Genomic DNA, 55773 nt, shown 5'->3' with positions numbered 1-55773 from the left:
GATCGGCTTCGGCCTGGCGGACGATGTCAAGCGCATGTATGCCAAGCTGGATATCCGCTGCGCCGGCGTGGTCGACATGTCGGTGGCGCTGCGCACGCCGGGCCAGCGCAACGACCTGGGCGCGAAGACGGCGGTGGCCAAGTTCTTCGGCCTGAAGCTGCAGAAATCCAAAAAGATTTCCACGACCAATTGGGCCTTGCCGCGCCTGAACGAAAAGCAGATCCTGTACGCGGCCGACGACGCCCAGGTGGCGTTGCGCGTGTATCGCCACTGGATTGGGCTGGGCAACCAGCTGCCGCCTCTCAAATCAGTCAAGTTGCCAAAACAGCCAAAACCCGGTATATCCTAGGCATGCGGCATGCGCCGCCTGTACAAGGAGGGGTATGCCGATTTTTTCTGCCTTCGGTCTGGCCGCCGCGCTCAGCGCCGCGCCGGCCACCGCACCGGACACGCTGGAGCAGCGCATCGCCGCCTGCCTGTCGTGCCATAGCGTCAAGGAGCGCGGCGACGCCTACTTCCCGCGCATCGCCGGCAAGCCAGCCGGCTACCTCTACAACCAGCTGCGCAATTTCCGCGACGGCCACCGGCATTATCCGATGATGACCTATATGGTCGCGCACCTGCCGGACGCCTATCTGCGCGAGATTGCCGATTATTTCGCCGCCCGGCATCCGCCCTATGCAGTGGCTGCTGCAGGCAGCGCCGCCAGCGCCTCCGCAGCACAACTGGCGCGCGGCGAGGCGCTGGTGCGGCAAGGCGATGCGGGCAAGAAGATACCCGCCTGCGTCAGCTGTCACGGCGCCGGACTGACCGGCGTTGAGCCGGCCATTCCTGGCCTGCTGGGCCTGCCTAGCGATTACATCAACGCCCAGTTCGGCAACTGGAAGAGCAAGACCCGCCGCGCCGCCGCGCCCGACTGCATGGCCGACATCGCAGGCCGCCTCAGCGTGGCGGATGTCGCCGCCCTCTCCGCCTGGCTCAGCAAGCAGCCGCCCGACGCCTCTGCCCGCCCCGCCACCAGCCTGCCCGCGCCACTGCCGATCGCCTGCGGCAGCGTGCCCACCCCGGCCGGAGGTGCGCAATGAGGAAAATCGTTTATACCCTTATCGCCGCCGTGCTGACCAGCATCGCCGCCGCAGCGATCTGGCTGCTCTGGCAAACCGACGACATCGGCCCACCGCCGACGCAGACTGCCAAACTGTCACAAGCCGAGCGCGTCGCGCGCGGCGCTTATCTGGCCAAGGCCGGCGACTGCATGGCCTGCCATACCACGCGCGGCGGCCAGGCCTATGCCGGTGGCCGCGCGCTGCAAACACCATTCGGCAGCGTGATCTCGCCCAACATCACCTCCGACCGCGCCACCGGCATCGGCATGTGGAGCGCCGACGATTTCTGGCGCGCCCTGCACAACGGCAAATCGCGCGACGGCCGCCTGCTTTATCCAGCCTTCCCCTACACCAACTACACACGCATCACCCGCGACGACGCCAACGCGCTATACGCCTACTTCCAGACAGTGCCGGCAGCAATCCAGGCCAATCAGCCGCATCAGCTGCGCTTCCCGTACAAGCTGCAAATCTCCTTGGCCGTGTGGCGCGCGCTGTACTTCAAGCCGGCGGTCTTCCGCGAAGAAACCGGACAATCGGTGGAATGGAATCGCGGCGCCTACCTGGTGCAAGGGCTGGGCCATTGCAGCGCCTGCCACAGCGCGCGCAACCCGCTGGGCGCATCGAAGGGTGAGAGCCTGTCCGGCGGCATGATCCCGGCCCAGGGCTGGTACGCACCGGCGTTGAACGCGCGCGGCGACTGGCAACAGGCACACCTGGCGGCGTTGCTGAAGACCGGCGTCTCGCCACGCGCCACGGTGTTTGGTCCGATGGCGGAAGTGGTACAGCAAAGCCTGCAACATCTGAATGACAGCGACATCAACGCCATGGCCGTCTACCTGCAAGCACTGCCGCCAGCCCCCAAGCCAGCGCCATTTGAGCGTGACAATAGTCCGCAAGCCGTGGCCTTCCTGGCAGCGGGCGGCAAGCTGTACGAAAAACACTGTGCGGACTGCCACGGCGCCAGCGGTGCTGGCCAGCCGTCAGCGTATCCGCCGCTGGCCGGCAATCAGGCATTGACGATGGACAGCGCGGTGAACCCGATCCGCATGGTGCTGAACGGCGGCTTTGCGCCGGGCACGGCAGGCAATCCGCGGCCGTACAGCATGCCGCCATTCAGCCATGCGCTGAACGATACGGAAGTGGCGCAGGTGGTTTCCTACCTGCGCAGCGCCTGGGGCAACAACGCGCCGCCGGTCGGCGCCACCGAGGTCAACCGCTACCGCGCCGTGCCGCTGGATTAGGCGACAAAACCGATGCGGTCGGTGGTGGCGTTGCGCGCATCATCGACCGCGATCTTGCCTTCGTCGAGCAGCGCGTGCAGCGAGGTATTCATGGTGTGGCAGCCCTCGCCCGGCTTGTCTTCCATCCAGATGCGCAGATTGGAAATCTGGCCGTTGGCGATCATCTCGGTCACTTCCGGATTATTGGTCAGACATTCCGTGGCCAGATAGTAGCGCTCGCCCTTCACGGCAGGCAGCAGCGCCTGGCACAGCACGCCGCGCAAGGCGTGCGCCAGCGCCTGCGCCTGCGCTTCGGTGTTGCCCAGCAGGCGCAGCATCTTCTGCAAGCCCAGCTCGGTCGAACGTGCATGCAGCGAGGCCAGCACCAGCGGACCGGCTTCCGCCAGCGCCAGTGCTTCCTGCGCAGTTTGCGCGTCGCGGATCTCGCCGATGACGATCACGTCCGGCCGCTCGCGCAGCGCATCCAGCGCGCCCAGGTAGAAACTCTCAACGTCGCCATCGGCGCCGACTTCGCGCTGGGTGATCACGCACTGGCGCTGCGGGATCAGCGTCTCGACCGGGTCTTCGATGGTGATGATGTGGCCCGAGCGGTGCTTGTTGATCTCGTCCAGCATCGAAGCGATGGTGGTTGATTTTCCCTGGCAGGTGTCGCCGATAATCAGCACCAGTCCACTGGTCAGCCTGGCGAAGTTCTGTTCGTGCTTGCCCAGGCCCAGTTTGGCCAGCGGCATCGGTTCTTTCGGAAAACGGCGGATCACGCAGCCCAGGCGCTTGCGGCCCTGGAAGCTGAAGCAGTTGGCACGGATGCGGGCCGTGTGCAGATCGACCGCGCGGTCGAAGGCACGGTCCTGGATGCGCTCGGCCCAGTTCGGTTCGACCACTTCAAAGAATTCCTGGAGCTCCTCGCGCGTGATCGGCGAGTCGGTGACGGCAACCAGCCCTTTCGGCTGGCGCAGCATCAGCGGGCTGTTCTGGTGGATCAGGATATCGCTGAAAATCAGCTTGGAGTTCAGCAGGTGCAGGATCTGCTCGACCAGCGTGCCGAAGACCGGATGGTCTTCGTTCTCGATATAGCTCAGGGTGCGAATTTGCGACGATTGGTAGTGTTCCATCTCTGCTCAAATCTCCGTGGATGCCGGATGATTATAAGAGAAAACTTGCAACGCCGAAACTTTTTAATCGCGCAACTTAGGGTATTTGAAGCCAGTGCGCAAATCCATGCTGAAGCGCTGGCCTTTTTCCGTCACCAGCACATGCTCGGGTGGTTCCTCGCCCGCCAGCGCACGGTAAAACACCGGCAGGCCTTCCGATTTGCGCACCAGTTCGTCACAGCGCTCGTAGACATTCGGGCAACCGGTATCGGCCAGCAGGGCTTGCACAATCGGCACTTTCCAGGCGTCGACGCCGGCCGACTGGAACTGGCAGATCAGATAGCCGGCGGTGCCGCCCCAGCTATCGACCAGCAGACCGGGCAAACCGTCGTCATCACCGCGTATCACCGGCACGATGTCGGTCGGCGCGGCGGCGCGCACGGCGGCGGCGCGTTTGGCAATGGCGGCGCGCACGCGGCGCTTCATCATCGCGTGATCGACCGGCTCGTCTTCCTTGTAGCTCCAGACGCGCGCACGCACCTCGGAATTCGGGTTGTACGCAGCGCGCGCCAGGAATTGGCGCGACGAGGTTTGCAGAATGGCGGTGGCGCCGGGCTTGTTCTTTTCTTGCGGGCGTCCGTCAACGCGCTCGATGGCGGTGGCGTAGATGAGGATATCGCCGGCCAGCAGGCGTTTTTCCTTGCCCTGTTTGATGGTTATAGTAAGCATAGCCCGCATCATACCTCATGCGCGGCCTATTCCCGGCTGGCTGCATTCTGCTCCGCGCAGACTGCAATTCGTCGCAGCACGGCTACGCTGGCGCGGCCGAGTCCGTAGGATGCAGACTCAAGATCAATGATTTCGAGGAGAACACCATGACCGTCAATCGCATTCTGCCTGCCCTGCTGCTGTCCACCGGCCTGTTGGCCGCCACCGCGCCCCTGCTGCCCGCCCACGCCGGGCCGCTGAGCTGGATGAGCGGCGGCGAGCGCGTGCAAGGCAGCGGCAAGATCATCAAGCAGAACCGCGAAGTAGGCCATTTCCGCGCGCTGTCAGTCGGCATTGGCGGCGACGTGGAAATCCGCCTGGGCAATAGCGAAGGCGTGACGGTGGAGACCGATGACAATGTCCTGGCGCTGGTGGAAACGGTGGTCGAAGACGGCGTGCTGCGCATCCGCCCGGCCAGGAACAACCTGCGGCTGGACACGCGCCACATGAAAGTCGTGGTGCAGGCACGCACGCTGGAGAAACTGTCGATCGGCGGCTCGGGCAACGTCAGCGCTGACCGCCTGCGCGGTGAAAACCTGAAAATCGACGTTGGTGGTTCCGGCTCTTTCAGCGTGGATCAGCTGGAAAGCGAATCGGTGGCGATCGCACTCGGCGGCAGCGGCAACCTGAAAGCCGCAGGCAACACCGAACGCCTGCAAGTGTCGATAGGCGGCTCCGGCCGCGTGCAGGTAGGCCAGTTGCAGGCGCGCGACGCGACAGTCAGCATTGGCGGTTCCGGCCAGGCGACCGTGTGGGCGAAGAAAACCCTGAACCTCAGCGTGGCCGGCTCCGGCGACATCAACTACTACGGCGATCCGCAGATCAGCAAAAGCATCATGGGTTCCGGCACCATCAAGCGCCTTGGCGCGGCGCCGATGTGATCGGCTTCAAAACGGTACCGGGCAGCCAGCTACTTTCGGCTGGCCTGCACCGGCGTGTCCTGACTTCGCATTACTATTGAAAGCGATACTGCCCGTGTCTGGATAGTACAGACAGTATTCGCCCAGCGCCGTGGTGACGCGGTAGATGCGCTTGGGATCGTTGGGCGCGCTAATCAGCTCGATGCGCGCTTGCTCAAACCACTTCGGCTTGACTGCGGCGTGCGCTGCGGCCATGCCCTTGGCCAGCCTGGCACTCAGCGCGCCAGGCTCGGCGTTCATTGGCTGAGGATGCTCGGCGCGCAACTGGCGGTCAATGGCGGCGACATCTTGCAAGGCCTGGCGCACCACATCCGCTGGCGGTGAGGATGATGGTGATGGCACTGGTGCGGGTGGCGCCAGCAGAGCTGCCACTTCGGGGCTATCGGCGGTCACCATGGGTGCCGGCTCGGGCGCGGCAATGATCGCGGGTGGCCGTGGCTGCCGAGGAGCTTTCGGTAAAGCCGGCTTGCGTTCGGGTGTGAACCATGAATCCACCTGCGGCAATGGAAACGGCATCGGATGCAACGGCAATTGCAGCCATACCCGGTTATCGCGCACCGCTGGCCGCTGCACTGGCCGCAACGCCAGCCACAGCAGCGCCAGATGGAGCGCCACTACCACTGCCATGCCGGGTATGGCGCGCCTGGGCGGCATTATGGTTTCAGCTTATCCAGCACTTGGGTGATGGCGGCGCTGATGGCCGCCGGCTCGCCCTGCTTCACCTCGATCACCGGCAAGTCGCCAAACGGTTTGCGCGCGTTGCGCACCTGGCCGGCGCTGGTATCCAGACTATCGAGTTCAGAAGCGCGGGCCCGCCAGTAGCTTGGCTTGCGCACTTGGGCCGCCTGGGCTGCGGCCAGCGCGGGGCCGATCTCGCCGTTGATGGCGGTGGCTGGATAGTCGCAGCCTTCGCCCAACTTGCCCTGCTCGGCCGCGCTCAGGCAGGCCAGCACGCCGTCCAGGCGCGCGCTGCGGTCGGCAGGCAAGGCGTCTTCATGCAGCGGCTCGACCAGCACCAGTCCAGTGACAGTGCCGCGCGAGCGCCAGGTGAACTGCTGCGCCACCAGCGCGCCATAGCCCGCGCCGACCAGCACGAACGGTGCTTCCAGGTGGGCGTTCTTGATCAGGAAGCTCAGGTCCTTGCTGGCATTGGCCACCGTCGAAGCGCGGATGATCGGGTCGCTTGAACCCAGGCCGCCCCGGTCATAGACGCAGGCGCGGGTGCGCTTGGCGACTTCCGGCAGGACTGCCGACCAGTCCCAGCCGGCACGGCCGGTGTCAGCCTCGAACAGCACGGTCGGCGAGCCTTTACCGGTGCAATACAGATTGAGCTTGCGGCCGCCAACGTCAACTTTGACCTGGGCGCCGGCCAGGGCGTTTTGCCCGGCTGGCGGTTCGGCATGGGCGCCGGCAGCGGCCAGCAGGAGGATAGAGGGGATGAGTTTTCGCATCCCGCCATCTTACCCTTATTGCAACGCTATCGGGTAAGTTCTCGGCGACGCTGTGGCCGGCGCGAGTTTGAACACACTCATCATCTCGCTCAGGCCGCTGGCCTGCTCCTGCATCGCTTCGGCCGCTGCGGCGGCTTCCTCGACCAGCGCGGCATTCTGCTGCGTCACCTGGTCCATCTGCGTAATGGCCTGGTTGACCTGTTCGATGCCGATGCTCTGCTCCTGGCTGGCGGCGGTAATTTCGCTCATGATGTCGGCCACGCGGGTGATGCTGGAAACGATCTCGCCCATTGTGATCCCGGCCTGATCCACCAGTTGCGTGCCTGCCTCCACCTGCTCCACCGAATCGCCGATCAGCGTCTTGATGTCCTTGGCGGCGGCAGCCGAGCGCTGGGCCAGCGTGCGCACTTCCGACGCGACCACGGCAAAGCCGCGTCCTTGTTCACCGGCGCGCGCCGCTTCGACCGCCGCATTCAGCGCCAGGATATTGGTCTGGAACGCGATACCATCGATCACCGCAATGATATCGACAATTTTTTTGGAAGAAGCATTGATCGATGCCATGGTATCAACTACCTGCCCCACCACATCGCCACCCTTGGCGGCGATGCTGGAGGCCGACAACGCCAGCGTATTGGCCTGGCGCGCATTGTCGGCGTTCTGCTTGACGGTGGAAGTCAGTTCCTCCATCGACGATGCGGTTTCCTCCAGCGAGCTGGCCTGCTGTTCGGTGCGCGACGACAAGTCCTGGTTGCCGGCCGCGATCTGGGTCGAGGCGGTGGCGATGGTGTCGGTGCTGCCGCGCACCTGGCCGACCAGGCGTTGCAGGCTGCCGTTCATGTGCTTCAGCGCTGCCATCAGCTGGCCGGTTTCGTCGGCCGAGGTTACACGCACGTCAGCCGTCAGGTCGCCATCGGCCACCTGGCGCGCCACCGCCACCGCACGTTGCAGCGGCAGGGAAACGATGCGCGCCAGCCACAATGCCAGCAGTACGCCGGCGGCGATGTCCACCACCAGCACGCCCATCACCACGTTGCGTGCCGACAGATACGCCTGCTCGGCATCCCGCGCGGCCGTGTCGCCGCTGTCCTGGGTGAACTGGGCGATCTTGTCGAGCACATCCGCCTGCTGGTTCATCAGCTCGAAAGAACGGCCGGTGGCCAGCGCCACCGCTTCATCACGATGCCCCTGGCGCGCCAGTTCGGAAATCTTGCGGCGTTCGACCGAGTAGTCGCCGCGCACGCGCACAAATTGCTCCAGCAGTTGGCGCTCATCGGGCGTGCTGATGGTGTCCTGATATTGCCCCTGCAATTTATCGACTTTGGACAGCATGCGCTCAACCAGCTTGTCATAGCGTGCGATATGCTCCGCGTTATCGCTCAGCAGCTGTTCCATTTCATAGCGGCGCTTGGTGTTGACTGCCGCCTTCAGCGCCAGGATATAGCGCATGCTGGGTAGCGACTGTTCGGACAATTTTTGCGTCGCCACATTCAGCCGCCCCATGCTGCTGATGGTGGTCGCGCCGAGGATCAGGGTCAGCAACAGCACCACGCTGAACGACAGGATCAGTTTTTTCGCGATATTCAGATCGTAAAACCACTTCATGATGATTCCTTTTTGATGGGATTGCCTCTCCGCTCTGGTGCTGTGGCGGCGAGGATGAAACGGTCAGGCCGTCTTGCGCCGGCGCCAGGCCAGCAACAGGAAGATCAGCAGCACCACGGCGGCAAGCATGCCGCCACGAGCCAGCCACAACAGCGGCGACGCTGCGCCGCCCTGGCGCAACGCCGCCACGCGCCCGGCGTCGGTGTTTGCCTTGCCGGGGCCGAAGGTGGTCATGACATAGTTGCTGAGATCGGCGATCTGCTGGTCGCTCAGCTCGTGGGCAAAGCCCGGCATGCCCTGGCCTTCTTCGGGCCAGACGCCTTCCAGAATCGCCATGCTGACGTTGTCGGCGTTCGGCTGATGCAGCACGGTGTGGTTGCGCAGCGCAGGCAGGCCGCGCATGCCGTCGCCGTTGTTCTGGTGGCAGGCGGCACAGCTGTTGCGGTACAGCTGTTCACCGGCGCTGGCCTTGCCGGCCATCTCGGCGATGTCGCTGCCGGAGACTGGCGGCACCACGGCGGCTGGCGTGGCGTCATGCTTGGCGCCAGGCAGGTCGGACAAGTAGGCCGCCATCGCCTGGATGTCTTGCGGATCCATTTTGGCGAAACTCTTGTCGATTGCTTCCAGCATCGGGCCGGCGGCGGTGGCGCCATTTTTGGCGTGGCCGGTACGCAGGTAATCCATCAGCGCCTGCTGGTCCCAGCCGTTCTTGCCTGGGGTGATGGCGGGGGCGTACCATGTGCCCAGCGAGCCGCCTTGCAGGTAGAGATCGTGCTTCTCGGCCATCAGGAAGTTGCGTGGCGTGTGGCAGGTGCTGCAATGGGCCAGGCCTTGCGCCAGGTAGGCGCCACGGTTCCACTCCACCGACTTGCTCTTATCGGCGACGAAGGGCTGGGTGTCCAGGAATAGCGCATTCCATACCGCCATCGAAGCGCGGATATTGAATGGGAACGGCAGCTGGGTTGGCGGCGGCGCGTTGTCGCTGGCGGTGACGCCATGCATGAAGTAGGCGTAGAGTGCGGCCATGTCGTCATCGTTCACCTTGGCGTAGGCCGTGTACGGCATTGCGGGGTACAGATGGCTGCCGTCAGCGCGCACGCCGCCGCGCACTGCGCGGTTGAACTGCTCCTGCGTGTACGCACCAACGCCGGACTTGCGCGATGGCGTGATGTTGGTCGAGTAAATCGTGCCCAGCGGGCTGGCGATTGCCACGCCGCCGCTGAACGGCGCCTCGCCGGTCTGCGTATGGCAGGCTACACAGTCGCCTGCCGTAGCCAGGTACTTGCCCCGTTCGATTTGCGCAGCCAGCGAACCCGCCGGCGAGGCGGCAAGCGCGGGGCCGGCGACAGCAGCGGCTAACAATGCGGCGCTGGCGATCAGGATATGCATCAGCTTAACCATGGCGTGCCTCCGACAGAATCTTGTCTGCGGTGCGGAGCGCCAGCGCGACAGCGGTCAGCGTGACATTGCAGGTGCCGACCGTCGGCATGACGCCGGTGCCGACCATGTACAAATTCGGATGATCGTGCGCGCGGCCGAAGGGATCGGTCACGCTGGTCGCCGCATCCTTGCCCATCGACAGCGTGCCGGTAATGTGCTGGCGGTTGCTGAACGCCCCCGCCTTGCTGTGCTTGATATTGGTCGCACCAAGCTGTTTGGCGATCTGGTCATAGCGCTTGCGGGTTTCTTCCGTGCCCTTCAGCACGTAGTCATCCACATTCCAGAAGATGCTCGGCACCGGCAAACCCAGCGCATCCTTGTATTTACCCAGCGTGACGCGGTTATTTGGGTCCGGCAGCTGCTCCAGCGCATTCTTGATGCTGACGCGGCGCGCAGCACGGTCACGAATCGCACCTTCGAGCTTGACGCCATACACGCCTTCGCCAATCAGCTCCTTGGTCACCGACGCCACCTGCGAAGCATTCGAGATATCGATACGGAACGCCGCATGCTCAGAACGGAACGCGCCGTCGCGGAACTGGCCTATCGAACACGGGCTGACCGGACCACGGCCCGGCCACACCGGCTCGTCCATGTCGAAGGTAACGCCTATCGCCGGGTGATCGCACAGATTGCGGCCGACGTTGCCGGTGCTATTGGCCAAGCCGTTCGGGAACTTGTCGCTGGTCGACATCAGCAGCAGCTTGGCCGACTCGATCGCATTGGCGGCAATGACGAAAGTCTTGCCGGTGACGCGGTGGCTGAGCTTGTTCCAGTCGTAGTAATTGGCGGCGACGATGGCGCCGCTGGCGTCATGCTCAAAGCTGTACACCACCGCCTCGGTAATGATCTTGACACCAGCCTGCTCGGCGCTGGTAGCAGAAATGCCGCCATGGTATTGCGCGTCGATCGGACACACCGGCATGCAATTGTTATTGCCACAGCAGGCCGGGCGGCCATCAAAGCTGCTGCTATTGCGGGCGGTACAATCGTCCAGCACTGAAAACGTCGGCGCCAGGCGGTCGGTCACGCGCTGCTGGAAGTAGGATGCCGGCACGCGCTCCATCGGGAACGGCTTGCTGCGCGGCGAGCCAGTATCCGGCGAACCGCCTACGCCGGCGATCACTTCCGCCTCGTAGTAGTACGGCTCCAGGTCCTCATAGCTGATCGGCCAGTCCTTGCCGACGCCATACAGCGACTGCGTGCGGAAATCGCCCGGCAGGTAGCGCCACATCTGCGCCGCCCAGTGCCAGCTGGTGCCGCCCAGCATGCGGATATACTGCGCCTGAAACGCGTGCGGCCCGGTTTGTTCGATGTACTTGTTGGCTTCCGGTGTAAAGGTCGGATGCGGCGCCATTTCCGAAAACGGATACGGCGCCATGAAGTCCGACTTGAACGCCGAATGGCGATAACGCTCTACCAGCTCCGCGCGGCCAACGCGCGGGCCGGATTCCAGCATCAGGACAGTGCTGCCGGCCATTGCCAGCTTGCGGGCCAGCAGCGATCCGCAGATGCCGCCCCCGATCACGACCACATCGGCCGAATTCATATTATTCATCACATTCTTTCAGAGTTGCTCACGGCTTGGCCGACCAGGTGCCGCAGGGACCATAGGAATAGCTTGGCGGCACCAGCACATCGGCCACGGCCAGATTGGACAGTGCGTCCACATAGGTAACGCAGACAGCTTTCTTGCCCTTGCCCACCACGCCCAGATACCAGCCTTGCAGGATCGCCTGGCTCAGCGCCTGCTCGGCCTTGTGATCCGCGCTCAGGTCATCGCCCTGCGCCAGCAGCGCTTGCAGCTTGGCCAGCGTGGCGTCAAAATCGGGCACGGCCTTTTGCAAGGCCGGATGCAGCGCCTGCCCCAGCAGCACATTCAACTGTGGCTTGCCGGTCAGCGTCGCCGATACCGCCATGAAGGCGTTCAGCTGCGGCGACGCCGACGCCAGCGCCGCCTTGGCGCGTGAAGTCAGCAACAACTGGCCGGCGGCGCCTGACAGCATCAGCGCGCCGACCACCTTGAGCGCGCCACGGCGCGACATTGGATACGTCTTCATCTTCATTTCCCTTGTTGTTTGGCGCGGCGGCGCAACACTACAATGATCAGTGCCGACAGCACCAGCAGGCCCGCGACCATGCCCAGCCGCGCCAGCAACAGCAGGTGCGACTGCGGACCGCCCTGGCGTATCACCGCCACGTCTTCCGCTTTCACGCCCGGCGCACCGCTGCCGTAGCTGACCTGGATGTAATTGGCCAGCGCCGCGATTTCGTCGTTTGACAAATGGTTGACGGCATTGACCTGGTCGCCGAACGGCGGCATGAACACATGGCCATGCCGGGTTTCGCGCTCCACGCCGTACAGAATGGTCGCCAGCAGATTGCTGTTGTTCATCGTCGCCGAGTTATGGAACAGGCTCGGGTAGTAGCCATCCGCCGTCCCCTGGCCATTGAAGCCATGGCACGAGGCGCAATTCGCCGAGAACACTTGCGCACCAAGATGCGGCCCCTTGGCGTTCTCCTGATAGCTTTTGCCACGCAAGCTGGGCAGCGCATTGCCAGCCTGGCCCTGATTGAAGCGCGATACCGGTTCATCGCCGGCCATCGGCGGCAGATCCTTGATGTAGACGGCGATGGCCTTCAGATCCTCATCGCTCAGGCGGCTGAAACTGTAGCTGATGGCTTCCGCCATGCTGCCTGCCGCCTGCGCCTTGCCTTCCACACGGCCGGTGCGCAGATACTGCACCAGTTCCGCCTCGCTCCAGCTGCCGATGCCGGAGGTCGGGTGCGAGGTGATATTCGGCGCGTACCACGGGCCGACTTGCGAGCCGGTCAGGTACAGCTCCTTCTTCTCCTGCATCAGCAGGCCGCGCGGTGTGTGGCAGGTGCTGCAGTGAGCAGCACCATCGGCCAGGTAGCGGCCACGCAGCCATTGCGCGGGGCGCTGCGGCGCCGGCGTCAGCGGTTTATGGTCGAGGAACATGGCGTTCCACACCTTCATCGATGCGCGCACGCTCATCGGGAACGGCAGGTCGGTCGGCTTGCTGCCCTGTTCCACCGGCTTCACTTCCTGCATGAAGTAGGCATACATGGCGCGGATATCGTCGTCAGTCATCACCGCGTAGGCGGTGTACGGCATGGCCGGATACAGGTTCTGGCCATCGGCACGGACACCCTTGCGTACGGCGTCGCTGAACTGCTGCTCGCTATAGTTGCCGATGCCGTATTGCTTCGATGGTGTGATGTTGGTGGAGACGATATCGCCCACCGGCGAAGCCAGCACCAGTCCGCCGGCCATCGCCTTGCCATGGCGCGCCGTGTGGCAGGCCATGCAGTCGGAAGCGGTGGCGAGGTAGCGGCCGCGCTCCACGGTGGCGGTATCGAAAGTGGCGGCTTCGGCGTGCAGCGTCAGCGCTGCCAGTAGCATCAATAGTTGACGCATCATGCCCCCTTCAGCTGGCGCACCATGGCGTCCGCTGCCTTGAAGCCCAGCGACACCATGGTGATGGTGCTGTTGCCGCAGGCCGTGCTGGCCATCGCGCCGCCGCCCGGCAGGTAAAGATTCTCGTGGTCGTGCGCGCGGCAATCGGCGTTGACCACCGAGCTGGCTGGATCGTTGCCCATGATGGTGCCGCCCATGATGTGCTTGCTCTGGTTGAATTTCGGGCTGATCTTGATGTCGGTCGCCCCCATCGCGGCAGCGATACGCTTGCCGATCGGGATCGAATACTGCTCGGCAGCGCGGCGCGTGTAATCGCCGACGTCGTAGTAGATGGCCGGCTTGGGCAGGCCCAGCCAGTCACGCTTATCCGACAGCGTCAACCGGTTGTCCGGATCGGGCAGCACTTCGTGCGCCAGCACGATATCGGCGGTGCAGGCGGTCATGCGGCGGATTTCGGTATCCAGCGCCTTGCCGACCAGGCCCTTCTTCAAGGCGTTGAAGGTGACGAAGCGGTTGCGCGCGAAATTATTGAAGCGGAAGTAGGCACCGGCGTGTTCGCTGCGGAAATCGCCTTGCGAGGTTTCCATGATGCCGCTGTTGACCACCGGACCAACGCCTGCCCAGTAAGGTTCTTCCAGCGTCAGCGTCATGGTCAGCTGCGGGTGGTCCATCATATTGCGGCCAACCTGGTCAGAGCTGTTGGCGACGCCCTGCGGATTGCGGTCATCCTTGGACATCAGCAGCAGCTTCGGCGTTTCGATGCCGTTACAGGCCAGCACGAACAACTTGCCGGTGACGCGGTGCGGCTGTTTGTTCTGGTCGAGATAATGCACGGCCTCGATGTGGTTGGCGGCATTGGTTTCGACGCGGTAAGCGACAGCGTTCGGCGTAATCACCGCGCCCTTGGCTTCAATGCGTGACAGCGCGGTGGCGGCGTCGTATTTGGCGCCGACCGGGCACACCGGCACGCAGTTGTTGTTGGCGCAGCAAGCCGGACGGTCATCATACGCGGTGCCGCTGTTGCGCGCCTGCGCGGTCGGGATGTTGTGGTAGCCGAGCGTTTTCACCACATCGGTAAAGCGCTGCTCGCCGGGACCGAACGGCAGCGGCGGCATCGGATAGGGCTTGGAGCGCAGCGCTTCGCCCGGCGGCCATTGCAAAACCGGATCGGACGGGCCGCAGATGCCCAGCGTGTGTTCGGTGCGCGCGTAGTATGGTTCCAGCGTCTGGTAGTCGAAGGCCCAGTCGCGGCCGACGCCGTATTTGCTTTGCAGGCGCATGTCATCCGGCGTCAGGCGCCAGCAGGTGCCGGCCCAGTGCCAGGTCGAACCGCCGGCGTAGCGGATGAAGCTTTGCGCGTAACGGTCCGGGCCGCTCAATTGCAGATACGCGTCCTCGGCGGTTTCCTGCGACGGCATCGGATGCGGCGCCCATGGCGCCGGCGGATAGCAGGACGAAGGATCGCCCTTCAGCGCCAGCGGCAGATTGCGGAAATTTTCCACCACTTCGGCGCGGCTGACGCGCGGGCCGGCTTCCAGCATCTGCACAGAGATGCCGGCGTCCAGCAATGTTTCGGCAATCGCCACGCCGACGACGCCGGTGCCGACGATCACCACGTCGGCGCTTGTTGAAATAGGCATGATAGGTCTTTCAGAAACTCGGCATCGGCGTCAGCGGCACGATAGGACGGCCCCACTGGTTCGGGCCGGAAAAGCCATAGGAAGGAATCGCCACCGCATCGGCCGTGGTCTGGTAGGTCAGCGCGGTTTCATAGGCAAACACTTGCGCATCTTTCTTCGGCGACGAGCAGCCGCTGTACCAGGCGAAGATGATCCAGTGCGCGAACTCGGTCAGCGGGCCGCCGGGAATATCGGCAAAGAAGTCTTCCACCGTTTTCGCCTGCTTGGCGGCGGCGATGGCGATGATCGAGCGCATCATCTCGCCATATTGCGGATACTGTTGCGCGGCGGCGGCAGCCATGCGCGCGCCGACGCGCGGGTCGAGCCGGTGGTTGACCAGCAGCGCAGATACCTGCATGAACTCCGCCTGCAGCGGCGCCGGCGCCAGGCCCCAGGCCGGGACAGTGCTCCAGGTCAGCCAGGTGGCCGATACGGTGGCCGCGCCCAGCAAAAATTTGCGTCTAGTTAGTGCCATGTGTTTCACCTTGATCTCAGGCGCCCGCGCTTGCACGCGGGCGCCAAGTGCTTAGAACGAGTGGCGCAAGCCTATGCCCAGCAGCATCTGGTTGCGGTCGGACGCCACGCTGCCCGATTGCGATACGCCGACGGTGGCGTTGGCGTCGATCACGCTGACGCCATTGGCGCCGAGGGTCTGGCCGCGCGCGCGCTGGGTCGCTTCCAGGATGTAGATCGCGGTGCGCTTGGACAGCCAGTAAGCCTGCTGCAGCGAGAACTGGCGGTAGTTGGCGTTGTCGCTGATGCCGTTGGCGCGGTTGGCGCGGGTGTAGGTAAAGCCGGCACCGAGCAGCCATGGGCTGCCGGTCTGCCAGGTCGCCAGTAGCGCACCGGTGTTGAAGGTGGCGGTGTCGCGGAACAGCGAGGCGGCGTTGGCGTGGTACTGCACGTTGCTGAACGAACCGCCGAGGCTCCAGTTCGACTGTTGATAGCGGGTGGCGGCGGCGATGTATTGCACGTCCGATGCTGACAGATAGCCTGCATTGACCGCCGATTTCGAGAAGCTGGTAGAAGCGGCCGTGTCCCAGTTGGTTTGATTCGGACCGTTCTTCAGCACCTGGTAAGCCAGCGCATGGCGCCAGCCGCCGCCTTCGTATTTGATCGACGCGCTATGCTCGCCGCCGCTGCCGGCGTGGCCGGCCTGCTCGCCGGCGGCCACCATGGCGCTGGCGGTGAAGCCACGCCAGGTCGGCGAGGTGTACTTGATCGCATTATTGCTGCGGATGGTGATGTCGAAGCCGTCGATATCGCCCGGATGGTCGCCAGCCGCACCGGTTACCACCGGCACAGGGCCCAGCGGATTCACCGCATCAAAATACGCCGAGTATTGGCGGCCAAGGGTCAGCGTACCGAGTTTCTTGTCGCTCAGGCCGAGGAAGGCGGCGCGGTTGAACAGGCTGCCGGCCTGGCCGGAGGTGCCGTCATCGGTATTGAAACCGGCCTCCAGCTTGAAAATCGCCTTCAGGCCGCCACCCAGATCCTCGCTGCCCTGGAAGCCCAGGCGGTTGCCGTCCTTGGAGCCGGAGCGCATATAGGTCTTGGCGCCGCCAGGCAGGTTGTCGATGTGGGTGATGCCAACATCGACGATGCCGTACATGCTGACGGTCGATTGGGCGGCGGCCATGCCGCAGGCGCCGGACAGCAGCGCGCCGCCCAGGATCAGGAGTTTAGGTTGTTTCATAGCTTTTCCAAATGAGGTCGCACCAGGCGACAAAAACCCAGGCGGCGCGTCACGCGCAACACGCCTGGCCTACCGCGCCGTCAGCGCGAATGCCGCGACCAGCCGAGCAGCCGCTCGACCAGGATCACGATCGCTGGCGTCACCAGCGCGATATACATATTGTCGATACCGTAGGGATCGCCCAGCAGGTACCAGATGGTCGTGGTGACCGTCGCCGCCAGCAAGCCGCAGGTGGCGCCACGGTTGCCGCCAAAGAAAGGCAGGTACAGGCCGATGATGGCGACGACCGAAATCGACAGGCGCAAGGCGCGCGTAAAAAAAGACAACTGCAACAGGCCGGGTGCGAACCACACGAACGCCAGCGGGATAAAGCCAATCAACAGCGCCAGCCAGCGGGTCACGCGGAATTCGCGCTCGGCGCCGGGCTGGCAGAACGGCACATAGAAATCACGCACCACCAGCGAGGCGATCGCCAGCGCCACCGTGCTGACGCCGGCAAAAATCGCGGCCACCAGCGACACCGTCACCAGCCCGGCCAGAAACACATTCATGTTCCGCAAAAAAATCGGCAGCGCGTACAAGCTTTGCATGTCCGGATACAGATAGCGCGCGGCCACGCCGATCAGACCGAGCGCGATGCCGATCGGTATCGCCAGCGCGCCGGCGATGAAGGTGGCGCGGCGCGCACCGTCGGCGCTGCGGGTCGATGAGATCGCCTGCACGATGTACTGCGTCGAAAAGATCGCGCCCACATTGCCGATAAAAAAAGCCACGATGGTCGACGCGCCCAGCGTGCCGTCCCAGGTGAAATAAAACTGCGGCAGCGAGGCTTGCAGCGGCGCCACGCCGCCGGTCATGCTCATCGCCACTGCCAGTACGATCAGCACGCCAAGGTATTTGACGGCGCTGTGCCAGATGTTGACGTAGGCCAGGCTTTTCATGCCGCCCCACGCGAAGTAAAACGTGCTGACCGCCGCGATCACCAGCGCCGCCGGCAGCAGGCCGATGTGCAGCACCGTGGCGATCGCCGCCGCACCGCTGACATAGTTGCCTACATTAACCAGCAACAGCGCGTAGATCATCATCAGCGACACGATCAGTTGCGTCGAGCGGCCGTAGCGCTGGAAGATCGCGCCGGAGATCGTGTATTCGCCCGAGTTGTACAGCTTGCGTGCCAGCAGCAGCCCGAACAGCGGGAAGCCGATGGCAGCGCTCAGCACGGCCCACGATGCGGCCATGCCCGATTCAAACGCGCCCTGCGCGGTGCCGATGGTGGACTTGGCGCCGACAAACTCGGAGACCATCAAAATCCCCACCACCACCGCCGGCATGCTGCGCGCGCCGACCATGAATTCGCTCGACGACTTGCTGCGCGAGCGGGCCGTCAGCCACGCGGTCAGCGCAATGTAGGCCACCACCATCGCAATGATGATGCCGGTGTCCGCAGGTCCGAAGGCGTTCATCTCATGTCAGCTGCGACTAACTGGCCGCAGTTCCCGCATACCCACCGGTCGCGTGCAGCGAGCGCGACAACTGCTGCGCCGCCTCCAGCACCGCGTCCAGCGTATTGTCCTGGAACTGCTGCAAGGTGCTGCGATGGCTGGGCGCGGCAACGCTCAACGCCGCCACCGGCATGCCGTCGATGTCCAGCACCGGCGCCGCCAGCACGTACAGGCCGCTGACGGTTTCCTGATTCGATGCCGCGTAGCCGAGGCTGCGGATGTGTTCCAGCCGCGCCAGCAGGGCATCGAGGTCGGTCAGCGTGGTCGGCGTCAGCTGCACGCGCGGCTGGCCTTCCAGCACCTGCACCTGCTGCTCGCGCGGCAGCCAGGCCAGGATCGCCTGCCCCACTGCGCTGGAATACGCCGCCACCCGGCTGCCGATGCGCACATCGACGCCCAGCTGCGTCAGGCCGGCCTGCACCCGCTCCACATACATCACGCTGCTGCCATCAAGCACGCCGATCGACGCCGCTTCGTTGACCTCGCCCACCAGGCCGCGCAGGATAGGCCGCGCACGGGTGCGCAGGTCGGACCGGCCGATGGCGTGGAAACCCAGGTCCAGCACTTTCAGCGACAGGCGGAACAGCCGGCTGTTGTCGACCTTGTCGACGTAGCCGAGGCTGACCAGCGTGTTCAGAAAACGGAACGCGGTGGCATTGTCCAGGCCGGCTTTGCGGGCCACTTCGGCCATCGTCAGTTCCGGTTCCTGCGCGGTGAACGCCTGCAACACCTTGAATCCCTTGGCGAGGGATTGCACGGTGTTCTTGGCATCAGCCGGCGCGGCGGTTTCTTTCATGTCTTACCCCATTAATAGTTCGGATAGCGAATTGTACTATCTTGCATTAATTCGGAATGCGAACTTTAATTCGAATAGTGAAATTATATTGCGGTTTTTCGTTAACCTCAAGCAAAACTGTATAAGACAGCTTTTTGGACTGTCGCGTACCCGCTTGGCGATTTTCTGGCAAAGTAACGGTTGCACGCGCGTTGAGACAGTCGCGCACCTTCACCTGAATGGAGATTTCTTATGACTACGAGCAACTATCCAGACGTCCGTCTGCTGATTGCCAACGAATGGACCGAGGCCACCGGCGGCAAGACAATACCCGTGGTGAACCCGGCAACCGGCAAGGCCATCGGCAGCGTGGCGCACGCCAGCATTGCCGATCTCGACCGCGCCCTGGCTGCGGCACAACAAGGTTTCGACGTGTGGCGCAAGATGCCGGCGTTTGAGCGCACCGCCACGCTGCGCCGCGCCGCCGCCCTGCTGCGCGAGCGCGCCGACGAAATCGGCCGCCTGCTGACGCAGGAGCAAGGCAAGCCGCTGGCCCAGGCACGCGCCGAGGCGCTGGCGGGCGCCGACATCATCGACTGGTTCGCGGCCGAAGGCATGCGCGTGTACGGCCGCATCGTGCCGTCGCGCAATCCGGCGGCACAGCAACTGGTGCTGAAGGAGCCGGTCGGTCCGGTGGCGGCGTTCACGCCGTGGAACTTCCCGATCAACCAGGTGGTGCGCAAGCTGGCGGCCGCGCTGACCACCGGCTGCTCCTTCCTGTGCAAGGCACCGGAAGAGACGCCCGCCTCGCCGGCAGCGCTGTTCCAGTGCTTTATCGACGCGGGCGTGCCGCCAGGCGTGGTGGGCCTGGTATTTGGCGATCCAGCCGAGATATCGAATTACCTGATACCGCATCCAGTGATACGCAAAGTCACCTTTACCGGTTCGACGCCGGTAGGCAAGCAGCTGGCGGCACTGGCTGGCGCGCACATGAAGCGCGTGACCATGGAGCTGGGCGGCCACGCGCCGGTGATCGTTGCCGAGGATGCCGATGTGGCGCTGGCGGTGGAAGCAGCTGGTGGCGCCAAGTTCCGCAATGCCGGCCAGGTGTGCATCTCGCCTACCCGCTTCCTGGTGCATAACAGCATCAAGGATGAGTTCACCCGCGCGATGGTGGCGCATGCCGAGCGTCTGCAACTGGGCAATGGCCTGGTGGAAGGCACGACCCTGGGGCCGCTGGCCAATCCACGCCGCGTGGCCGCGATGACGCAGTTTGTTGAGGATGCACGTGCCAAGGGTGCGAATGTGGCGACCGGTGGCGCGCGTGTTGGCTCGGAGGGTAACTTCTTCGCGCCGACCATTCTGGCGGATGTGCCGCTGGATGCCAGCGTGTTCAATGATGAGCCGTTCGGTCCGCTGGCGGCGATACGCGGTTTCGATACGCTGGATGAGGCGATTGCGGAATCAAACCGTTTGCCGTTTGGTTTGGCGGGTTATGCGTTCACGCGCTCGATCAAGAATGCGCACCAGCTGATGCACAATGTGGAAGTCGGCATGCTGTGGATCAACCAGCCGGCCACACCTAGCGCCGAGATGCCATTTGGCGGCGTCAAGGATTCCGGCTATGGTTCGGAAGGCGGTCCGGAGGCGCTGGAGGCTTACCTCAACACCAAATCGGTGTCGCTGCTGAGCGTGTAAGCCTTGTTCAGTCCCCGGCGAACACCTGCCGGGGACTCGCCCCCTTCAGCAACGCCTCGATCCAGCCGTTGAGCTGTTCCGAATTGGCGGCGGTAATCATCGCCTCCACCTCTGGCGTAGCGCTATCCTCGGTCAACAAGCTGCGCACCACACGCCGCAAGGCCATCCGCTCTCCGTCCTCGCGTCCCGCTTGTCTCCCCTGCTGTATCCCCTCCTGCAGACCTTGTTGAAGACCTTCCAGCAAGCCTTGCTGTCGACCTTCCGACAAACCTTGCTGTCGACCTTCTGATAAACCCTGCTCCCGCCCCTCGATAATGGCTTGTTCGCGGGCTTTGGCAATCGGGCGTTCGAACATTCCTGGATCAAACATTTCTTCGAACGTGAATTTTCTTTGCATCCCCATGGTAAATCCCTCCTCCAGATCCATGCTAGTCTGCAGCGATGCATCCTGCAAGGTGAGCCGTAGCCAACGCACCAGACTATCGCGCGCCGCATCCATATCCGGCGCACGCACCCTTTCCGCGATCGCGTCAATCGCCAGCCGCATCTCCACGTCAGTGTCGGCGCTTAATAACTGAAACAGCAGCCCGACAATGCCGCCATGTCCTTGTTCATGATGCCGGTCGACCAGCAGATAGCGCAGCGCGGGCTGGAAGCGCTCCAGGCCCTCAGGCGCGGGCAGCATCAACTGCCCCATCCCTGTCGCGGCATGCCACGGAGTGTGGCCGTGATACAGCACGATCGGGAGCACCGGCGGCAATTTTCCATGCTTGCTGAGCTTGTGCTGCGCGACCAGATCCTGATACAGCAGCCCCACATACACCAGCATCCGCAGCGCCATCCACTTCTCGGAAAATGAGCGCGCTTTGGCTCGCATCAATAAAACATGGCAAGAAGGAGATGTAGTTGTAGACAAACGCTCAAGCAAGCTGCACCAAGCCGCTACCGGAAGAGACTTGCTGGGTTGGAGCGATAAGGTGGGCAGCATCGAGGCCGGCAAATATGCCGACCTCGATGCCGTCGAGGACGATGCGCTGAAGGATGTCAGGACACTGGAGCAAGTCCAGTGGGTGATGAAAGGTGGTGCGGTGGTGCAGTAATCAGCGCTCGGACTTCAGCACTTCACGCGCGATCTCGACGGTCTCGGTGCCGTCGGTCAGCCAGATCTGGCCGTCCTGGATGGTGCATTGCAGCTGCATCGTGCGCTGCGCCATCTTGCCCAGCTGCTCGGTGGCGTCGGCGGGCAGATCGACCACGGTCAGGTTCTTGCAGCGCTCGACCTTGTTGGCCAGGCCTTTCCACCAGATGTGGCTGGTGGACGAATAGCTGTAGACATACACGTGCTCCGAACGGCCGCAGGCCTTCAGGATTACTTTCTCGTCCGGCTGGCCAACCTCGATCGACAGCTCGATCGCGCCGGTCAGGTCCTTATGCCACAGGTCCGGCTCTTCGACATCGAACAGGCCCTTGGTAAAGGTCAGCGCTTCGTTGGCGTGGATGGCGAAGGCGACCAGGCGCACCATCATGCGCTCATCGGTTTCCGATGGATGGCGCGCCAGCGTCAGCTGGTGGGTTTCGTAGTAATTGCGGTCCATGTCCGCAATCGACAGTTCTGCTTTATAAATGGTTGCTTTGAGGGCCATCTGAATCTCTTGATTACTTGAATACGACGGTTTTGTCACCGTTCTGCAAAATGCGGTGTTCAACAAACCACTTCACCGCGCGCGCCAGCACCACACATTCGACATCGCGGCCGATGGCGGACAGGGTATCGGCATCCATCGAGTGATCGACCCGCTCGACGTCCTGCTCGATGATCGGGCCTTCGTCCAGGTCGCCGGTGACAAAGTGCGCGGTCGCGCCGATCAGCTTGACGCCGCGGTGGTGCGCCTGCGCATACGGCTTGGCGCCCTTGAAGCTCGGCAGGAAGGAATGGTGGATATTGATTGCCTTGCCCTTCAGCGCCGCGCACAGGTCGGGCGACAGGATCTGCATATAGCGCGCCAGCACCACCAGGTCGATCTTGTGGGTGTTCATCAGATCGATGATTTTGGCTTCCTGCGCCAGCTTGTCCTCCAAAGGCGCGCCGGTCGCCAGCGGCAAGTGGTGGAATGGGATGTTGTAGCTGGCGGCCAGCTGGTAGAAGTCCATATGGTTCGACACGATGGCCGGGATTTCCACCGGCAGCAGCCCGCTCTTGTAGCGGAACAGCAGGTCGTTCAGGCAGTGGCCGATCTTCGACACCATCAGCATCACGCGCGGCTTGTAGTGCGCGTCGCGCAGTTCCCAGTCCAGCTGCATGGCGGTAGCCAGCTGGCTGAAATCGGCGCGCAGCAGCTCATCGCTGACGTCGCGGTCTTCGCGGGCGAAATGCACGCGCATGAAGAACAGCCGCGATTCGCTGTCGCCGAACTGGGCCGAGTCGATGATGTTGCAGCCGTGATCCGCCAGGAAGCCCGACACGCGATGAACGATTCCGCGCTGATCCAGGCAAGAGAGTGTCAAAATGTATTCGGGATTGCTCATGACTACCGTAAGAAGATTGGACAAAAGAGATCTATTGTCGCATGCCTTGCCTATTGCGACAAAAATAGCACGAGCGTGCAATTTGAGATATAGTCGTTCCACCCCACATAAGGAGGATATCGATGGAGACAAATCTGCAATTCCGCCTGGCCGCGCGCCCGGTCGGCATGGTCAAGGACAGCGACTGGGAACAGTACTCGCCCGAGCTGGAGCTGCTGACCGATGGTGAAATCCGCGTCAAAGTGCTGTACCTGTCGCTCGACCCGGCCATGCGCGGCTGGATGAACGAAGGCAAATCCTATATCCGCCCGGTCGCCATCGGCGAAGTGATGCGCGCCGGTGGTGTGGGCGTGGTGCTGGAATCGAAGTCGCCCAAGTTCCATGCCGGCGACTACGTTTCCGGCGGCACCGGCGTGCAGCGTTTCTGGACCGGCCAGGCCGACGACAAGACTGCCAGCTTCCACAAGATCGATCCGGCGCTGGCGCCCTTGACTACCTACCTGAACACGCTGGGCATGCCGGGCATGACCGCCTACTTCGGCCTGCTCGAAGCAGGTCAGCCGAAAGCCGGGGAAACGGTGGTGGTGTCCGGTGCGGCAGGCGCGGTGGGCCAGACGGTCGGCCAGGTGGCCAAACAGCTGGGCTGCCGCGTGGTCGGCATCGCCGGCGGCAAGGACAAGTGCGACTTCGTCGTCAACCAGCTCGGCTTCGATGCCTGCATCGACTACAAGAACGAGTCGGTCAAGGATGGCCTCAAGCAGCACTGCCCGCAAGGCGTGGACGTTTACTTCGACAATGTCGGCGGCGAGATTCTGGATACGGTACTCACCCGCATCAACCTGCGCGCGCGCATCGTCATCTGCGGCGCCATCTCGCAATACAACAACACCACGCCGGTCAAGGGGCCGTCCAACTACCTGGCGCTGCTGGTCAACCGCGCGCGCATGGAAGGCATCGTGGTGTTCGATTACGCCGACCGCTACCACCTTGGCGTCAAGGCGCTGGCGGGCTGGATGAAGGACGGCAAGCTGAAGAGCAAAGAGGACATCGTGCAGGGCCTGGAGAACTTCCCGCTGGCGCTGAACATGCTGTTTGAAGGGAAGAATTTCGGCAAGCTGGTGCTGCAGGTGGCGACGCCGTAAAGTGCACTGAACTTTCGTCAATCTTGACACTCCAATCATATAGAACAGCAGGCTCGCCTGCTGTTTTCTTTCAATATATGACGGAGGTTGATATGGCGAGTAACACCACGAACGACAAAACCAAGGGCCAGTCCAAGCGCGGTTTCGCGGCCATGGACGAAGCCACCCAGCGCGCCATCGCCAGCAAGGGCGGACAGGCGGCGCACCAAAAAGGCACGGCCCACGAATTCGATTCCGAGGAAGCTCGCAGGGCCGGACAAAAAGGCGGCGAAGCGGTCAGCCGCGACCGCGAGCACATGGCCGCCATCGGCCGCAAAGGTGGCGAGAGCCGCCAGTCTGCCGCCCGCGCCAGCGCGGAAAAAACGCGCGGCGCCGGATCGGAGCAATTATCCAAGCGCAGCAACAAGCAGTAGCTAGTGCGCCGCCACATACCATGGCGAGGGCTGAGGATCGGGCATGGCGAAGGTTTTGCGCATGCGTTCCACCTCCTGTGCCGGACTCAGTCCGAACAGGCGTTTGAACTCGCGGCTGAACTGCGACGCGCTCTCATACCCTACCCGCGTGACGGCCGCCGCTACCGACATCTCGTGCCGTATCATCAGCAGCCGATGGCGGCAAAGCGGCCCTGTTGCATCAGGGCCGCCCGCATCGAGGCACCCTGCGCACTGGTCAGCACGCGGTAGTAGATCTCGCGCACCAGCGCCGGGCCCAACAAGCGTGTAGACGCAGATACATCGCCAGCAATGGCTGCTCCGCGCTGGCTTCCGTCTCCATGGAAAACGGCACCGGCACCGACACCGCCAGGCAATGCCGGGCGTCATAAACATATTCCTGCTCGCCGAAGAAACCGCGCTTGCGGCCCTGCCCCACAATCACAATCCCCGGTTCATACAGTACCGGCGTGCGCGTCAGCGGCCGGCCACACCGTCATCGGCACCGTGCGCGACGAAACAGCCCGCGCGGCCTTCGGCGCCTCGCATGCCAACGCCCACGGCTATCTGCTGGACGTCACCGACACCGAGCGGATCGGCAAGGTGGTGGCGCAGGCAGAAGCCCGGCAAGGCCCGGTCGATGTGCTGGTGAACAACGCCGGCTATGGCCACGAAGGCGTGATGGAGGAATCGCCGCTGGAACAGATGCGGCGCCAATTCGAGGTCAACGTGTTTGGTGCGGCCGCGATGATGCAGGCGTTTCTGCCGCTGTTCCGCACCCGCCGTCGTGGCCACATCATCAACATCACCTCCATGGGCGGATTTATCACCATGCCCGGCATTGCCTACTATGCCGGCAGCAAGTTTGCGCTGGAGGGCATCTCGGAAACCGTGGGCAAGGAAGTCCGGCAATTTGGCGTGCATGTCACGGCTGTCGCGCCGGGCTCGTTCCGCACCGACTGGGCTGGCCGTTCGATGGTGCGCTCGGCGCGCAGCATTGCTGATTACGATGCGCTGTTCGATCCGGTCCGCGCCACGCGCGCGGCGCGCAGCGGCAAGCAGCCGGGCGATCCGGCCAAGGCGGCGCAAGCGATCCTGACGCTGGCCGAGGCTGCCGAGCCGCCGGCCCATCTGCTGCTCGGCAGCGATGCGCTGGGCCTGGTGCGCGCCAAGCTGGCGCAGATGGAACAGGACATCAATAAATGGGAAACGCTGAGCCGCTCGACCGATAGCGCGAGCAATGAAGCTGGCCGCTAGCCGCAATGCTGGACGAGGCCAGATGATAAGGCTGGCCATCGACCTGGGTGGCGACGCCGCCCGCCTCACGCACCAGCAACGCGCCGCCGACGCAATGATAGCCATCATTTCCATGCTGCCAGAAGGCGTCCAGCCGGCCACACGCCACATACGCCAGTTGCAGCGACGCCGGGCCGAGGTTGCGGGTCGCCACCAAATGCGGCTGCTGGCGTTCGCTGACGCGCATCGGCTGGCTGTTGTACCAGGCGCCATGGCCGCATAGCGCATGGAACATCTCGTCGTGCATGGCGTCGTAGATGGCGGTGAACACCGGCGTGCCTTCGCGCATCAGCGTCAGCGACATGCTCCAGTTGGGAATCGCGCGCAGGAATTGCTGCGCGCCGTCCACCGTGTCGCAGATCCAATACTCGCCATGCTTGGCGTACGCTTCGCTGAGCGCGCCATCGGCCCAGGCGATGGCGGGATACAGCGCGCTCAGTTCACCGCGCAGCCTCTCCTCGGCTAGCCGCAGCGCGTCCATATCCGCTTCCGGCCGGCTACGCCAGAACGTGGCGCACAGGCCGGCGCCAAGCTCGCGCAGCAGCTCCAGCACGCCTTCGGTATCGATTGCAGTCATGCTTCATCCTTGTGCCGAATAAAAACCGTAGATTGCCTGTAGAATTGAAAGTCGGCTAACTCCAACCGGACAACTCATAACGCAATCGGGCCAAAACATGAGCAATTACTTCGGCGACAAACGGCTTAGCGACCAGATGCCCATTTACGTCGCGGCACAGCATACCGACGGCGGTATGGGCAAGGACAAGCCCATGCATTTGCATCCTGAGGGGCAGATGTACATCCCGGTGCAAGGGGTGATCCTGGTCGAGGCAGGCGGCAACCGCCAGGTGCTGCCGCCCGGCCGGCTGGGCTGGATACCGCCAAATATGCCGCACGCTGCGGCCGGGCATGGCCATAGCCTGAAGCCGGGCCTGGCCGGCTACACCATCCATATCGCGCCTTCGCTGTGCGGGGGATTTCCGCAGGATTCCGCCGTGCTGCGCAAGTCGGCGCTGGCCGACTCGCTGCTGGAACGCATGTGCCGCTGGCCCGGCGGCATGCCGTCTGACGCCGCCGGCCTGCGCCTGATGAATGTCTTTCTGGACGAAATCCGCGCGGCCGAGCCCGATCCGCTGCACCTGACCATGCCGCGCCACCCGCGCCTGCTGGCGATGGCGGCCACCATCGCCGACAATCCGGCCGACGAAACCGACCTCGATGCATGGGCAGGAAAACTCGGCTGGTCGCGCCGCAGCCTGACCCGTCACTTTCGCAACGAGACCGGCATGTCGGTGGTGGAATGGCGCCAGATTGCCCGGCTACAGAAAGGTATGGCGCTGCTGAATGGCGGCGCCTCCGTCACCACGGTGGCGCTCAGCCTGGGGTATGACAGCGTCAGCAGCTTTATCGCGCTGTTCCGGCGCATGCTGGGGACAACGCCGGCGCGCTTTGGCGCTTAGGCCGGCGTGCCGATAATCACGCTGGAGGCCTTGAAGATGGCACTGGCCTCAGCGCCGGCCTGCAGCGCCAGCGCTTCGCCGCTATCCCTGGTGACGATGGCAGCGATGGTGCCGCCACCCGGCAGCTCGATGCTGACTTCGGTATTCACCGCGCCCGGCTGCACGCGGCTGACCGTACCGGTCAGCCGGTTGCGCGCCGACAGTTTCACATCGCCCAGCTCGGTGGCGACGATCACCGACGAAGCCTTGATCAACGCAAATGCCTCCGTGCCCACATCCAATCCCAGACTGTCGCTGCTGTCGCGGGTAATCGTGGCGACGATCTGCTGGCCGCCGACAATTTCCAGCACCACCTCGTCGTTGACCGCGCCGCGTTTCAAGGCCACGACTTTGCCGCTGAACTGATTGCGCGCACTGGTTTTCATCTTCATCCTTTGTATGAGTAAAAAATCGTCGGCCAGCGCATGCGACTGGCTGCTCAGGTGCGCCACGAATTCGCAGTGCGCCGCATCGATCTTGCGGAAATTTTCCACCAGCTGCATGCCGCGCGCGGTCAGCCGCGTGCCGCCACCACCCTTGCCGCCCGCGACGCGCTCGACCAGCGGCTCGCCGGCCAGATTGTTCATCGCCTCAATCGCGTCCCATGCGCCCTTGTAGCTCATGCCGACCGCCTTGGCGGCCGCCGTGATCGATCCTTCCGACGCCACCGCCGCCAGCAGCGCCACGCGGTCCTGCCCGCCCAGCTTCTGCCCGTCGATGGTCATCCATACATTGCCGTCCAGTTCCATGCTCATGCCGCATTCTCCTCCACACGGAAGATGCTACCATTTTCCATGCGCAGCACATGCTCGCCGAAGGCGCGCACGTCTTCGGGATCGTGGGTAATCATCAGCATCGGGATGTCCAGCCGCCGCTGCAAGGTGGCCAATTCGGCGCGCATGCGCTCGCGCAGGCCGGGATCGAGCGCGGCGAACGGCTCGTCCAGCAGCAGCGCTTGCGGCTGCGGCGCCAGCGCGCGCGCCAGCGCCACGCGTTGCCGCTGGCCGCCGGACAGCTGATGCGGAAACTGCTCGGCCACCTGCTCCAGCTCGAATGCCTCCATCCAGTAGCGGATTGCCTCGCCATCCACCCGCGCCAGCGGATTGCGCCAGCCGCGCTGCAGGCCGAAGCCGATGTTCTGCCGCACATTCAGGTGCGGGAACAGCGCATAGTCCTGGAATAGATACGCCACGTTGCGCCGCTGCGGCGGCAGGTTCACGCCAGCCGCGCTGTCGAACAGGCAGCGGCCGGCCAGCTCGATGCGGCCGCTGTCGGGCGTCATCAGGCCAGCCACCGCCTTCATCATCTGGCTCTTGCCGGCACCGGACGAGCCGAACACCACCACCCGCTTGCTGGCAGATTCAAACCGCGCCCGCAACTGGAATTCCCGGCCGCCGGCGCGCAGGGTTTTGTGGATGTCGACTTTAAATTGCATGCTCATGCCAAAGGATGACGGTTAGGCGTCAGTTTGTTCGCGGCGACCAGCACCGCCACGCACACCACCGACGTAATAATGACCAGCAGGTTGGCGTGATCATCCTGCCCCGCCTGCACGGCTTCATACACGGCGATCGACAGCGTCTGCGTCTTGCCGGGTATGCTGCCGGCCACCATCAGCGTCGCGCCGAACTCGCCCATCGAACGCGCAAACGCCAGCAAGGTACCGCCCAGCACGCCGCGCCAGGCCAGCGGCAAGGTCACGCGCAGGAATACGCCAAACGACGCTACACCCAGCACCCGCGCCGCTTGCTCATACTGCGTGTCGATGCTCTCAAACGCCGAGCGCGCGCCCTTCAGCACCAGCGGAAACGCCACCACGGCAGCGGCGATCACCGCCGCCTGCCAGGTGAAAATCAGATTGATGCCGAAATGCTGCTGCAGCCACGCACCGATCACGCCATTGCGGCCGATCAGCACCAGCAGATAATAGCCCAGCACGGTCGGCGGCATCACCATCGGCAGCGTCAGCAGCGCGTCCAGCAGCTCACGGCCCGGAAAACGCTTGCGCGCCAGCAGATAGCCCAGCGCCACGCCAAGAACGAGGTCGATCAGCGTGGCCCAGCAGGCCACTTTCAGCGACAGCCGCAGCGCCACCCACGCCGGCTCGGCGAAAAACAGCGCCATTTACGGGCGGCCGAAACCGTATTTGGCCAGAATCGCCTGACCGGTGGACGATTGCACATAATCGGCAAACTTGCGGCCGGCGGCGGCTTGCGGCCCGGCGGCGATCACCGCGATCGGATAAGTGACCGGCGACGCGGTCGGCACAGTGGCCACCACATTGACCTTGTCCTTGACGATGGCGGCGTCGGTCGCATAGACGAAACCGGCGTCCACCTCGCCGCGCGCCACATAGTCCAGGCACTGGCGCACCGAGGTGCCAAGGATCAGCTTGGACTCGACCGAGGCCCACAGCTTGGCGTTTTCCAGCGCGGTTTTGGTGTAGCGGCCGACCGGCACGCTGGCCGGATTGCCGATGGTGATGCGGGCCACGGCCGGCTGGGCCACGTCAGCCACGGTTTTCAGCGCCAGCTTGCTATGCTCGGGCACGATCAGCACCAGGCTGTTGCTGGCAAAATTCTTGCGAGTGCCGTGCGCCAGCAGTTTCAGGTTGTCGGCCTTGTCCATGGCATCCTGGTCGGCCGAGGCGAATACATCGACCGGCGCACCCTTGCTGATCTGTTGCACCAGCGGGTCGGAGGCGGCGAAATTGAACAGCACTTTATCGCCCGCATGCTCCTTCTCGAAGGCCGCGCCGATTTCCTTGAAGGCATTGGTCAGGCTGGCCGCCGCCGATACCGTGATATCCGTCGCCGAGGCCGAGGCCGCCCAGACCGCTAACACCATCGCCACGCCTGCTTTCAATTTCGACATACACACTCCCATGAAGTAAACCGCAATAAACTCAATTATATAGCGCATGGGAAATCTGGGTACTATCCGAAGGAACTAGACACAACTGCTGTGGTAAAGTCACGGCTCGCCATTTTTCCGCAGCCCCCCATGTCTTCCCTGAAGTACCTCAGCGCCTATTCCGAACAAACGCAGCAGCAGGTGTCGCAATTGATTGCCCAGAACAAGCTGGGCGAAGTGCTGCTCAAGCGCTACAGCAAGCCGCACGACCTGCGCACCGACCGCGCGCTGTACCAGTACGTGCAGGAGCTGAAAACGGAGTTTTTGCGCAATGCCGAGCCGATCAACAAGGTCGAGTACGACAGCAAGATCCATGTGATCAATCACGCGCTGGGACTGCATACGGCGGTGTCGCGCGTTCAAGGCGGCAAGCTGAAGGCCAAACACGAGATACGCGTGGCCAGCATGTTCAAGGAAGTTCCGCTGGAGTTTCTGCGCATGATCGCCGTCCACGAGCTGGCCCACGTCAAAGAGAAACAGCACGACAAGGCGTTCTACAAGCTGTGCACCTATATGGAGCCCAACTACCACCAGTATGAATTCGACCTTCGGCTGTACCTGACGCAGCTGGATACCGAAGGCCGCAAATTGTGGCGTTGAATCAGGCCAGCAGGCGGCGCAGCAGCGCGTCCGGCTCGCTATCGACCAGCATCAGTTCGGCGTGTTGAGGACGCACCAGGCCTTGCTGCGTGGCATTGCGGATGAAGTCGACCAGACTGTCGTAATAGCCGTCCACGTTCAGTACGCCGATCGGCTTGGCGTGGATGCCCAGCTGGGCCCAGGTCAGCATCTCAAACAATTCTTCCAGCGTGCCCAGGCCGCCCGGCATGGCGATGAAGCCGTCCGCCAGCTGCGCCATCATGGCTTTGCGCTCATGCATGTCCTTGACGATGAACTGGCGGGTCAGCCCGGTATGGCCCACTTCACGCTCGACCAGCGCGGTCGGGATCACGCCGGTCACTTCGCCGCCCAGGCGCAGCACTTCGTCAGCGATGATGCCCATCAGGCCGACATTGCCGCCGCCGTACACCAGCGACAGATTGCGCTCCACCAGCGCCTTGGCCAGCACCTTCGCCTGTTCGGCAAAGCGCGGAGTAGCGCCGGCATTGGCGCCACAGTAGACACAGATTGCTTTATTTACTAACTTCGCCACTCAGTTTTTCCTCTTCCAGTTCTTTTTGCGCCGCGTCCTGGTCCAGCCGCTCGGTAGCGTCGCGCACGTTGCAGCAAGCGGCTTGCTGATACAAATCCATGGCCTGCGCCACTTTGCCTTTCTTATCCAGCATCAGCAGCGCGCGCGCGTACTGGATGCGGGCGATGGCCGAATCGGGATTCAGCTGCATGCCCAGCTGGAACTGCCGGTAGGCCTCGTCTTTCTTCACGCCATAGGTCAGGCCGGCCAGTACGGCACCCACCTTGTCCAGAATCTCGGCGTGGTAGACGCCCAGCGCCACATGCGCGTCGGCGCGCTGCGGCGCCAGCTTGATGGCGATATCCAGGCTGCGCTTGATCCGCGTGCCCAGCCCCTGCGCCAACGCCTTCACCACCGAAATGCTTTGCGAATACTGGCCCAGCGCATACGCGTGCCAATAGTAGCCGGCCGGATTGCCGGGCTGCTCCAGCTGCTGCCGTTCGCAGCGTTCGGCCACGCATTCATAGGTGGCGCGGCGCTTTTTCTCGTTCGGCTCCAGGTAATTGGTGTACATGCAGATGGCCTTGTGCGCGACCGCGTAACCGTTGACGCCCACGTCCAGTCCCAGCCGCGCAGCGCGCTCGAACTCGCCGGCATGGAAGGCAATCCACGCCTGCACCAGCGCCGGATGCGTCGGGAAAGCCTCGCGGTCGCCACCGTGCAATTGCGGCCAGGCCGCCTGCAATGTCTCCGGCGTATAACGGAACGCCGGATCGGGGTACGGAAAAGCAGTCCACGCCATCAAGGTCTCCTAGCTCAGCTATTTCAGCTTCTTCAGATATTCTTCGGCCAGCTTCTGGAACAGCAGCGCCGTCTCGTTGCGCAGATACGGCCCGATCTGCGACAGCACCTGGTAGCAGCCGCGCGCCAGCGCATCAGCCATCGACTGCTGCTCGCTGTACTTGCGCGGATTGCGCACATACTCATAGGATAGCCAGTAGGTCGCCACGACCACCATATTGGTGGCCATGGCGTCGATGGCGTTATCGGACGCTTCCAGCGACTTCTCACTGCGCAAGTCTTCGCACAGCTGCTTGGCAACCTTGATCTTGTGCGCCAGGATCTGCTTGAAGTGCAGCTCCAGCTTGCGGTTGCGCGACAGCAGGTCGTTCAGGTCGCGGTAGAAGAAGCGGTAGCGCCAGATCAGTTCGAACATCAGGTGCAGATACAGCCACACGTCCTCGATATTCGAGCGGCGGCCGTTGGGCACGGTCAGGATGCGTTCGATCTCGGCTTCAAACTGGACAAAGATCGAGTTGACGATGTCGTCCTTGTTCCGGAAATGGTAGTACAGATTCCCCGGCGAGATATTCATCTCTTCGGCGATCACCGTGGTGGTGATATTGGGCTCGCCGAACTCATTAAACAAGCGCAAAGACAGCTCTAATATGCGTTCGCGGGTACGGCGGGGTGCTTTTTGTAGCATAGCAAGGAGACCTCTGTTTTTTCTCGTGCAAGCATAACACCGATGCACACAACAGAGGAACACCTGCACACGCTTTTAGATGCACTTAGCGGCCAGATGCCGCGAGTTAGCTATTTCGCTTTCTTCGCGGCAGGCTTTTTAGCGGCAGTTTTCTTGACGGCGGGCTGGACGTCAGCCTTTTTCGCGGCCGGCTTCCCGAGCGCCGGCTTGCCGGACAGTGCAGCCACCTGCTTGGTCAGCTGCTCGATGCGCTGGTTCAGCGCGTCGATTTCCTGACGGGTCGGCACGCCGATCGAACTCAGCGCGCGCAGCACCCGCTCCTCGAACAGCTGCATGGAAAAGAACTTGCCCTCCTCTTCCTGCGCCTTGGCAAAGGCGGCCAGGCCGGCCTGCCAGATTTCCTGCGACGACATGCGCACCGCGTCCGCCAACTGGTCGTCGCTCTTCTTCAACTTCTTAGCCATTTCCATCCCGTGATTGCTGTTTGCCGGTATTTTATTCTATGCCAGCACAACTAGAGCATGCTCACTAATGACCCAGGGCGGATTTCAGGCGTTCATTTCCACGCAGGCCAGCGACTCCAGCAATTCGCGGCTGGGAAAAGCCGGCAGGCGGTAGCGCGCCGGATAGCCCGGCACTTCGTGATGCAATTCCTTGACGTGCGCGCGCAGCTCGGCCCACTCCACCACCCGCACGTCCGGTTCGCCGCTTTCCTCGTGATAGCGGACCAGCGCCACCTTGTCCACTTCCGGCAGCAAGGTGTCCACCTGGTCGGTCCACACGCCATAGCTGTGGATGCGTCCGGTCGCTTCCGACTGCACCAGCTTGTAGCTGGCGACAAACAGGTCGAGCTTGGCTTGCTCGTTGAGCTTGTCGAGCAGATCTTTCTGCATCTGGTAATCATTGAGCAGGAAGATTTTCTTCAGTTCGTCCGCCAGGCGCGCCGCCTCGGGCTGCTCCGGCACGAACTCGACCGGCTTGCCCTGTTCGAAGCGGTACATCAGCGCCGACACCTGGCGCCCCTCCTCGTCCACCAGTGCGCGCGCAAACGCCAGCATGGCCAGCAACGCCGTCTCATCGTTGGCGGAGGCCACCAGCAGCTTGTTGCGCGTCGGCGTCATCACCACCGGCTCGCCGCCCAAGCCGATCCGGTAGAACAGGTCGGAGAACAGCAGCCGCGAGGTTTCGTAGTTATCGTTCCAGTTGGCGACGTACACGCCAGCCACCACCTGCTGAAAGTTGGCCACCGAGATATCGCGCAGATTGTCGGTGGCGGCGGCCAGCGCCTCATCGAAGGAAACGCCCCAGCCTTCAAGTACCGAGCCGGTCAGCGTCTGGATCGAACGTTCGCTGTCTGCGGCCAGCATGACCACGCTGTCGGCGCTGAGCGGCGCGTAAGCCTCGACATACGGTGTGGCTTTGCTGCCCGGCAGCGTTTCCGGCAGCAGGCGCAGGTACTCCAGCGTGCCACGCCCACGTATCACCGGCAGCAGGCTGGCGCGCGCTTCGGCGAAGCTGGCCGGCAGGGGCGGCGCCATCAGGCCCTGGACAAAATGCCTGAGCACTTGCGGACGGTCCTTGCGCGAGGCCGCGCAATAGTCGCGGAAGCCATTTTCCAGGTTGACGACCTGCGCGCCGTCGCCTTCGCCAACCAGGCGGCAGGCATCGGCGTCGTAGCGCAGCAGCGAGGAATTACCGGCCTCGGCGAATGCCTGGATGACCAGCTGCGCAAATTTTTCGATGGTGGGCGGGGAACGGAAGAAATCAAACAGACCCAAATCTACTCCTTGATGGTTTCAGTGTCGGCGACGGCGCGCGCCGGGCCATGTGCCTGGGCGTGCAGGCGGAAGCCCTCGCGGATATTCTCGCGCAGCACCGCGCCCTTCCATGGCTTGGTATAAAAGCGGTCGATGGCGCCATGGTTGATGGCGGCCATGATCGGCGTCAGGTCGGCGTAGGCGGACAGCATGATACGGAAGGTATCGGGGCACAGATTCTTGACCCTTTCCATGAACTCGGTGCCGCTCATCTGCGGCATGCACTGGTCGCACAGGATCACTTGCACGCGGTGCCGCGCCAGCAGGTCGAAGCCCTCGGCCGCAGTCTGCGCGGTCAGGATGCGGTAGCCGTCCTGCGACAGGAAATCGGTCAGCACTTCCAGCATGAAGGCGTCATCGTCGACGATCAGCAGGGTCTGCTGGTCGGCCGCGCCATCGTCCGCCGGCGCCTGCAGGCGGCGCCCTTCGCGCAGCATCGCTTCGAACTCGTCCTCCGGCAACGGCCGGCTGAAGTAATAGCCCTGCATCTCGTCACAGCTGTGGCGGCGCAGATAGGCCAGTTGCGCCTCTTTCTCCACCCCCTCGGCAATCACATTCAGCTTCAGGCTGTGCGCCATATTGATGATGGCCAGCACGATGGCAGCATCATCCGGATTGCTGGTCACTTCGCGCACAAAGGCGATATCGATCTTCAGCTTGTCGATCGGGAAGCGCTTCAGATAAGCCAGCGAGGAATAACCGGTGCCAAAATCGTCAATCGAAATCTGGATGCCCAGCGCCTTCAGGTTTTGCAGCACGCTGATGGTTTCCTCGGCATTGGACATCAGCGAACTCTCGGTCAGTTCCAGCTCCAGCAGCTCGGGCGCAATACCGTGCTCGCGGATGGCGTTCAGCACTTCCTCCTCCAGCCCGCCGACGAAGAACTGGATGCCGGACACGTTGACCGACAGGTGCACCGCGCCGGCATTGGTCTTTTGCCAGTGGGCGATCTTGCGGCAGGCCTCGTGGATCACCCAGCTGCCGACGCGCACGATCAGCCCGGTTTCTTCCAGCAGCGGGATGAACAGCGCCGGCGACACCATGCCGTGGCCCGGCCGCTGCCAGCGTATCAGCACTTCGGCGCCGCTGATGCGGCCGCTGTCGATATGCACCTTGGGCTGGAAGTGCAGCACAAACTCATTGTTCTCGATGGCGCGGCGCAGCGCATTCTCCAGGTCCAGCCGCGCCAGCGATTGCGCGTTCATCTCGGCGGTGAAGAAGCGGAAGGCGTCGCGCCCGGCCTCCTTGGCGCGGTACATGGCCGTGTCAGCGTACTGGATCAGCGTGTCCGGCTCGGCGCCATCGTCCGGGTAGACGGCGATGCCGATGCTGGCGGTCACCGTCACCTCGTGGCCTTTCAGATCGAAGGGGCGGCGCAGCGATTCGCGGATCTTGTCGACCACGGCGATGGCGTTCTGCGCGCCCTCGGGCAGCATCAGGATGGCGGCAAACTCGTCGCCGCCGAAGCGGCCGATGGTGTCGCGCACGCGCAGGCAATCCACCAGCCGGCTGGAGAACTGGCGCAGCAGCTCGTCGCCGATGGTGTGGCCCAGCGTGTCGTTGACGTTCTTGAAGCGGTCCACGTCGAGGAACAGCACCGCCAGCGACCATTTGTGCTCTTCCGCCTGGCGCAGCGAATGCGCCAGCGAATCGTAGAACTGGCTGCGGTTGGGCAGGCCGGTCAGCGTATCGAAGTGCGCCAGCTTCAGCAGCCGCTGCTCAGCCTCCTTGCGCTCGGTGATGTCGCGCGCCACCGCCACCAGTATCCAGCTGGAGCCGGAGCGCAGCGTGCGGCGCTGCACTTCCACCGCCAGCGGGCTGCCGTCGCGGCAATGCAGCATCAGCTCGGTCATGGCGCCGCTCTGGTCGCCAGCCAGCAGCTTGTCGTACAGGTCTTCCAGCTTTTGCAGCTCGCCTTCCAATGCCTTGTTCGGGCCGATCTTGAGGAAATCCTCACGCTCGAAGCCGAGCATGCGGCAGGCGGTGGCATTGACGTCGACAAAACACATGCCGGCGCGGTCGATCAGGAAGATGGCGTCGGCGGTTGCGTCCATCGCCGTGCGGAAGCGGCGCAGGTCCTCGTCCAGCCGGATGCGCGCGTTCATGTCCAGGGTCAGCTGCGCATGGTGGCGCTTGACTTCGTCATACAGCAGCAGGTTTTCAAACGCCACCGAGATTTGCGCCGCCACCGTCGCCGCGACCCGCTCGTCAACCTCCGAGAAGCCGTCGGCGCCCAGCTTGTCGACCAGGTACAGCCAGCCGTGGGTGCGCTCGCGCGAGGCGATCGGCACGCCGAGGAAGGAATGCACCGGCGGATGGGTCGGCGGCAGGCCGATGGTGGCCGGATCGCCATTCAGGTCGTTGATGCGGCATGGCAGACGCTGGTCCAGCAGGCCGCGCAGCACGCCGGCGCGCGGGGTCTGCGCGATCTGCCGCACCGGCATGCCGGCGCCGCAGCTGGCGAAGTGGGTCAGCTCGCTGGCGCCCGGCTCCAGTACACCGATGCAGGCATACTTGGAGACGCAGATATTCTGCGCCACGCGGCAGCCGATCTCCACCAGCGCACCGGGGTCGCGCTCGGCGCCCAGCTCGATGCCCAGCTCGATCAGCGCGGTCAGCCGCAAGCTCACCGCCTGCAGGCTGGACAGCGAATGCGACAGCCGCTGCGTCATGCGCGACAGGTTTTCGGTCGAGGCGTCCTCGGTGTCGCTGGCTAGCTGGGTGATGAGCTGGCTGCTCGATTCCAGCTCATCCAGGTATTCCGCCACCTTGTGGTCGATGTCGTGGAAGCGGCTTTCCTGCGGCGGCTCCGGCGCGAAAGCCGGCAGCGCGTCGCCGCTCGGCACAACTTCCGACAGCCCCAGCGCTTCCTGCACCGTGGCGAGTATCACTTCCGGATCGGAAGGCTTGGGCAGCACCCAGCGCACGCCGCAGGATTGCGCTACGGCCACAGCCTCGCGCTCGCGGTAGGTGGCGGTATAGAAAATCACCGGCACATCGGCGGTTTCCTTGTGTTCGTGCATGCGGGTGACGAATTCGTAGCCATCCATATTCGGCATCAGGATGTCCGAGATCACCAGGTCAGGCTTCTCCGCCATGACCATTTTCAGGCCTTCAGCGCCGTTGGCGGCCTCCAGCAGGCGATGGCCGCCGTAGCTCAGCAGCGTCATCAGGAATTCGCGGTTCAGCACATGGTCGTCCACGATCAGGATCGTGGCGGTATCGTTTTTATTAGCCGGGGACGACACCACCCCTTGCAAGAAAGATTCGATCTGGGCGACAAAAGTGTCAGGTTCGATCGGCTTGCCGATGTAGCCGTCAAAGCCGGCCTCCAGCAGTTTTTCGCGGTCGCCCACCATCGCCAGCGCGGTCACCGCCAGCGCCGGGATGTGCGACACCTCCGGGTCGGCCTTCAGGGCCGCCACCACGCCATAGCCGTCCAGCTTGGGCAGATGCACATCGCAGATGATCAGGTCGGGCATTTCGCGCTTGGCCGCGGCGACGCCCGCTTCGCCATCACTGGCCGACAGCGGATCGTAGCCAAAGGCCCGCAGCAAATACACCATCAACTCCATGTTGGTGGCATTGTCTTCTATGATCAGGATACGCGCTGACACGTTCACTCTCCCTTGCGCTTATTCGTCCAATGGCAGGGCCAGCGTAAACACACTGCCCTTGCCGTATTCGCTATCAAACAAAATCTCGCCGCGCAGCAGCGACGCCAGTTTGCGGCTCAGGTGCAGGCCCAGGCCGGTGCCCTCGAACTGCCGCAACGCATTCCCGTCCAGTTGGGAGAACGCCTGGAACAGCGTGCCGCGCTGCTCTTCGCCGATGCCGATGCCGGTATCGCTGACACTGATGGTGGCGCACGAGCGCGCACCCACCATCGACTTCGCCAGCCGCACCAGCACCGTGCCGTGGTTGGTGAACTTGATCGCATTGTGGACCAGGTTCATCAGAATCTGCTGTACCGCACGGCGGTCGCTGGACACCGTCAGATTCTCCGGCGACGCATCGAATTCCAGCGCCAGTCCCTTGCTGCGCGCCTGCTGCTGGAATGAGGACAGCACCTCATCGATCAATTCGCGGCACGGCAGCGGGGCCACTTCCAGCGCGACCCTGCCGGATTCGATACGGGTTAAATCAAGTAAATCATTAATCAGCGACAGCAGGTGGCGCGCACTGCTCTGCACCATGCGCAATTGCCTGCCCTGCTCCTCATTGATGGGCCCAGGCAACTTCATCAGCATAGTACCCGTAAAACCGATGATCGCGTTCAACGGCGTACGCAATTCGTGCGACATACCGGCCAGGAAACGGTCCTTGGTCGCTACCGCTTTTGCAAGTTCGACATTCTTTTCCTGTAGCGTCAGTTCAATCCGCTTGCGCTCGCTGATATCGCGGATCGCGCTCATCACCAGCGTGCCCTCTTCGGTGGCCACCGGACTCAGGCTGATCTCCACCGGGAATTCAGCGCCATCGCTGCGCAAGCCATACAGGTCACGGCCGCTGCCCATGGCGCGTACCAGCGGCTGCACGGCAAAGCCGGCGCGGTGCTTGATGTGGGCGCTGCGCAAGCGCTCCGGCATCAGCTGCTCCAGCGCCATGCCGCGCAGCGCGTGACGCGGATAGCCAAACAGCTGTTCGGCCTGGCGGTTGGCCAGCACGATGCGGCCGGCCGCGTTGGCCATGATGATCGCGTCCGGCACCGACTCCAGGATGCCGTCGTAGCGCGCCTCGACCAGCTTGGCGTCGCGCAGCACCTTGAGCGCGGTGACATCCTTTTTACTCCACAACATGGTGTCGGGCTGGCCATCGGCGCCGCGCACCAGCTTGCATGAGCCATCGATGTAGATCAGCGTGCCATCCTTGGCCTGGCGCATCGACTCATAGCTGGCAATGCCGTCATGCAGCGCCTGCTGCTGCAGCTCGGCGCCGTCGCGGACCAGGTCGGCAGGCATGATCAACTGCTCCAGCAGACGGCCCACGGCCTCCTCGCTGGTATAGCCAAACACCGCCTGCGCCCCCTTGTTCCAGCACAGCACCTCGCCGCCGGGCGTGGTCAGCACGACAGCGTCAGGGCTTTCATTCAGGATCAGGGTGCCGAAATCGATCGTCATCGCCTCGCCTTTTTGCTACGCATACAGGCTAACCATACAACAACGAGGCTGAAACATAGTCACACAAAATCACGCGCGCGCGCGCGGGGCCACATCGGCGATCTCTTGCAGCGCGCAGCGCAGGATGGCGGGATGCCGGCCCAGCGCTACATGGCCTATGGCGCCGAAGACCAGATTGCGCGCACCAGGCAAGTCACTGGAGTCTTGCGGCGCGATGATATTGTCGTGGACAGAATAAATGGAACTGAACAACATCCGTTGCGTATTTGCCTCAGATTCCGCCAGGGTGCCCAGCCATGCACTGTCACGTCGCATTTGCAAGGCATTGCTGCCCGGCCCCAAGTGCGCCAGCACCGTGCCGTGATGCGGCGTGCCCAGCGTGATCACCTTGGCGATATGCGCATCGCCGTAGCGGCGCAGATAGGCGCGCGCCACCAGCCCGCCCATGCTGTGTCCGACAATGACGACTTGCGCGCTGCCGGTCTCGGCGCGCAGGCGCTCCACCGCCGAGTGCACCTGCGGTGCGAAATCGTCGATAGACGCACCCGGCGGCTCCAGGTCAATGCCGTAATGGCTGATAAGCGCCTGCCGCAGCAGCTTGCTCATCGGTAGCCAGTAGCCGCTGTTGCAGCCATAACCGTGAATCAGCAGCACCGGCAGACCTTGTTGTTGCTGACGCGGCTGTAACTGCATGCCGATCGGCCGCAGCATGTAGTACGAGGAGGTCAGCATCGACGCATGAAACTCGTGGCAGAACAGGCTGGCGGCGCTGAGCAGGTTCAGTGCATGGCCGGGCGGCGTGACGCTGCTGGCGCGCGCGCTCAGGTAGAAGTTATTCGCCGAAATCAGCAGCCGTATCAGCAGCATCGCCGCCAAGCCGCACGCCAGGTAAAACGCCACCGTCGCCGGTGCGCTCAGTTCGGCCTGCCAGGCGGGCCGCCACCAGTGATAGAGGCCGTACGCCAGCAAGCCAATCAACAGGGCTTGCGCCGCCAGCAGCAGGATCAGCAGTCGTTTGATCATGCACCCATGATACCGTGTTTATGCGCGCGTGGGACGGGCCGCCGGCCGGCCGTTCAGCTGCTGCGCCAGCCCGCTGGCCAGCCGCGCGACCATGGCGTAGATCGACAGCTGCGGATTGGCGCCGATCGAAGTCGGGAACAGCGAGCCATCGTGCACCGACAGGTTGGCCAGGCCATGATAGCGGCCGTCAGAACCGGTCACGCCCAGGCGCTCGTCGTCCGACATGCCGCAGCCGCCCATGACGTGCGCCGACACCATCCGCGTTTGCAGCAGCTTGTACGGCAAGGCGTTGATGGCGGCCTGGGCCTGGGTCCAGCTGGTGTAGGCGGCGCCGCGTTCGTGCGCCGGCGTGACACTGATGGCGCCGGCGGCAAACTGGATTTCCGCCATGCTCAGCAAGGCGCGCCGCGCGCCATCCCAGATGAACGAAGAAACTGGATAATCCAGCACCGGCGCGCCATGCACCAGTCCCACGCTGCCGCCCGGTGCATCGGCGTGGAAGCCATCGCGCAGCAGCGCCAGCAGCGCGTGCACATGCGGGAACTGCGCCATCACACTGGCGTGCTGCGCGCCGAAACCCGGCATGGTGGTCGAGAACAGCAGCGGATGAATCGGCGGCGCCTCCAGCTTGTAGCCGATTGCCCCGTCAATGCGGTCGGTGTGCAGGAAATGGTCGGAATACACGGTCTGCGGCGCGCCGGCAAAGCCGTCCACGCGCTGCGCGAAGATGGCGGCCGAGATCACCGTCGGATGCAGGAAGGTGCGCTTGCCCAGCAGTCCTTGCGGATCGGGCGCAGCCGAGCGCAGCAGCAAGGCTGGCGTGTTGATCGCGCCGCCGGCCAGTACAAAGTGTCTGGCGCGCAGGGTCAGGCGGCGGCCGGTGGGACGCAGACCGTCAACGTCCAGCGCCACGCATTCCAGCTGCGTCACCCGGTCCTGCTGGATCACCAGCTTTTCCGCGCGCGCCCGCGTCAGCAGCGTGGCGCCATTGCGCAGCGCCGACGGAATGGTGGTCACCAGCATCGATTGCTTGGCGTTGGTCGGACAGCCCATGCCGCAATAGCCGAGATTCCAGCAGCCGTTGACGTTGCGGCGTATCAGCCCGGTGGGAATGTTCAGCTTGGCTGCGCCGCGTTTCAGCAGATCATTGTTTTCGTTGGGTGGCGTCGGCCAGTCGCTGATACTGAGGCGTTCCTCCATCATGCCGAACCATGGCGCCAGCGAGGCGGTGGTGTAATCCTTCAGGCCAAACTGCTTGTTCCAGTAGCGCAGCGTGATGTCCGGCGTGCGGAAGCTGCTGGTCCAGTTGATGGTGGTGCTGCCGCCAACCGCGCGTCCTTGCAGGATGGTGATGCCCTTGTCCCTGGTCTTGCGCGCGGCCGACTCCTGGTACAGCGACGGATAAGCATCCGCCTCGCGCATCTTGAAATCGCGCGAGGATTTCAGCGCGCCCTCTTCCACGATGATGACCTTCAGGCCGGACAGGGTCAGGATCTCGGCGCTGACGCCGCCGCCGGCGCCGCTGCCAACGATGACCACGTCCGCCTCCAGCACCTGATCGGTTTCCAGCCGCGCGCAATCGGTCACGCGCCAGCCGGCGGCGATGCCGGCCTGGACCGGGTCTTCGATCACGCTCATGCCAGCAGCTCCTTCATCGGCCCCGGATAGCCTATGGCCTGCCAGGTCGACGGATCGGCATACCAAGCGCCAATGATCAGGTCGTGCAGCGCGTGGTAGCCAACTTGCAGCATATCCCAGCTATGCGTGCGCCAGCTTTGCAGGAATTGCGCCACCTGCTGCGGATCGGCCTGCGACCATCCACCGCGCACGCCGGTCAGCAAGCGCCGGGCCGGCCCCAGCGCCAGCAGCCCGAATAAATCCTGCACCTCTTTTTGCGTCGCCAGCGGCAAGCCCAGCACGGCGTCGCGCACGCGCTGGCTAGCGGCGGCCAGCGCCTCAGCGCGGGCGGCCGGCTGCTCCGGCAGCACCGGGCCCAGCATGGCCGGGATCACCGCATGCAGCACGGCCAATGCCTCGCCATTGAGGGAAAAACGGGCAACGTCCGGCGGATACGCCAGACGATAGACGGCGCCGCCGGCGGCAAGGGTGCACGCGCCGGCCACGCCGATCTTCAGCCAAGATCTGCGGGATACCTGCATAGTCTCCGTCCATTTTTATGGTTTTGCACTAGTGTAAGCCAAAGCGCAAAACCGCCAACTTGCAAAGTTAGAGGATGGCGTCTACAACGCTTATTCGGTGGCCACCACCGCCGGCAGATAGCCATCGCAGAACTCCTGCGGCATGCGGCGCGCGCGGCCGCTGCTGATTTCGATGCACACCAGCACCCAGCGGCCGCGCAGCACGGTGGCGCCGTCGCTGGCGCGCAGCAGCTGAAAGCGGCGCTCCATATTCAGCTTGCCGTCGGTGCTGTACAGCCAGGTGCCGAGTATCAGCTGCTCGCCGGCGGCAGTCGGCAGGATGTATTCGTACTCGGAGCGGCGGATCGCCATCGCCCGGTCCAGGCGGCGATAATCTGCCAGGCTCAGGCCCAGCGCCTCGGAGTGCGCCCAGCCGGCTTTTTCGCACCATTGCACATAGACGGCGTTATTGGTGTGGTCCAGCCCGTCGATATCGCCGGCCGACGGCGATAGTTCCAGCGTATAGGGTTGTGGATGATCCCAGTTCATGGCTGCTTCTTTCCGTGCTCGCCCTGCATATGCCGGGCAATGCCGCGCAGGATGTTGACCTCTTCCTTCTCCAGCTGCGCGCGCGCGAACAGGCGCTTCAGGCGCGGCATCAGCTTGCGCGGATTGCTGGCGTCGAGAAAGCCGATTGCCACCAGCGCCTGCTCCAGGTGGGTGTACATGCCCTCGATCTGCTCGATGCTGGCGGCCTCGCCGTGGAAGCCGACCTCGCTGGCGTCGCCGGCCGGCCGGCGCGGCGTGTGCGTCACCCCGCCGCTGTCCAGCACCGCCATGCGGCATTCATAGGCCAGCACCTGCGCCGCCTGCGACAGGTTCAGCGACGAGTAATCGGGGTTGGCGGGAATATTGATCAGTACATTACATTTCTCGACCAGTTCGTTCGGCAGGCCGAAGCGCTCATTGCCGAAAATCAGCGCGGCACGCAATTCCGGCTGCGCCGTCAGCTGGCCGGCAAATTGACGCGGCGACAACACCGGCGGCGAAAATTCGCGCAGCCGGGCCGAGACAGCGGCGGCGAAATTGACGCCTTCCAGCGCCTCGGCCATGCTGCCGACCACGCGCGCGCCGGCCAAAATATCCTGCGCGCCGCTGGCGAAAGCCACCGCTTCCGGGTCCTGCAAAGCATCCTCGAAGCGCGGCGTGACCAGCACCAGATCGCTGTAGCCCATGGTTTTCATGGCGCGCGCCACCGCCCCGATATTGCCTGCGCGGCTAGTCTCGACCAGAATAAATCGCAGATGTTTGAAAAGATTCGTGTTGATTTGGGGCAGGTTCATTTAAAATAGCGCAATCGCGCGGTATCGATACGGAAATTCCAGCAGAATTTTACCTGTTGCCACCGCCTTGCTCTTTGTCATTTTGTCTCCTGTCGTGCCGCCGGGCTGGAATTCCCCCGGTGGGCGTTAGCATTTTTATACGGAAAAGCCCATGCATCCAATGATCAATACGGCCGTGAAGGCCGCTCGCCGCGCTGCGGCCGTCATCAACCGCGCTTCCTTCGACCTTGACCGCGTCATCGTCACCGAGAAGAACCACAAGGACTTCGTCACCGACGTCGACCAGGCTGCTGAACAAGCCATTATCGAAGTGCTGTCGAAAGCTTACCCTGACCACGCCTTCCTGGCGGAAGAATCCGGCGCATCGGCCAATGCCCACGACGAGGCAGAATACACCTGGATCATCGACCCGATCGATGGCACCACCAACTTCCTGCACGGCTTCCCGCAATACTGCATCTCGATCGCGCTGTCGCAGCGTGGCGTGATCACCCAGGGCATCATCTATGACCCGGTACGCAACGACCTGTTCACCGCCACCAAGGGCGCCGGCGCCTATCTGAACGAAAAACGCATCCGCGTCGGCAAGCTGGACCGCATCTCGAATGCGCTGCTGGCCACCGGCTACCAGGCCGGCAATCCGAAAGCCCTGATCGAATACCTGGAAATGTACGGCATCATGGCCGAGCGCAGCCACGGCGTGCGCCGCGCCGGCAGCGCCGCGCTGGACCTGGCCTATGTCGCCTGCGGCCGCCTCGACGGCTTCTACGAAAAAGGCCTGAAGCCCTGGGATATCGCCGCCGGTTCCCTGATGGTCACTGAAGCGGGTGGCATCGTCGGCGAGTTCAGCGGCGAATCCGACTACCTGTACAAAGGAGACGTCATCGCCGCCAGCCCGAAAGTCTTCGCGCAAATGGTTGGCCTCCTGACCCCCTTCGCATAACACCACGCTCGACAGTTTGTTACAAAAAAAGGGAGCTCCGGCTCCCTTTTTTATCTCTGTTTTATTTCCCATTTGAAACTAGATGCTATACTGAAAGCTGCGGCATACGCCCAGTCCTGTAGAATCTTTACGTAAAGTTAATATGTCCTTTTCCTCTCTCGGTTTGTCCGACGCCCTGATGCGCGCTGTTAGCGATACCGGCTACACCACGCCTACGCCGATCCAGCAGCAGGCCATTCCCGCTGTGTTGAACGGCGGCGACCTGCTGGCGGGCGCACAAACCGGCACCGGCAAGACGGCCGGCTTCACGCTGCCGCTGCTGCACCGTCTGTCGACCGACGCGATCGGTTCCAAGCTGACCAGCAATAATTCGCCACGCGCCATCCGCGCGCTGATCCTGACCCCGACCCGCGAACTGGCGGCCCAGGTCGAGGAAAGCGTGCGCACCTACGGCAAGTACACCAAGCTGAATTCGGCGGTGATCTTTGGCGGTGTGGGCATCAATCCGCAGATCAAGCAACTGAAGCACGGCGTCGACATCCTGGTCGCCACGCCGGGCCGCCTGCTGGACCATATGGAACAGGGCACGGTAGACCTGAGCAAGATCGAAATCCTGGTACTGGACGAAGCCGACCGCATGCTGGACATGGGCTTCATCCGCGACATCCGCAAAGTGCTGGCCAAGCTGCCGCCGAAGCGCCAGAACCTGCTGTTCTCGGCCACCTTCTCGGACGAGATCAAAGCGCTGGCCGACGGCCTGCTGAACAACCCGGCGATGATCGAAGTGGCGCGCCGCAACGCCACCTCCGACGTCATCGCGCAGAAGATCCACCCGGTCGACCGCGACAAGAAGCACCCGATGCTGGCGCACCTGATCAAATCCAACAACTGGTCGCAAGTGCTGGTGTTCACCCGCACCAAGCACGGCGCCAACAAGCTGGTCGAACAGCTGGAAAAAGACGGCATCGGCGCGATGGCGATCCACGGCAACAAGAGCCAGTCGGCGCGCACCAAGGCGCTGTCCGAATTCAAGGACAACAAGCTGCAAGTGCTGGTGGCAACCGACATCGCCGCACGCGGCATCGACATCGACCAGTTGCCGCACGTGGTCAACTACGACCTGCCGAACGTGCCGGAAGACTATGTGCACCGCATCGGCCGTACCGGCCGCGCCGGCGCGACCGGCGAAGCGGTATCGCTGGTCTGCGTGGACGAGCACGACATGCTGAAAGATATCGAAAAGCTGATCAAGCAGACGCTGCCGCGCGACGTGATCCCAGGCTTCGAACCTGATCCGACCGCGCGTCCGCAACCGATCCAGCTGCGCAGCGGCGGCCCTGGCCACCGCAACGGCGGCAATCGGGGCGGCGGTGCCGGCGGTGGCGGTGGCGCCCGCAAACCAGGCAGCGGCAACGGCGGCGGCAACAAGCCACGCTCGGCCGGCGGCAACGGCGGCGGCGCACCCCGCGGCAATGGCGGTGGCAACGCCCCACGCGCCGCAGCCCAGCACCGCTCAGGCGGCCGCGGCCGCTAAGCAGTTAGCCCACTGCCAGAAGGGGGCTGCCCCCGAATCCGGGGTCAGTTCTGCCAAACGTACATGAGCTCGTGTACGATAGGCAGAACTGACCCCGGAGTTGTTTCATGCCCAAGTTTGCCGCCAATCTGTCGATGTTGTACACCGACGCGCCTTTTCTGGATCGCTTTGCGCTTGCCCATGCGGCGGGTTTTGAGGCGGTTGAGTTCCTGTTTCCTTACGCTTTCGGGGCGCGGCAGATCGCCGAGCGCCTGCGCCGCTATCAGCTGAAGCTGGTGCTGTTCAATCTGCCCGCCGGCGACTGGAACGCTGGTGATCGCGGCATGGCCTGCGATCCGCGCCGCATCAGCGAGTTCCGCGACGGTGTGGCGAGTGCGCTCGAATACGCCACCGAGCTGGGCGTCACGCAGCTGCATTGCATGGCGGGCAAGCTGCCCGCTGGCCTGGCGCCGCAACTGGCGCACGATACCTATGTCGATAATCTGCGCTATGCGGCAGGCCAGCTGGCGCCCGCCGGCATCAATCTGCTGATCGAACCGATCAATCATTTCGACATGCCCGGCTATCTGCTGAACCGCAGCCGCCAGTCGCTGGATGTCATCGCCGAGGCCGGCTGTCCCAATCTGTTCTTGCAGTACGACATCTACCACATGCAGCGTATGGAAGGCGAACTCTGCAACACCATCCAGGCCCATCTGCCGCTGATCAAGCACATGCAGGTGGCCGATACGCCCGGCCGCCACGAGCCTGGCACCGGCGAGATCAATTACCGCCACCTGTTCGCCTTCATCGACCGGATCGGCTATGACGGCTGGCTCGGCTGCGAATACATCCCCAGCGCAGACACCAACGAAGGCCTCGGCTGGCGCAGCGCGCTGACCACCTAGTCTGCGCTGGCGCAACACGCGCTTATTCACCGTAGGCAACAATCATCCCACTCAACCGTGGGGTGATCATGCAACGTCTCTTATCGATACTCGCCTTGCTGGCCATACTGACCGGCTGCGCCAGCAGCACGCCGCGCATGGCCGAGGTGCGCGCCTTCGCCGCCGGTGCGCCCAAGCTGGGCGCTTATCACGAGCTGACCGAACGCTACCGCCAAACTTACCAGCGCCAGCAACCGTTCATGTATGCCGCCGCCGACGCCATCGAACAGCAGCTGGACGCGCGCCGCCAGCAGGCCTGCGACGATTTCATCCAGCTGCAATATGGCTTGCAGGCCTATATGCAGACGCTGGGCAGGCTGGCCGGCGATAGCCAGTACGATCTGGAGGACCAGGTCAAGCATCTCAGCTCCAGCATCAAGGCCTGGCCCGATACCGGTCTGGAAGACCGCCACGTCAACGCCTTTGCCGGCCTGGCGCGGCTGGCACTGCGCGGCGTCACTGGGCCGCAGCAGGAGCAAACCGTCAACCAGCTGCTGCGCGACGCCCGCCAGCCAGTACACGAGGTGCTGGATGCCATGCGCATCCTGCTGCGCCTGTACGACAAGTCCAACGATAACGAAGAGGATATCGTCATCGGCATGCTGGAATCGGAAATCCCCTTCCTCGATCCCGGCCGCGATCGGCTGCTGCTGGCCTTGTCCAAGTCGTTGCAACAGCAGAAGCAGGCCGAGTTCCGCCTGATCGGCCTGCGCTACACGCTGGCGCGCAAGAATCTCGACCTGATCGAACAGCGCCACCGCGCCCTGCTCGACACCCTCCCCGCCCATTAAGGAGCCGCCATGGCAGACCCGCAGCAGCAAGTCCGCGTGGAAGCGCTGGCCGATCAGCTCTCCGCCAATGCCGACGCGCTGCATCGCCGCCTGATGCGCGCGATCGGCGCCCAGACCATTACGCGCAACGCGGCGCAAGCGCTGTTTGCCAGCGAGGTCGCGCTACGCCAGCAGGCCAACCAGTGGTACCTGGACACCGGCGTGCTGGCCGCCAGTGGACTGGACGCTCAGCGGCAGCAGCTACAAACGCTGGCCACGCGCGCCGAACACATCATCGAGCGCATTGACCGCCTCAAGGACCTGGCCGACCTGGCGGCGGAACTGGTCGGCGCCAGCGCCGCCAGCGCCAGCGGCAAGCTGGAGGGCGTGCTGCCGGCGCTGGAAAAACTCAAGCACCATATTGAAGCGTTATAGAACCATCGCCGCGCGCGCCGGTCCAATCCCGGAAGGAGCACGGCATGAACAGACTGGATCAGGAACAATGGCACACCCTGCAAGCGCGGCTGGAACGCGCCAGTGCCGCGCTGCTCAGCCAGCTTGCGGATGATCTCGACCGCGACACCGACTTGCGCCAGCCGCTGCCACATCAGGCCGAAGCCTCGCCGGCCGATAATGCCAGCCAACGCGCGCTGCGCGCCGCCGTGCACGAGGCCGCCACGCAGACGGGGCGCCAGCTGGACGTTGTGCGGCACGCCCTTGGCAAGTTCAGTCAGCAGAGTTATGGATTGTGTGAGCGCTGCGGCGAGCCGATCGGCTATTCGCGGCTGAACGCCCGCCCGGAAGCGCGCCTGTGCATCGCTTGCCAGACATGGCTGGAAAGCAGCGGCCGCTAGTCGCCGCTCAGCCAGGGCTGGCTGCGGATTTTGGCCACCTGCCGCTGCGCCATCAAGCGCCATAGCTGCAAGGCATCAGCCTGCGCCGCCACGGTCATGGTACGCGGCGAGGCCAGCGCGATCTCGCAATCGCGGTCCGACCATTCGGCAAAGCGCACCGCGCCGCCGCTGGCCACTTCCATTTCGTACATCAAGCCGTCGTCATAGCCGAAGCGCAGCACGGCGCTGCCGGGACCGCCCTCCGGGCCATTGGTCTTGCCGCTGTAGACGTCGGCCAGCGCAGCCGCCATCTGGGCCTCGGACGGCGCAGCCACGTCGCGCCCGTCGGGACGAGTGAGTACTAGCCATGCCTGGGTCATTGCAGCCTCCGCTCTCGGTTTGATGTCTGCAGACTATCATACCGAAAATTGCCTTCTGCGCAGGCTTAGTCTCAGATATGCAACAACGCCAGCCAAATGGCAGATAGCAAGCCGACACTGTTGCCAGGACTCAGATGAGACTCAAGCTGAGACTCAGGCGGGCACCGGCAGCGAGTTGGGGTCGAAGTCGCGCCAGTCGCCGCCGGTGATGCTGCCTTCCGCACGTTCGATATCGCGCGCGCCCAGCTGCCGCAGAATTTCCAGCGCGCGTGCCTCCTGGCCAGGTTCCTCCACCGCGACGGCGATCATCATGCCGGCTTTGCGTGGCGGATGGACATTGCTGCCGTCCTCGTCCGGCTCGCCGCGCTCCTTCATTTTATTCAGGCTGTACAGCGAGCCCACGTGAGCGCCCACCAGCGCCCCCACCACCGGTCCGACCGGGCCGGTCACTGGTATCGTCGCCGCGCCGGCCACTGCACCGGCAATCGCGCCGGCCGCTCCGCCCTGCAGCACGCCCTCGTCGCTTTCCTTGGCGCCGGGCGACTTGTCGTGATCGCCGCCGAGCTCGTGCAAGTCGTGCTGGCCGGGTGGATTGACGTAAAAGGAACTGATACGCGCCGCCGCGAAGCCAGCGCCCAGCAGGGCCAGGCGCGCGTCGGCGATTTCATCCTGCAACTGAAAGTGGGCCGCAATAATCGTGCTCATTGGTCTTCTCCTGGATTAAGGTTGCCCCAGTGTGCCCCGCATGGGCTGTGGCTTCCGTTCGCTCCCGCACTATTAAAAAGGTTGTACGCAGAAGGCTTATCCGTAATAATTAATTGATAGCATTTTCGAGCAGCAAGCTTCCATTTCGATAGGAACGCCTGATGGAGTTCGATGATCAATCGCCGCCGCGCTACCAACCGCTAGTCGATCTGCGTAACGGCGCGGTCGCCTGCGTCGAGGCATTGCCGGCGCACGGCGACACCCTGGCGCAACTGCGACGCAGCTGTGAAGACCGCCAATTGTGGCAAGGCGGCGTGCTGAACTGCTGCGATCTGCAAGTGGCGCTGAATCTCGGCCCACGCCAGCTGCACGATCCGCGCTTCGGCCCGAGCGTCGCGGCCCTGCTCGACGCCTACGCTATCGCCCCGGCCGCGCTGACGCTGGAACTGGACGAAGCCAGCCTGATGCTGGACGCGGCCGCCAGCACCAGCACGCTGGAGTTCCTGAAACGACTGGGCGTCAGCCTGACGCTGGACCAGTTCGGCGCCGGTCCCGCCTGCCTGGACAACCTGCGGCGCTATCCGTTCGACTACATCAAGATCGATCCGGCGGTGATCCACGGCGTCGCCGACAACGAAGCCACCGCAGCGCTATGCCATGCGCTGATCGCCATGGCGCTGCATCTGGGCATCCGCGTTGCCGCCGACGGCGTGCAGACCGAAGCCCAAGGCGCCTTCCTGCGCGACAATCTGTGCGACCTGGTGCAAGGCGATATCTACGCCGCGCCGCAATCGGCGGAACAGCTGGGCGCGCTGCTGCGCGAGGACCGCCGCCTGGCGCCGCACCTGCTGCGGGTGCAGAAGAAGCGCCGCAAGCTGCTGCTGGTCGACGACGAGGCCAATATCGTCTCGGCGCTGAAGCGCCTGCTGCGCCCGGATGGCTATGACATCCACACCGCCAGCTCCGGCGAACAGGGTCTGGAGATGCTGGCGCAGCTGCCGGTGGACGTGATCATCTCCGACCAGCGCATGCCCGGCCTGAACGGCGCCGACTTCCTACGCCAGGCACGCATCCTGCGGCCGGACACCATCCGCATCATGCTTTCCGGCTACACCGAGCTGCAATCGGTGACCGACGCCGTCAACGAGGGCGCAATCTACAAATTCCTCACCAAGCCGTGGAACGACGAGCAGCTGCGCGCCCATCTGGCCGACGCATTCCACCTGAAGGAAATCGCCGATGAAAATGTGCGCCTGAACATGGAGGTGCGCAACGCCAACCACGAGCTGGCCAGCGCCAACCGCCGCATGGAACAATTGCTGCACCAGATGCAGCGCCAGATCGACCGCGACGAGATCAGCCTTAACGTCACGCGAGAAATCCTGCAACAACTACCGCTGCCGGTGATCGGCATGGACGACGACGGCATGATCGCCTTTGTCAACGGCGCCGCCGGCCGGATCTTCCAGCGCAGCGGCGCGCTGCTGGGCAACGACGCCAGCGCCGTGCTGCCGCAACTCTTCCCCGACGGCGCGCTGCCGCAGGAAGGCCACCACATCGACATCGGCGGCACGCGCTACGCGGTCACCGCCTATCCGATGGGGCTGAGTTCGGCCTCGCGCGGCAGCCTGATCACCTTCAGCCCCGGCGAGGCCACGCCATGAGCCAGGCCACCCACGTTGCGCTGGATGAAGTGGTGCGCCGCATCCACGACCTGCCCTCGCTGCCGGCGGTGGTGGCCGAGCTGCTGACCAGCATGCAGGAAGACGATATCGACCTCAACTACCTGGCCGGCCGTATCGCGCTGGATCAGGCGCTGACCGCCAAGACGCTGCGGCTGGCCAATTCCTCGTTCTACGGCATGCCGTCCAAGGTCACCAGCATCCAGCAGGCGATGTCGGTGCTGGGCCTGCACAGCGTGCGCACCCTGGTTACCGCCTGCGGCGTGATCGGCGCAGTGCCGCCGGCCGGTGCCGCACTCGATCTGGACCGCTTCTGGCGCGAAGCCATCGCCACCGCCGTCTGGGCGCGCGCGCTGGCGCGGCAGCTGCGGCAAAGCCCGGAAACCGCCTTCACCGCCGGCCTGTTGCACAACCTGGGCACGCTGGTACTGGCCACCCGCTTTCCGCAGGAATACGCGGCGGTGCCGGCCTGGCGCGCCGAACACGAAGACGCCAGCGTGGCCGACGCGGAACTGGCCGTGTTCGGCGTCGATCACACCCAGGCTGGCAGCGCGCTGGCCGCCTACTGGAAATTCCCGCAGGCGATACAGGACGCGATCAGCCACCAGCATCGCGCCAACGCCACCGGCCTGGCGCTGGCGGTCGGCCTGGCGCATCTGCTGGCCGAGCCGGACGACGCCAGCGAGGCCAGCCACGAACAGCGCGAGCAGGCGTGGCGCCGGCTGGCCTTCGACGACGAACAACGCCAGCAGCTCAGCGCCAGCTGCCCGCTGATGGTCCATGACATGTGTCAGATACTGGTGAACTAGGAATCCACGATGAAACTACCCACGCAGGCGGAAGTCGCGCTGTCCGAATTCTTTGACGGCCACCCGGTCGCCACCTTCGCCATCAACCGCCACCACGTGATCACCCACTGGAACCGCGCCTGCGAGCAGTTGCTGGGCTGGACACGCTCCTGCATGATCGGCACCCGCAACCAGTGGCAGCCGTTCTATAACAAGGAACGGCCACTGCTATGCGACCTGATCCTCACCGGCGAAAGCGAAAGCAATATCGCCTCCCACTATCCGGGCCATACCCACCCATCGGCGCTGATACCGGGCGCCTACGAGTCGGAAGACTTCTTCCCGAATATCGGCGCCAGCGGCCATTGGCTGCACTTCACCGCCGCGCCGCTGCGCGATGTCGACGGCAATGTGGTCGGCGCCATCGAAACGCTGCGTGATGTGACCGAACGCCGTGTCGCCGAAAACGCGCTGCGCAAGTCCAGGGACGGACTGGAGCACATCGTCGAGAAGCGCACCGCCCAGCTGGCCCACGCCAACGACAAGCTGGAGGACGATATCCGCCAGCTGACCGAATTGAACGATCTGCTATCAGCCGCCCAGCAGCAGCTGGTGCAGGCGGAAAAACTGGCCTCGATCGGCCAACTGGCGGCCGGCGTGGCGCACGAGATCAACAACCCGATCGGCTATATCTTCTCCAACGTCGGCACGCTGCAAAACTACCTGGGCCAGCTGTTTGAAATGCTGGACGCCTACCAGGACGCAGAATCCAGCATCGCCCAGCCGGCGGTAGCGAGCAAGCTGCGCGCCATGCGCGAGCGCATCGACCTGGATTTCCTGCGCGAAGACATCCCGGCGCTGATGCGCGAATCCGGCGAGGGACTGGTGCGGGTGCGCCACATCGTCGAGGATCTGAAAGATTTTTCACGCGCCGACAACAACCAGGAATGGTGCCGCGCCGATCTGCACCAGGGCATAGATTCAACGCTCAACATCGTCGCCAACGAAGTCAAATACCACGCCGACGTGGTCAAGGCCTATGGCGATATACCGGAGATTGAATGCCTGCCCTTGCAGATTAACCAGGTGGTGCTGAACCTGGTGGTCAACGCCGCGCAGGCCATGGGCGGCGAACGCGGTAAAATCACCTTACGCACCGGCATGGCCGACGAGCATACCGTCAAGCTGGAAGTGGAAGACACCGGCAACGGCATCGCGCCGGATACGCTGTCGCGCATCTTCGATCCCTTCTTCACCACCAAGGCAGTCGGCAAGGGCACCGGGCTGGGCCTGTCGCTGGCTTATGGCATCGTGCAAAAACACAAGGGCCGCATCGAAGTGGACAGCGAACTGGGGCGCGGCACCTGCTTCCGCGTGCTGCTGCCGATACGCCATACCGAGGAGCAAACATGAGCCGCATACTGCTGGTGGATGATGAGCCTAACATGCTGAGCGCACTGCAACGCGCGCTCCGCCAGAGCAAGGCGCTGGCCGGCTCGCAGATCGAAACCTTTACCAATCCCTTCGACGCGCTGAACCGCATTTGCGTCTGCGAATTCGACCTGGTGGTATCGGATTTCATGATGCCGGAAATGAGCGGCGGGGACTTCCTGCAAGCGCTGAAGGACGTGGCGCCGACCACGGTGCGCATCATGCTGAGCGCCTCCACCGACTTCAAGACTGCGATGACAGCGATCAACGACGCCCATGTATTCCGCTTCATCCCCAAGCCGTGGCAGCAGTCGGAGCTGGAACAGAATATCCTGCAAGCACTGGAAGAACGTCAGCGCCTGCTGGCCGAAGCGGGCAAGGCGCCGTCCGCCCAGGATCTGGAGGCGCAGCGGCTGGAAGAGGAAGAGCCGGGCCTGCTGCACGTCAAGCGCACCGACGACGGCTCCATCATCCTGTAACTACCAGCCGTAAGCGTAGCTGGCCGGATGTTCCGGCGGCGCAGGTGGTGGCGCTGGAGGCGACATCCACTGGCGCGGATCAACCCGGTAGTATTTGAGGAATTCGGCGAACAACTCGGCATGGTGCTCGGCCATCTGATATGGTTTCTCGAAGAAAGTTTCCGTGGCAACCGCGAAGAATTCGGCAGGATTGGTGGCGCCGTAGTGGTCCATCACCGTCGGCTGGCGGTACATGGCATGCATGCGCAGGTTCTGAAAATCGCGCGACAGCACTTCCGACCATTCGCGGTAGCTGGCTGGATTACCCAGGTAAGGCGCACCGTTGGCGCGGCCGGATTCGCTGTCCAATTGGTGCGCAAACTCGTGCAGCACCACATTCTGGCCATCGGTCCAGTCGCCGGCGCCGCGCCGCACATCGTCCCACGACAGCACCACGCGGCCATCGTCCCAGGATTCACCCAGCATGCTCTGGCGGCCCGGCGTGATCACGCCGCCCGGCCCGACTTCGGCGCGCTGCGCCACGAATTCCGAGGGATAGACCAGGATGGTGTGCAGCGCCGGATACACCTTGCTAGGGCGGTTCAGCAACAGCAAACAGGCCTGGCCAGCGATGGTCACTGCCATTTCATCGGTGATCTCCAGCCCTTCGCAGCCGATAAATTTCTTTTGATGCAGGAATTGCACCACCATGCGCCGCAACTGCTGTTGCAGCTCGGGACTCATGCGGCGGTACACCGGTATATTCCGCTGCAACATCAGTTCCGCCTCCGGCGGCAAGGGCCGCGACAGCGCCCGCCGCAAGCGCCAGCGCGGATATATCAAGGGCAGCGCCACTACCAGCACCGTCAGGCTGATCCAGATCAAAGCTTCCATGCCGCAGAGTCCATGTATTGTCTTGATGAGCTAGGTGGGGCTGCATATCAACATTTCAATACGCCAATATGCAAACAGCCGGCGCAAGCGCCGGCTGTTTGATGATACCCCTGCGGGGAAGTTTATTCTGCTGCTTTTTGCTGCGA

58 protein-coding genes and 2 pseudogenes (2 of these 60 only partly in view) are annotated in these 55773 nt (G+C 63.6%); 21 read left to right on the top strand and 39 right to left on the bottom strand.

Annotation, left to right across the window (positions count from 1 at the left end):
* The 3 genes in view from KW842_RS12355 to KW842_RS12345 are tightly spaced (at most 34 nt apart) and all read left to right on the top strand, a layout consistent with a single transcriptional unit that may run on beyond the window.
* On the top strand, positions 1-349 hold the 3' portion of the coding sequence (locus tag KW842_RS12355) for a 3'-5' exonuclease (protein WP_218304700.1). It extends 236 nt beyond the left edge of the window; the window shows 349 of its 585 coding nt (coding positions 237-585); its start codon lies off the left edge, out of view; it ends in the stop codon at positions 347-349.
* A gap of 34 nt (positions 350-383) precedes the next feature.
* Positions 384-1085 (top strand): c-type cytochrome, encoded by a 702-nt coding sequence (locus KW842_RS12350; RefSeq protein WP_218304405.1) that lies wholly within the window; start codon positions 384-386, stop codon positions 1083-1085.
* Complete coding sequence (locus tag KW842_RS12345; RefSeq protein WP_218304404.1) at positions 1082-2350, top strand: cytochrome c; 1269 nt, start codon at positions 1082-1084, stop codon at positions 2348-2350. Before KW842_RS12350 ends, KW842_RS12345 begins: the two co-directional genes overlap by 4 nt.
* Here KW842_RS12345 and KW842_RS12340 read toward each other — a convergent pair.
* Both KW842_RS12340 and KW842_RS12335 read right to left on the bottom strand, forming a co-directional pair.
* The gene (locus tag KW842_RS12340) at positions 2347-3462 is read right to left on the bottom strand and encodes a type IV pilus twitching motility protein PilT (protein ID WP_218304403.1); all 1116 of its coding nucleotides are present in this window, start codon (positions 3460-3462) and stop codon (positions 2347-2349) included. The genes KW842_RS12345 and KW842_RS12340 overlap by 4 nt on opposite strands.
* Positions 3463-3525: 63 nt before the next feature.
* Entirely contained in the window at positions 3526-4170 is a 645-nt protein-coding gene (locus tag KW842_RS12335; RefSeq protein WP_218304402.1) for an SAM-dependent methyltransferase, read from the bottom strand.
* Positions 4171-4316: 146 nt separating this feature from the next.
* Between KW842_RS12335 and KW842_RS12330 the strand changes: the two genes are divergently transcribed.
* A complete protein-coding gene (locus tag KW842_RS12330; protein WP_229223652.1) occupies positions 4317-5090 on the top strand; it encodes a head GIN domain-containing protein in 774 nt (257 codons plus the stop codon).
* Between the two features lie 6 nt (positions 5091-5096).
* Here KW842_RS12330 and KW842_RS12325 read toward each other — a convergent pair whose 3' ends face one another.
* The 12 genes from KW842_RS12325 to KW842_RS12270 form a co-directional block, all read right to left on the bottom strand.
* Positions 5097-5783: a hypothetical protein gene (locus KW842_RS12325; RefSeq protein WP_218304400.1), complete on the bottom strand. Its 687-nt coding sequence runs from the start codon at positions 5781-5783 to the stop codon at positions 5097-5099.
* Positions 5783-6580 carry an alpha/beta fold hydrolase gene (locus KW842_RS12320; RefSeq protein ID WP_218304399.1) on the bottom strand — a complete coding sequence of 266 codons (798 nt, stop codon included), beginning with the start codon at positions 6578-6580 and terminating at the stop codon, positions 5783-5785. The genes KW842_RS12325 and KW842_RS12320 overlap by 1 nt, the downstream gene beginning before the upstream one ends.
* Before the next feature lie 15 nt (positions 6581-6595).
* Positions 6596-8185, bottom strand: a complete 1590-nt coding sequence (locus KW842_RS12315) for a methyl-accepting chemotaxis protein (RefSeq protein ID WP_218304398.1) — start codon at positions 8183-8185, stop codon at positions 6596-6598.
* A gap of 63 nt (positions 8186-8248) precedes the next feature.
* Entirely contained in the window at positions 8249-9586 is a 1338-nt protein-coding gene (locus tag KW842_RS12310) for a cytochrome c (protein WP_218304397.1), read from the bottom strand.
* A complete protein-coding gene (locus KW842_RS12305; protein ID WP_218304396.1) occupies positions 9579-11183 on the bottom strand; it encodes a GMC family oxidoreductase in 1605 nt (534 codons plus the stop codon). Before KW842_RS12305 ends, KW842_RS12310 begins: the two co-directional genes overlap by 8 nt.
* Before the next feature lie 19 nt (positions 11184-11202).
* Positions 11203-11685 (bottom strand): sorbitol dehydrogenase family protein, encoded by a 483-nt coding sequence (locus KW842_RS12300; protein ID WP_218304395.1) that lies wholly within the window; start codon positions 11683-11685, stop codon positions 11203-11205.
* Positions 11686-11687: 2 nt separating this feature from the next.
* Positions 11688-13070, bottom strand: coding sequence for a cytochrome c (locus KW842_RS12295; RefSeq protein ID WP_218304394.1), 1383 nt, complete (start codon positions 13068-13070; stop codon positions 11688-11690).
* Complete coding sequence (locus KW842_RS12290) at positions 13067-14707, bottom strand: GMC family oxidoreductase (protein WP_218304393.1); 1641 nt, start codon at positions 14705-14707, stop codon at positions 13067-13069. Before KW842_RS12290 ends, KW842_RS12295 begins: the two co-directional genes overlap by 4 nt.
* A 10-nt stretch (positions 14708-14717) precedes the next feature.
* Positions 14718-15221: a sorbitol dehydrogenase family protein gene (locus KW842_RS12285; RefSeq protein ID WP_218304392.1), complete on the bottom strand. Its 504-nt coding sequence runs from the start codon at positions 15219-15221 to the stop codon at positions 14718-14720.
* A 51-nt stretch (positions 15222-15272) separates the two neighbouring features.
* Entirely contained in the window at positions 15273-16442 is a 1170-nt protein-coding gene (locus tag KW842_RS12280; RefSeq protein ID WP_218304391.1) for a porin, read from the bottom strand.
* An 80-nt stretch (positions 16443-16522) separates the two neighbouring features.
* On the bottom strand, positions 16523-17905 hold the full coding sequence (locus KW842_RS12275; protein ID WP_218304390.1) for a sodium:solute symporter family protein: 1383 nt from the start codon (positions 17903-17905) through the stop codon (positions 16523-16525).
* Positions 17906-17921: 16 nt separating this feature from the next.
* Positions 17922-18740, bottom strand: a complete 819-nt coding sequence (locus KW842_RS12270; RefSeq protein ID WP_218304389.1) for an IclR family transcriptional regulator — start codon at positions 18738-18740, stop codon at positions 17922-17924.
* 231 nt (positions 18741-18971) lie between these two features.
* Here KW842_RS12270 and KW842_RS12265 point away from each other — a divergent pair, with 231 nt between their 5' ends.
* Entirely contained in the window at positions 18972-20417 is a 1446-nt protein-coding gene (locus KW842_RS12265) for an NAD-dependent succinate-semialdehyde dehydrogenase (RefSeq protein ID WP_218304388.1), read from the top strand.
* 7 nt (positions 20418-20424) lie between these two features.
* Here the strand turns inward: KW842_RS12265 and KW842_RS12260 are convergent, their stop codons facing one another.
* A complete protein-coding gene (locus tag KW842_RS12260; protein ID WP_218304387.1) occupies positions 20425-21294 on the bottom strand; it encodes an Rpn family recombination-promoting nuclease/putative transposase in 870 nt (289 codons plus the stop codon).
* Between the two features lie 79 nt (positions 21295-21373).
* Here KW842_RS12260 and KW842_RS27490 point away from each other — a divergent pair, with 79 nt between their 5' ends.
* Positions 21374-21517 carry an amidohydrolase family protein gene (locus KW842_RS27490; protein WP_229223651.1) on the top strand — a complete coding sequence of 48 codons (144 nt, stop codon included), beginning with the start codon at positions 21374-21376 and terminating at the stop codon, positions 21515-21517.
* On the opposite strand, the gene KW842_RS12250 is transcribed toward KW842_RS27490, so the two are convergent.
* Both KW842_RS12250 and purU read right to left on the bottom strand, forming a co-directional pair.
* Positions 21518-22060: a YaeQ family protein gene (locus tag KW842_RS12250; RefSeq protein ID WP_218304386.1), complete on the bottom strand. Its 543-nt coding sequence runs from the start codon at positions 22058-22060 to the stop codon at positions 21518-21520.
* Between the two features lie 13 nt (positions 22061-22073).
* Positions 22074-22943 carry a formyltetrahydrofolate deformylase gene (purU, locus tag KW842_RS12245; protein ID WP_218304385.1) on the bottom strand — a complete coding sequence of 290 codons (870 nt, stop codon included), beginning with the start codon at positions 22941-22943 and terminating at the stop codon, positions 22074-22076.
* Positions 22944-23065: 122 nt separating this feature from the next.
* Here purU and KW842_RS12240 point away from each other — a divergent pair, with 122 nt between their 5' ends.
* Together KW842_RS12240 and KW842_RS12235 are read left to right on the top strand one after the other, a co-directional pair.
* Positions 23066-24085 carry an NADP-dependent oxidoreductase gene (locus tag KW842_RS12240; RefSeq protein ID WP_218304384.1) on the top strand — a complete coding sequence of 340 codons (1020 nt, stop codon included), beginning with the start codon at positions 23066-23068 and terminating at the stop codon, positions 24083-24085.
* A 92-nt stretch (positions 24086-24177) separates the two neighbouring features.
* A complete protein-coding gene (locus KW842_RS12235) occupies positions 24178-24498 on the top strand; it encodes a KGG domain-containing protein (RefSeq protein ID WP_218304383.1) in 321 nt (106 codons plus the stop codon).
* Here the strand turns inward: KW842_RS12235 and KW842_RS12230 are convergent.
* A pseudogene (locus tag KW842_RS12230) lies at positions 24499-25012 on the bottom strand (AraC family transcriptional regulator N-terminal domain-containing protein); the annotation flags it as partial.
* On the opposite strand from KW842_RS12230, the pseudogene KW842_RS12225 reads away from it, so the two are divergent.
* Positions 24991-25773: pseudogene (locus KW842_RS12225) on the top strand (oxidoreductase); the annotation flags it as partial. The pseudogenes KW842_RS12230 and KW842_RS12225 overlap by 22 nt on opposite strands.
* On the opposite strand, the gene KW842_RS12220 reads toward KW842_RS12225, so the two are convergent.
* Entirely contained in the window at positions 25712-26389 is a 678-nt protein-coding gene (locus KW842_RS12220; RefSeq protein WP_218304380.1) for an inositol monophosphatase family protein, read from the bottom strand. The pseudogene KW842_RS12225 and the gene KW842_RS12220 sit on opposite strands and share 62 nt — an antisense overlap.
* Before the next feature lie 97 nt (positions 26390-26486).
* Here KW842_RS12220 and KW842_RS12215 point away from each other — a divergent pair, with 97 nt between their 5' ends.
* The gene (locus KW842_RS12215; RefSeq protein WP_218304379.1) at positions 26487-27272 is read left to right on the top strand and encodes an AraC family transcriptional regulator; all 786 of its coding nucleotides are present in this window, start codon (positions 26487-26489) and stop codon (positions 27270-27272) included.
* On the opposite strand, the gene KW842_RS12210 is transcribed toward KW842_RS12215, so the two are convergent.
* The 4 genes from KW842_RS12210 to modA are packed head-to-tail and all read right to left on the bottom strand — an operon-like array spanning position 27269 to position 30185.
* Positions 27269-28060: a TOBE domain-containing protein gene (locus KW842_RS12210; protein ID WP_218304698.1), complete on the bottom strand. Its 792-nt coding sequence runs from the start codon at positions 28058-28060 to the stop codon at positions 27269-27271. The two genes, KW842_RS12215 and KW842_RS12210, sit on opposite strands and share 4 nt — an antisense overlap.
* Positions 28061-28062: 2 nt before the next feature.
* Positions 28063-28746 (bottom strand): ABC transporter ATP-binding protein, encoded by a 684-nt coding sequence (locus tag KW842_RS12205; RefSeq protein WP_218304378.1) that lies wholly within the window; start codon positions 28744-28746, stop codon positions 28063-28065.
* Positions 28747-28748: 2 nt separating this feature from the next.
* Positions 28749-29435, bottom strand: a complete 687-nt coding sequence (modB, locus tag KW842_RS12200; RefSeq protein WP_218304377.1) for a molybdate ABC transporter permease subunit — start codon at positions 29433-29435, stop codon at positions 28749-28751.
* Positions 29436-30185 carry a molybdate ABC transporter substrate-binding protein gene (gene modA, locus KW842_RS12195; protein ID WP_218304376.1) on the bottom strand — a complete coding sequence of 250 codons (750 nt, stop codon included), beginning with the start codon at positions 30183-30185 and terminating at the stop codon, positions 29436-29438. It lies immediately after the preceding gene.
* A 129-nt stretch (positions 30186-30314) separates the two neighbouring features.
* On the opposite strand from modA, the gene KW842_RS12190 reads away from it, so the two are divergent.
* Positions 30315-30824: a YgjP-like metallopeptidase domain-containing protein gene (locus KW842_RS12190; RefSeq protein WP_218304375.1), complete on the top strand. Its 510-nt coding sequence runs from the start codon at positions 30315-30317 to the stop codon at positions 30822-30824.
* 1 nt (position 30825) lies between these two features.
* Here the strand turns inward: KW842_RS12190 and KW842_RS12185 are convergent, their stop codons facing one another.
* The 12 genes from KW842_RS12185 to KW842_RS12130 all read right to left on the bottom strand — a co-directional run bounded on the left by KW842_RS12185 (position 30826) and on the right by KW842_RS12130 (position 44283).
* Positions 30826-31377 (bottom strand): TIGR00730 family Rossman fold protein, encoded by a 552-nt coding sequence (locus KW842_RS12185; RefSeq protein WP_218304374.1) that lies wholly within the window; start codon positions 31375-31377, stop codon positions 30826-30828.
* Complete coding sequence (locus KW842_RS12180) at positions 31358-32158, bottom strand: hypothetical protein (protein WP_218304373.1); 801 nt, start codon at positions 32156-32158, stop codon at positions 31358-31360. The genes KW842_RS12185 and KW842_RS12180 overlap by 20 nt, the downstream gene beginning before the upstream one ends.
* An 18-nt stretch (positions 32159-32176) precedes the next feature.
* Positions 32177-32842 carry a TetR/AcrR family transcriptional regulator gene (locus tag KW842_RS12175; RefSeq protein WP_218304372.1) on the bottom strand — a complete coding sequence of 222 codons (666 nt, stop codon included), beginning with the start codon at positions 32840-32842 and terminating at the stop codon, positions 32177-32179.
* A 110-nt stretch (positions 32843-32952) separates the two neighbouring features.
* Positions 32953-33306, bottom strand: coding sequence for a phasin family protein (locus KW842_RS12170; RefSeq protein WP_218304371.1), 354 nt, complete (start codon positions 33304-33306; stop codon positions 32953-32955).
* Between the two features lie 84 nt (positions 33307-33390).
* Positions 33391-34620, bottom strand: a complete 1230-nt coding sequence (locus tag KW842_RS12165; protein WP_218304370.1) for a hypothetical protein — start codon at positions 34618-34620, stop codon at positions 33391-33393.
* Positions 34621-34622: 2 nt separating this feature from the next.
* Entirely contained in the window at positions 34623-38276 is a 3654-nt protein-coding gene (locus KW842_RS12160; protein WP_218304369.1) for an EAL domain-containing protein, read from the bottom strand.
* An 18-nt stretch (positions 38277-38294) separates the two neighbouring features.
* Positions 38295-39779, bottom strand: coding sequence for a PAS domain-containing sensor histidine kinase (locus tag KW842_RS12155; protein WP_218304368.1), 1485 nt, complete (start codon positions 39777-39779; stop codon positions 38295-38297).
* Positions 39780-39848: 69 nt separating this feature from the next.
* Positions 39849-40802: a triacylglycerol lipase gene (locus tag KW842_RS12150; protein WP_218304367.1), complete on the bottom strand. Its 954-nt coding sequence runs from the start codon at positions 40800-40802 to the stop codon at positions 39849-39851.
* 18 nt (positions 40803-40820) lie between these two features.
* Positions 40821-42440, bottom strand: coding sequence for a GMC family oxidoreductase (locus KW842_RS12145; protein ID WP_218304366.1), 1620 nt, complete (start codon positions 42438-42440; stop codon positions 40821-40823).
* Positions 42437-42961, bottom strand: coding sequence for a hypothetical protein (locus KW842_RS12140; protein ID WP_218304365.1), 525 nt, complete (start codon positions 42959-42961; stop codon positions 42437-42439). The genes KW842_RS12145 and KW842_RS12140 overlap by 4 nt, the downstream gene beginning before the upstream one ends.
* A gap of 90 nt (positions 42962-43051) precedes the next feature.
* Positions 43052-43489, bottom strand: a complete 438-nt coding sequence (locus KW842_RS12135; protein WP_218304364.1) for a thioesterase family protein — start codon at positions 43487-43489, stop codon at positions 43052-43054.
* Complete coding sequence (locus KW842_RS12130; RefSeq protein ID WP_218304363.1) at positions 43486-44283, bottom strand: RNA methyltransferase; 798 nt, start codon at positions 44281-44283, stop codon at positions 43486-43488. Before KW842_RS12130 ends, KW842_RS12135 begins: the two co-directional genes overlap by 4 nt.
* A gap of 160 nt (positions 44284-44443) precedes the next feature.
* On the opposite strand from KW842_RS12130, the gene KW842_RS12125 reads away from it, so the two are divergent.
* From KW842_RS12125 to KW842_RS12100, 6 genes are all read left to right on the top strand, one after another.
* Positions 44444-45226: an inositol monophosphatase family protein gene (locus KW842_RS12125; protein ID WP_218304697.1), complete on the top strand. Its 783-nt coding sequence runs from the start codon at positions 44444-44446 to the stop codon at positions 45224-45226.
* Between the two features lie 142 nt (positions 45227-45368).
* On the top strand, positions 45369-46760 hold the full coding sequence (locus KW842_RS12120) for a DEAD/DEAH box helicase (RefSeq protein ID WP_218304362.1): 1392 nt from the start codon (positions 45369-45371) through the stop codon (positions 46758-46760).
* 107 nt (positions 46761-46867) lie between these two features.
* Positions 46868-47647 carry a hydroxypyruvate isomerase gene (gene hyi, locus KW842_RS12115; protein ID WP_218304361.1) on the top strand — a complete coding sequence of 260 codons (780 nt, stop codon included), beginning with the start codon at positions 46868-46870 and terminating at the stop codon, positions 47645-47647.
* A 68-nt stretch (positions 47648-47715) separates the two neighbouring features.
* Entirely contained in the window at positions 47716-48477 is a 762-nt protein-coding gene (locus KW842_RS12110) for a hypothetical protein (protein WP_218304360.1), read from the top strand.
* A 9-nt stretch (positions 48478-48486) separates the two neighbouring features.
* A complete protein-coding gene (locus KW842_RS12105) occupies positions 48487-48891 on the top strand; it encodes a hypothetical protein (RefSeq protein WP_218304359.1) in 405 nt (134 codons plus the stop codon).
* Positions 48892-48935: 44 nt separating this feature from the next.
* A complete protein-coding gene (locus KW842_RS12100) occupies positions 48936-49310 on the top strand; it encodes a TraR/DksA C4-type zinc finger protein (protein WP_218304358.1) in 375 nt (124 codons plus the stop codon).
* Here KW842_RS12100 and KW842_RS12095 read toward each other — a convergent pair.
* Positions 49307-49669: a hypothetical protein gene (locus KW842_RS12095; protein ID WP_218304357.1), complete on the bottom strand. Its 363-nt coding sequence runs from the start codon at positions 49667-49669 to the stop codon at positions 49307-49309. The two genes, KW842_RS12100 and KW842_RS12095, sit on opposite strands and share 4 nt — an antisense overlap.
* Positions 49670-49822: 153 nt before the next feature.
* Positions 49823-50374: a glycine zipper domain-containing protein gene (locus tag KW842_RS12090; protein WP_218304356.1), complete on the bottom strand. Its 552-nt coding sequence runs from the start codon at positions 50372-50374 to the stop codon at positions 49823-49825.
* Positions 50375-50535: 161 nt separating this feature from the next.
* Between KW842_RS12090 and KW842_RS12085 the strand changes: the two genes are divergently transcribed.
* Genes KW842_RS12085 through KW842_RS12070 form a run of 4 tightly spaced genes read left to right on the top strand, consistent with a single transcriptional unit; the run spans position 50536 to position 54754 of the window.
* A complete protein-coding gene (locus KW842_RS12085; protein WP_218304355.1) occupies positions 50536-52038 on the top strand; it encodes an EAL domain-containing protein in 1503 nt (500 codons plus the stop codon).
* On the top strand, positions 52035-52865 hold the full coding sequence (locus KW842_RS12080) for an HDOD domain-containing protein (protein ID WP_218304354.1): 831 nt from the start codon (positions 52035-52037) through the stop codon (positions 52863-52865). The genes KW842_RS12085 and KW842_RS12080 overlap by 4 nt, the downstream gene beginning before the upstream one ends.
* Positions 52866-52874: 9 nt before the next feature.
* Entirely contained in the window at positions 52875-54257 is a 1383-nt protein-coding gene (locus tag KW842_RS12075) for an ATP-binding protein (RefSeq protein WP_218304353.1), read from the top strand.
* The gene (locus KW842_RS12070; RefSeq protein WP_218304352.1) at positions 54254-54754 is read left to right on the top strand and encodes a response regulator; all 501 of its coding nucleotides are present in this window, start codon (positions 54254-54256) and stop codon (positions 54752-54754) included. The genes KW842_RS12075 and KW842_RS12070 overlap by 4 nt, the downstream gene beginning before the upstream one ends.
* Here the strand turns inward: KW842_RS12070 and KW842_RS12065 are convergent, their stop codons facing one another.
* Both KW842_RS12065 and KW842_RS12060 read right to left on the bottom strand, forming a co-directional pair.
* On the bottom strand, positions 54755-55627 hold the full coding sequence (locus KW842_RS12065; RefSeq protein WP_218304351.1) for a zinc-dependent peptidase: 873 nt from the start codon (positions 55625-55627) through the stop codon (positions 54755-54757).
* Between the two features lie 122 nt (positions 55628-55749).
* Positions 55750-55773, bottom strand: partial view of a winged helix-turn-helix domain-containing protein gene (locus tag KW842_RS12060; protein ID WP_229223650.1) — the end only. 606 nt of this gene lie beyond the right edge of the window; the window shows 24 of its 630 coding nt (coding positions 607-630); the start codon falls outside the window, past its right edge; the stop codon is at positions 55750-55752.

It is taken from the genome of Duganella sp. sic0402 (assembly GCF_019219065.1).
Classification (GTDB): Bacteria; Pseudomonadota; Gammaproteobacteria; order Burkholderiales; family Burkholderiaceae_D; genus Rugamonas.
Note: the sequence above shows the minus strand (reverse complement) of the source record. Positions and strands in the feature narration are given on the sequence as shown.

Coding starts and splice junctions, on each gene's coding strand:
- KW842_RS12350 (WP_218304405.1), top strand. CDS start 384: ATGCCGATTTTTTCTGCCTTCGGTCTGGCCGCCGCGCTCAGCGCCGCG.
- KW842_RS12345 (WP_218304404.1), top strand. CDS start 1,082: ATGAGGAAAATCGTTTATACCCTTATCGCCGCCGTGCTGACCAGCATC.
- KW842_RS12340 (WP_218304403.1), bottom strand. CDS start 3,462: ATGGAACACTACCAATCGTCGCAAATTCGCACCCTGAGCTATATCGAG.
- KW842_RS12335 (WP_218304402.1), bottom strand. CDS start 4,170: ATGCTTACTATAACCATCAAACAGGGCAAGGAAAAACGCCTGCTGGCC.
- KW842_RS12330 (WP_229223652.1), top strand. CDS start 4,317: ATGACCGTCAATCGCATTCTGCCTGCCCTGCTGCTGTCCACCGGCCTG.
- KW842_RS12325 (WP_218304400.1), bottom strand. CDS start 5,783: ATGCCGCCCAGGCGCGCCATACCCGGCATGGCAGTGGTAGTGGCGCTC.
- KW842_RS12320 (WP_218304399.1), bottom strand. CDS start 6,580: ATGCGAAAACTCATCCCCTCTATCCTCCTGCTGGCCGCTGCCGGCGCC.
- KW842_RS12315 (WP_218304398.1), bottom strand. CDS start 8,185: ATGAAGTGGTTTTACGATCTGAATATCGCGAAAAAACTGATCCTGTCG.
- KW842_RS12310 (WP_218304397.1), bottom strand. CDS start 9,586: ATGGTTAAGCTGATGCATATCCTGATCGCCAGCGCCGCATTGTTAGCC.
- KW842_RS12305 (WP_218304396.1), bottom strand. CDS start 11,183: ATGAATAATATGAATTCGGCCGATGTGGTCGTGATCGGGGGCGGCATC.
- KW842_RS12300 (WP_218304395.1), bottom strand. CDS start 11,685: ATGAAGACGTATCCAATGTCGCGCCGTGGCGCGCTCAAGGTGGTCGGC.
- KW842_RS12295 (WP_218304394.1), bottom strand. CDS start 13,070: ATGATGCGTCAACTATTGATGCTACTGGCAGCGCTGACGCTGCACGCC.
- KW842_RS12290 (WP_218304393.1), bottom strand. CDS start 14,707: ATGCCTATTTCAACAAGCGCCGACGTGGTGATCGTCGGCACCGGCGTC.
- KW842_RS12285 (WP_218304392.1), bottom strand. CDS start 15,221: ATGGCACTAACTAGACGCAAATTTTTGCTGGGCGCGGCCACCGTATCG.
- KW842_RS12280 (WP_218304391.1), bottom strand. CDS start 16,442: ATGAAACAACCTAAACTCCTGATCCTGGGCGGCGCGCTGCTGTCCGGC.
- KW842_RS12275 (WP_218304390.1), bottom strand. CDS start 17,905: ATGAACGCCTTCGGACCTGCGGACACCGGCATCATCATTGCGATGGTG.
- KW842_RS12270 (WP_218304389.1), bottom strand. CDS start 18,740: ATGAAAGAAACCGCCGCGCCGGCTGATGCCAAGAACACCGTGCAATCC.
- KW842_RS12265 (WP_218304388.1), top strand. CDS start 18,972: ATGACTACGAGCAACTATCCAGACGTCCGTCTGCTGATTGCCAACGAA.
- KW842_RS12260 (WP_218304387.1), bottom strand. CDS start 21,294: ATGCGAGCCAAAGCGCGCTCATTTTCCGAGAAGTGGATGGCGCTGCGG.
- KW842_RS12250 (WP_218304386.1), bottom strand. CDS start 22,060: ATGGCCCTCAAAGCAACCATTTATAAAGCAGAACTGTCGATTGCGGAC.
- purU (WP_218304385.1), bottom strand. CDS start 22,943: ATGAGCAATCCCGAATACATTTTGACACTCTCTTGCCTGGATCAGCGC.
- KW842_RS12240 (WP_218304384.1), top strand. CDS start 23,066: ATGGAGACAAATCTGCAATTCCGCCTGGCCGCGCGCCCGGTCGGCATG.
- KW842_RS12235 (WP_218304383.1), top strand. CDS start 24,178: ATGGCGAGTAACACCACGAACGACAAAACCAAGGGCCAGTCCAAGCGC.
- KW842_RS12220 (WP_218304380.1), bottom strand. CDS start 26,389: ATGACTGCAATCGATACCGAAGGCGTGCTGGAGCTGCTGCGCGAGCTT.
- KW842_RS12215 (WP_218304379.1), top strand. CDS start 26,487: ATGAGCAATTACTTCGGCGACAAACGGCTTAGCGACCAGATGCCCATT.
- KW842_RS12210 (WP_218304698.1), bottom strand. CDS start 28,060: ATGGAACTGGACGGCAATGTATGGATGACCATCGACGGGCAGAAGCTG.
- KW842_RS12205 (WP_218304378.1), bottom strand. CDS start 28,746: ATGCAATTTAAAGTCGACATCCACAAAACCCTGCGCGCCGGCGGCCGG.
- modB (WP_218304377.1), bottom strand. CDS start 29,435: ATGGCGCTGTTTTTCGCCGAGCCGGCGTGGGTGGCGCTGCGGCTGTCG.
- modA (WP_218304376.1), bottom strand. CDS start 30,185: ATGTCGAAATTGAAAGCAGGCGTGGCGATGGTGTTAGCGGTCTGGGCG.
- KW842_RS12190 (WP_218304375.1), top strand. CDS start 30,315: ATGTCTTCCCTGAAGTACCTCAGCGCCTATTCCGAACAAACGCAGCAG.
- KW842_RS12180 (WP_218304373.1), bottom strand. CDS start 32,158: ATGGCGTGGACTGCTTTTCCGTACCCCGATCCGGCGTTCCGTTATACG.
- KW842_RS12175 (WP_218304372.1), bottom strand. CDS start 32,842: ATGCTACAAAAAGCACCCCGCCGTACCCGCGAACGCATATTAGAGCTG.
- KW842_RS12170 (WP_218304371.1), bottom strand. CDS start 33,306: ATGGCTAAGAAGTTGAAGAAGAGCGACGACCAGTTGGCGGACGCGGTG.
- KW842_RS12155 (WP_218304368.1), bottom strand. CDS start 39,779: ATGACGATCGATTTCGGCACCCTGATCCTGAATGAAAGCCCTGACGCT.
- KW842_RS12150 (WP_218304367.1), bottom strand. CDS start 40,802: ATGATCAAACGACTGCTGATCCTGCTGCTGGCGGCGCAAGCCCTGTTG.
- KW842_RS12145 (WP_218304366.1), bottom strand. CDS start 42,440: ATGAGCGTGATCGAAGACCCGGTCCAGGCCGGCATCGCCGCCGGCTGG.
- KW842_RS12140 (WP_218304365.1), bottom strand. CDS start 42,961: ATGCAGGTATCCCGCAGATCTTGGCTGAAGATCGGCGTGGCCGGCGCG.
- KW842_RS12135 (WP_218304364.1), bottom strand. CDS start 43,489: ATGAACTGGGATCATCCACAACCCTATACGCTGGAACTATCGCCGTCG.
- KW842_RS12130 (WP_218304363.1), bottom strand. CDS start 44,283: ATGAACCTGCCCCAAATCAACACGAATCTTTTCAAACATCTGCGATTT.
- KW842_RS12125 (WP_218304697.1), top strand. CDS start 44,444: ATGATCAATACGGCCGTGAAGGCCGCTCGCCGCGCTGCGGCCGTCATC.
- KW842_RS12120 (WP_218304362.1), top strand. CDS start 45,369: ATGTCCTTTTCCTCTCTCGGTTTGTCCGACGCCCTGATGCGCGCTGTT.
- hyi (WP_218304361.1), top strand. CDS start 46,868: ATGCCCAAGTTTGCCGCCAATCTGTCGATGTTGTACACCGACGCGCCT.
- KW842_RS12110 (WP_218304360.1), top strand. CDS start 47,716: ATGCAACGTCTCTTATCGATACTCGCCTTGCTGGCCATACTGACCGGC.
- KW842_RS12105 (WP_218304359.1), top strand. CDS start 48,487: ATGGCAGACCCGCAGCAGCAAGTCCGCGTGGAAGCGCTGGCCGATCAG.
- KW842_RS12100 (WP_218304358.1), top strand. CDS start 48,936: ATGAACAGACTGGATCAGGAACAATGGCACACCCTGCAAGCGCGGCTG.
- KW842_RS12095 (WP_218304357.1), bottom strand. CDS start 49,669: ATGACCCAGGCATGGCTAGTACTCACTCGTCCCGACGGGCGCGACGTG.
- KW842_RS12090 (WP_218304356.1), bottom strand. CDS start 50,374: ATGAGCACGATTATTGCGGCCCACTTTCAGTTGCAGGATGAAATCGCC.
- KW842_RS12085 (WP_218304355.1), top strand. CDS start 50,536: ATGGAGTTCGATGATCAATCGCCGCCGCGCTACCAACCGCTAGTCGAT.
- KW842_RS12080 (WP_218304354.1), top strand. CDS start 52,035: ATGAGCCAGGCCACCCACGTTGCGCTGGATGAAGTGGTGCGCCGCATC.
- KW842_RS12075 (WP_218304353.1), top strand. CDS start 52,875: ATGAAACTACCCACGCAGGCGGAAGTCGCGCTGTCCGAATTCTTTGAC.
- KW842_RS12070 (WP_218304352.1), top strand. CDS start 54,254: ATGAGCCGCATACTGCTGGTGGATGATGAGCCTAACATGCTGAGCGCA.
- KW842_RS12065 (WP_218304351.1), bottom strand. CDS start 55,627: ATGGAAGCTTTGATCTGGATCAGCCTGACGGTGCTGGTAGTGGCGCTG.